This is a genomic window from Aeromonas sp. 1805 (assembly GCF_013085525.1).
GTDB classification, from domain to species: domain Bacteria; phylum Pseudomonadota; class Gammaproteobacteria; order Enterobacterales; family Aeromonadaceae; genus Aeromonas; species Aeromonas hydrophila.
The window spans coordinates 2,731,995-2,788,696 of record NZ_CP038515.1 but is presented as its reverse complement, the minus strand read 5'-3'; the positions used below and the strand labels follow the sequence as shown (position 1 = coordinate 2,788,696).

The window sequence follows — 56,702 nt, the reverse complement described above, 5'->3', positions numbered from 1 at the left end:
GGCAGCCGCAGCGGTCGCCACAGTGCCTGCCGCAACGGCCGTCGCCGCCGGTGCAGCCTTGCTCATTGCTACCTTGTCGGCATATTCAGGCTTGAAGACCGCTTCCAGTCCCTGCCCTTTTGCCATGTCAGCCACCTTGATCTGTACCAGACCCCATGGGGAGTGCGGGATCACGGGGTCCTTGATATCCGGTTCAACCGTCCCGTTGGCTCTGGCAAACGCCTTGGAGGGGTGCAGTATGGTGGTGCTGCCTGCCAGCTTGTTGGCTGGGGCATACACAATCATATAGGTCTCGGCCGCCGGATTGCCCGGCATGCTGCGGTCGACGAACAACTTGCCCTCAATCCTGTCGTTATCGAGCAGATGGGCCGGCTGATAGGTGAATACCGATTCACCCAGCACGCGCGTCACCTTGAACTGGGCATCCAGCATGATGACCTGCGGGATCAGCACCGTCTTGCTCACCTGGGATGCGATGCTGATGGCCAGATTGCCGGTATTGGCCGGCAGGCGATAAGCGGCGAAATAGCTCATCCCCTCGTCAAACTGAAAACTGGGTTGCTTGCTGTCGAGGGCCAGCAGAGTATCGCCCTCCGGCAACGCCACATAATTGAAATCACTGAAAGCGGCGCAGCAGCTGGTCGCCTGCGAGAGCGCCTGCTTGGCCTGATCGGCATTACTCAGGATGGATGCATGATCCTGCACGGGGACCAACATGCTACCGGAACAACCGGCCAACAGCGCAGTAACCACGGCTGCGATAGACATCTTTACCAGTTTCATTCTTCTTATCTCCATAACCCGGTTGCCGTTACCCGGCGAAACAAAACTGCCCCCATATGGGGGCAGTGACTAACTTAACTTAAACAGCTGCTTACCACCAAGCTTCCGCTTGAACACCAACTTGGTAGGTGTCTTTGGAGGTACCGCTTTCGAAGACTTTCTTGTCTTCGTCGTTGGCCAGGTAGGAGGCGAACACACGGATTTCAGGACGGGCCCAGAAGCTGGAGCCGGCAGACCAGGCTTGAGCCAGGGTCAGCTTGTAACCGGAATCATCTTCGGTAGTACCGTTGGTGGACTTGTTCTTGTCCTTGAAGTAACCGCCTTCGAAGATGGTCTTGTTGAAGTCATCCCACTTGTACATCGGGCGAACAACGGCAGACATGGTTTCAAACTTGTCGTTGCCATCCCACATCTCGTTGCCTACACCGTAGACCAGTTGGTGACCCATCTCGAAGTTGTTGCCCATCGGGACAACACCCCAGTTGATGATACGGAAACCGTCAGCACCGTCTTTGGCTTCGGCACCGTACCAGGAACCGTCACCGTAGAAGGCCATGGTCTTGGAGTAACCTTCAGTACCGTACTGCAGAACGGTCTTGTTGAAGCCACCCAGGATGCCTTGGGTCAGTTCGGCAGTCAGCATGACGCCGTCTTTCATGTTGTTGTTTTTCAGCGGTTTCTGCGCTTCGGTCTCATTGACCAGAGCATACATGGCGCCGACTTCCAGAGAGGCTTCGCTCCACAGCGGGATACCGGCATAACGCAGGTCCAGCGTGTTGACGTTCAGATCTTCGTTCTTCACATAGTTCGGAGCTGCGCTGGTACCGGTGTTGGTGTACTCACCGAATACGTCTTTTGCGCTGCGGTCATTGCGAATCCAGGCGAAGGAGATCTTGCCAGGACCGGCCTGGATGCCTTCGATACCGGCACCGGCACCGGAGATGTTCCAGTAGTAGAAGTCAGAGATGTGGATGTCGTGACGTTGGTAGTAACGCTTACCAGCCCACAGGGTAGCTTCCGGCGCGAAGCCCAGCAGGCCCTTGGCTTGCACGTTGAACTGGCGCAGCGCGAAATCGGAGTCGCCGCTGCACTGTTTGGCATCAAAGTTACAAACGGTACCGGTACCTTCCCAGTCGTTTGAACCGTTGGAAGCCATGGCAAACATGGAGTCAACGTAGAAAGTCTTGCCGTCCTTGTTGAATACTTCCTGACCCAGCTGAACTTCGCCGTAGGTATCATTTTCGTTACCCAGACGACCAACCTTGTTCACGTTGTATTTCACCATGTCGCCGTCACCGGAAACGCCGACACCTGAACGGAAGTAGCCGTGGAAATCAACGGCGAAGGCGGCTTGGGAAGCCAGGGCTGCGGTTACTGCTGCAGCGATCGGGAGCCACTTTGCTTTCATTTTCATTTTCCTTATTCCCGCTGAGAGGAGTGTGATCCTGAATATCCAAGTTCTTATCACCATAAAAACGTTTAGGTGATAACCGAGGCCGATTATAGGTAGCCAATTTCGGGACAAACATGAGCTGATTCACAAAATGGCGACAAATCGCCCAGCATTGGCCGCTGAGGGTTTTGTACGATGATAATCAACTAAACTATGCAATAACTCACCAACCACATAGGAGTAAAAGCGAAAAGATCCATCATGAAACCGCTACCAACCATTAATTCGCTTCGATGAATAAGTTATAAATATTCAAATTGATGACAAAAACATGACTGAAATCGCTTTCAATGGGGAACTTTTAAATTTGAGGCATGTCGGCTGCCCCCGAAATAAATCGCTGAGCAAAGCTGGGATGACGTGGAAAATAACCGGATAAATATCGGGCAAATATGGTCAGTTGAGACTGCTGATTACCGTAAAATAAACATCCCCGCCAGACGGGCTGAGCGGGGATGAATAAAGGATAAAAACGGACGATCGCTACAGTTTATTTTGCCAGCCATTGAGCCAGGCCAGCGCCACCTTTTCCGGCTCATCATCGACGGTGGCATCTATCTCCAGCCGGGGCAGCAGAGGGCCGGCGCCAAGCTCCTGCAACAGCGCATCGAGGTGACGACCGGCACCGCAGAAATGCTCGTAGCTGCTGTCCCCCATGGCGACCAGCGCATAACGCCACCCTTTCATGTAGGGGGCCCGGTCAGCCAGGGCGGTGGCCAGTGGCTGCAGATTGGGCGGAATATCGCCCTGCCCCGTGGTAGCCGTGATGACCAGCAAGAATCGACTCGCATCCAGATCTGCCAGCTCGGCTTCCTCGAACACCTGGCAGCCGTGCCCCGCCTGCTCCAGCTGCGCCGCCAGCGTCTCGGCCACCAGCATGGCCGCGCCGTATACGGTACCCACCACTATGTCTATCTGCGCCATCACGGACCCCTTTGACCAACATGGATGCCCAGCATGCCACAGCAACAGCTCGGGCAACACCCCGCGATCGTCAGCCTCAGTAGTCGCTCTCGCTGGCAGGCCAGCCCAGCTCGGCAAACAGCTGCAGCACTTCCTGCCCCAGCGGCGCCTGGATCCGCATCGGCACCTTCAGCACCGGATGCTCAAAGCTGAGGGTGCGAGCCACCAGCAGCAGGCGATCGCAACCATAATGCGCGCGAAAGAAGCGGTTGTGGCGGCCATCGCCGTGGGTGGTGTCACCGACGATGGGGTGGAACAGATGATCGAGATGGCGGCGCAACTGATGCTTGCGACCGGTCTTGGGGAACAGCCGAACCAGGCTGTAGCGACTGGTGGGGTGTTTCTTGGAGACCGCATGGGGCAGCTCGACCTGATGCAGGCGACGAAACACGGTCACCGCCTCCTGGGCCGGACGATCCGGATCGCTCATGGCATCGGCGATCTTGTCCAGCTGCTCCTTGAGCGGATAGTCGATGAGCCCCTGTTCGGGGGCCCAGCCGCGCACCAGCGCCAGATACTCCTTGTGCACCTGGCGGGCGGCAAAGGCTTCGGTCAGGATGCGGGCCACGGCGGGATCGAGGGCAAACAGCAGCACCCCCGAGGTAGGCCGGTCGAGCCGGTGTACCGGGTAGACATGGCGACCGCCAATGAGATCCCGGGTCATCTGCATGGCGAAACGGGTCTCGGCCTTATCGAGCCAGCTGCGGTGCACCAGCAGGCCGGAGGGCTTGTTGACCGCCACCAGCCAGTCATCCTGATAAAGCAGGGTCAGTTGCAAGGCGTTCTCTTCCTGTGCCTGCTCACGCATCATTGCTCAACCACTTTGCCGGAAAGCAGCAGATCGAAGCGGGCGATCAGGCGCAGCAGGGCTTCGACCTCCGCCAGCTCCTCCTTGTAGACTTCGCTGGCCATGGGATAGAGGGAGACGCTGCTGGGCAGCGGCGCCTGCAGCAGCACCAGTTGCTCCATGCGCGGGATCAGCACGAACTGCAGCCACTGATCGAAGTTCAGGGTATCGACGCAAAATGGCAGCTCGCTGGCCAGGGCCTCTTCACCCGGATGGGCCGCTTGCCAGCGTTCCAGACGTTGCAGCTCGGCGGTCAGTTCACCCAACAGGCCGGCTACCAGCAGATATTGATTCATTGCGTTCTCTTCCTCATCACCACACACCGTCCGCCGCCAATCCTGTGTCGCTGGCGGCAGGCCGAACTTTGCAAAAAAGGGCGTTACTATACACCCTCCCCCCTATCCTCTGCCATGCCTCTAGCGGCCGACAACACGGACGAAAAGCCATTGCGGCTCCTGCCCCTGAGTACCGGGCCGGATGCCGAGCGGCGCCCCCCCCACTGGCTATCTTGTGCAACCTCCTTATAATCGGCCCGCATCACCCTTAGCCGGATCACCTCATGTCCACCATCAATACGCTGACCGAATTCTTGACCCAGGCCGACACCCAGTTTCAACTGTTCGACATGGGCCGCCAGGTGCGACCGCTGGCGAGCGACACCTTCGAGCGCATCGAGCAACAGCAGGAGCCCTACCCCTGGCCCCTGCAGCAGCATGCCTGGCTCGGCGTCCACTTCTTCCAGCCGGCCGAATCCCGTCACTACCTGTGGTTTCTCAAGTTTGCCCTCGACGAACGCGGTCTGCTCATCGCCAGCGGCCCCAAACACTTCATGGATCAGGTGGTGGAAACTCTGGGCTACAAGCTGACCGGCGAGCTCGACGAAGAGAAGGCCCAGCGTCTGGCGGAGAACCCCTACACCTTCCGCCCGGCCGAGGCCAAGATGGCCAGCCTGCACGCCAAACTGGCCCGTCAGCTGGAACAGGCCCCCTCGACCTACTTCGAGGGGCTCTGCCACTATCTGGCGGCCCCGACGCCAGAGGGATGGCAGACCCTCGGCGTACAGGGTTTTGCCGATCTCGCTGAGCGGCTGCAAGATGAACGCAACCTGGCGCTGGTGTGCAAGGCACTGCCAAAACTGCCGCAAGAGCCGCTCTACGCCCTTTGTCAGAGCCTGGAAAACGCCCCGTTGCCGCCGGCCGTACAGGGCGCCCTGTTCGAGCGCATCGGCAAGGAACAAGAGTGTGCCGAACCGAATGCCGAGACCCTGGCCTACCTGTGCAGGGCACTGGCCTCCTGCAACGGCAGCAGCATGCGCACCAACAAGCTGCTGACCCTGCTACAAACCCAGCCGAGCCCGGCCCTGCTGCTGGCCATCGCCGGCCGGCTCTGGCCCGATCTGAAGGATGCCGGCCTGCTCAGCCTGTTCCTGGAACAGCTGGCCCTGCAGCCGACCCAGTTCTTCAATCAGGTATTTGCCGAGCTAGTGACCCTGCCGGCCCTGCGCAATGATATGCTGGCCAGGCTGCGCGACCCCGAGCGCAGCGATGCCCTGGGCCAGGCCATCGGTCGCCTGTTCGCCTCGGCCTGATGATGTCGGCGACCCGCCACCATGGCGGGTCGCCTGTCGACACGGATCACACCCCGGAAGGAGCCCGCGATGGGTGAAATGTTCGCAATCTTGCTGCTTATCCTCGGTGCCGGTGCCTTCTGGCACCAGCGGCGTCAGGCCGAGCTCGCCTGGCAATACATGCGCCGCTACTGCCAGCATCACGACCTGCAACTGCTGTCGCTGGCACGCAGCCACCGTGCGCTGGCCCACCAGCCGCTGCGGCTGCTCACCTATTACGAGTTTGAATTCTCCAGCGATGGCGAGAGCCACTATCTGGGGCAACTGCGCATGCAGGGGCTGCAGGTGGTCGGTGTCGAGCTGCCACCCCACCGGGTGCCCACCCTGTAAATCTGCCGCCACGGGGCGGGCCTATAATGTTCAGGAATGCCTCTTGGGAGAGATGAGATGGAATTCCTGACCCACGATCTGGCCGCCCTGTTTGCCCAGCTGGGGCTGGCCAACGACGAGCTGAGCCTGCACCGCTTCATTCACGAGCACCGCTTGGACAACCAGACCCTGCTGCCGGAAGCCCCCTTCTGGAACCGCGCCCAGGCCGACTTTCTGCGCGATGCCCTGTGGAACGATGCGGACTGGTCGGAAGCCATCGACGAACTGGACGTACTGCTGCGCCGGCCCGACTGACCCTTGCTCCGCTGTTCAGCGCCCCACGCTTTGGTTAAGCTCTCTGCCCGTCCAGCCCGAACCACTTTTCATCCTGCGCAGGAGTCCCATGTCAGCCCAAGAGATCATCCGCATCGCCAATGAACTGGCCGCCAAGGGGATCACCCCCTCCACCGCCATGGTCAAGGCCCGCCTCAGCCAGCCCGTTCCCATGGCCGAGCTGCTCAAAGTGCTGAGCCAGTGGAAGCAGCAGCCCGCCAGCGCCCCGGAAGCCGGAAGCACAGCGAAGATGGTCCCCGCTCCCGCCGCCGAGCCCACCCTGCAGCAGCTTGCCGAACGGCTCGATCGGCTCGAACAGAAGGTGGATCGGCTGACCGAGCTGCTGCTCCAGCAGGGGAAGCAGTAAGCCATGTACATCCTCGAACTCTGCTTTGAGTGCTATCGCGACACCTCGCTGGGCGAGGCCGAGCGAGCCATCGTCAACTACCTCGACATGCTGCGCTATCAGGGCCAGATCCTCGGCCGGGAGTTTCCCACCAGCATGCACGAGGGCTATTTCATCAGTCGGGTGGTCTGCCCGGAGCAGGACAGCCTGCACCCGGACAACCAGAGCGAGCAGGTCAAGCTGGCAGAGCAGCAGCTCAATCAGGCCGGCCTGCTCGCCCCCAAACTCCAGTTGCAGGGGGCGGATCTGCTCTCCGACAGCACCGACCCTTGCGGCCATGATGGCGAGCGCCCCAGCTGGATGCTGCTCTACACCAGCTTCCTGCACACCTGCTCGCCGCTGCGCTGCGGCGACCACTTCGCCCCCATCCCGCTCTATCGGCTGCCGGCCGTCGCCAACGGCGACCACAAGCAGATCATCAAGTGGCAGGAGGATTGGGAGGCGTGCGATCAGTTGCAGATGAACGGCTCCATCGCCGAGCATGCGGCGCTGCATGAAATCGGTGAAGTGGGCAGCCGCCTCCAGCGCCGTGGCAGCGATCTCGGCAAGCGGCTGGAAGCCCTGACCGGCATCCCCACCTACTACTACCTCTACCGGGTGGGCGGCCTGAGTGCGGCCGAGGAGAAAGCCCGTCCCTGTCCGAGCTGCGGCGGCGAGTGGGCACTGGCCGAACCCTTGCACGAGATCTTCGACTTCAAGTGCGATCCCTGCCGGCTGGTCGCCAACCTCTCCTGGGATTTCAAGGACTGAGCCCGACGGTGAACCAAACAAAAACGCCTTGCCGGTCGGCAAGGCGTTTTTCATTGCAACTGACGCCCTTTATTGCGGCAAAGTCTCCAGCCGATCGAGGAACGCCGGCAATGAGGGGGCCAGCACCAACCGACGGCCCGAGTCGAGCCACTCCAGCCACACCTGCCCGCTCTCGTTGTCGAGCGACACCAGCGTCATCTCGTTGCGGGTGGTGGCGATGAACAAAGAGGGTGAGCGCTTCAACTTGCGCAGCATCAGCAGGTGGCCGATGAGGTTCTCCTTGAGCAAGTCGAGATCCGCCTCGTTCCAGGGCAGCACAAACTCGAGCCGCAACCCCTTGTAGAGGCAGGGCACAGGGCGGCTGAACCAGCCACCAAACAGGGCCTGCGCGGCCGGATGCAGGGTCAGCTCGAGCGCCTCGTTCATCGCCGTGAAATCGGCGGGCTCGGCGCGCCGATGCGGGCGCCAGGCCACCCGTCCCTCCTTGGGCTCATCCAGCTCGCAGGGGGAGCGCCAGTCTGCCTCCCACTTGCACAGGGGCAGCCCTCGCCTCGCCTCGCCGTCGCGCTGCCAGCGCAAAAAAAAGTGTTCCAGGGCAGACAAGACTTGATCCGACATCGAAATTCCCCACAATTGCTGCCAAAGTTCGCTATTGCACCATCAAAGCCATGAGCAGACAAGGTGCAGCGCGGATCGCCAGCCGGCGCTCCCCGCCTTGCTGCCCCTATCGGGCGCATGCTCTGCCATCGCCCATTCAACGTTCGAGTCAGCACACATGAGCAAACAAGAGAGATACGCCGGAGCCAGCGCCCTGCAGGGGCTGAGCCTGGGTCAACAGTCGGCCTACATCAGCCAGTACACCCCGACCCTGCTGCAGCCGGTGCCCCGCAGCCTGAACCGCGACGACCTCGGCCTTGGCGGCGAGCTGCCGTTCCAGGGTTGCGACGTCTGGACCCTGTACGAGCTCTCCTGGCTCAATGCCAAGGGCAAGCCCATGGTCGCCGTCGGCGAGGTCTCGGTGCCCGCCACCAGCGCGAACCTCATCGAATCCAAGTCGTTCAAGCTCTATCTCAACTCCTTCAACCAGACCCGCTGTGACTCGCTGGAGGCGGTGCAGGCCATGCTGGTCAAGGACTTGAGCGCCTGCGCCGGTAGCGACGTGAGCGTCACCCTGTTCCCGCTGGCCCAGGCTCCGCACCACATTGCCGCCCTGCCGGGCGAGTGCATCGACGAGCAGGACATCGCAGTGGACTGTTACGAGTTCGATGCCGACCTGCTGCAAGGTGCGGCCGGCAGCCAGGAGGTGGAGGAGACCCTGCACAGCCACCTGCTCAAGTCCAACTGCCTGGTGACCAGCCAGCCGGATTGGGGATCCGTGGTGATCCACTATCGCGGCCCGCAGCTGGACCGGGAAAAACTGCTGCGCTACCTCATCTCGTTTCGCCAGCACAACGAGTTCCACGAGCAGTGTATCGAGCGGATCTTCACCGATCTCAAGCACTTCTGCCGCCCGAGCCAGCTGACGGTCTATGCCCGCTACACCCGCCGCGGCGGCCTGGACATCAACCCGTTTCGCAGCGACTGGGAAGTGGTGCCGGCCAACCTGCGCCTGATCCGGCAATAACCGGTCAACCCGCCGGGCCTGCGCCGTTGCCACGGCCCGGATCGCGGGGCCGGCGCGCAATCTGTCAGTAAACTCTGGACGCACGGGGGCGGGCTTGGATAACATGCCCTCACTCCCGTGCTGCCCTTAATCCAATGAATCAACTGTTTTTTCTGGCAATGATGATGTCCTCCCTGTCGGCTCCTGATCTGGATCTGGCCAAGGAGCAGTTGTCCATCGATCTGCAACAGGCCCAGACCCTGGTGCTGACCGATCCCGCCAGATGCGTGCAGATCACCTCCGCCTTCCTCACCCGCACGGCCAATAATCCCAAGCAAATCATCAGCAATCGCCAGGAGTACGGCTATCGGGAGCCGCTGCTGAGCTATGGCACCGCCGCCCAGGCCACCGGTGCCCACCTGCTCAAGGGGGAGTGCCTGCTGCAGCTTGGCCAGTTCCAGGCGGCCCAGAAATCCCTCGATCAGGGCATCGCCATGGCGGCCAAGGAGCAGCAACTGGAGCTGCAGGCCCACGGCCTCTATCTGAAGATCCGCAGCCAGAACCTGCAGGAGCGCTCCCACGGCGCCAGCGGCGGCCTGCTCGGCCAGCTGGAGACCCTGCTCAGCACCCCCAGCCTGAAAGAGAGCCAGTTGCAGGTGTACAGCCGGCTGCTGCGTACCAACGCCAGCATAGAGGCGCACCAGTTCGACGAGGCCAAGCGCCAGCTGGCCGAAGCCCGCCGCTGGGCGGATCAAACCAAGAATCCGCTGGCCAGTGCCTGGGTCAGCGCGGTGAGCGGCGACCTCTACCACGCCCTCAAGCAGCCCCAGCTCTCGCTGGGCGACTACATCGATGCCCAGCAGCAGGCCAGAGGGTTGCAGGATCCGCTGTTCCTCGGCCTGCTGTCGAACCAGATAGTGAACCTCTATCAGGAGGAGCAGGAGCCGCAGAAGGCGCTGCAATACGCCAACGAGGCGGCCAACTACTTCCATGCCCTCGGCAATCCCTCCCTGCTGAGCGACGCCCTCATCGTGCTGGCCCGCCTCAACCGGGAACAGGGCGAGATGAACATGGCGCTGGTCTACTTCTTCAATGCCCTGGATCTGCTGGACGAGGGCAACAACCGCACCCGCATCGCCCACCTCAAGTACGAGATAGGCAAAACCTATCTGGAAACCGGCAACCTGACTCTGGCCCGCAACTACCTCACCGCGGCCCGCCAGTCCCATGAGTTGGGGGACGACAAGGAGCCGCTGATCGACACCCTGCTGCTGCTGGGTGAGCTGCATCTCAAGCAGAAGGAGGCGGGCATCGCCATCTTGCAACTGGAAAACGCGCTGGCACTGGCCAACCAGATCGGCGACGCTCAGCGCCAGTTCGAGATCTTCCGCCTGCTCTCGGCGGCCTACGAGCAGAAGGGCTATCTGCAGCAGGCGCTGGACAGCTACAAGAATTTCCACCAGCGCAGCGAGCAGGTCCGCCAGCAGCAGGTCGATCTGGAGCAGGAGGCGATCCGCGACAACTACGCCCAGGTGGAGCGGGAGCAGCAGATCAAGGAGCTGCAGCAGCAGCTGAGCACCAGCAAGCATCAGCAGGATCGCTACCTCTGGTCGAGCGTGGTGACCGGTCTGTTGCTGACCCTGTTCATCTATCTGTTCTTCACCCTCTGGCTCAAGCTGCGGGTCGCCCGGCTGCAGGGCAAGCAGCTGGGCGAGGCGTTGCTGCTCGAGCCACGCACCGGGCTGGCCAACTGGCAGCGACTGATGAGCCGCTGGCCGCGGGAGATGGCCAAACGCCAGCAAAAATCCGAGCGCTGGTATTTAAGCGAGCTGCCCACCAGCGAGTTCGACGACAAGCTGCACTACCTGCTGTTTCGGGTGCCGTTCCTGGTCAACAGCCTGGAACAGCACGGTTATCAGGTGAGCCGCGAGATAGAGCAGGCCTTCGGCGCCTACGTCAACGGCCTCACCCCGCAGGATGGCCGCATCTACGACCTGCGCGAAGGCCACCTGCTCTATGTGGTGCCTCAGCGCCATGTGGAAGACCTGCACCGACTGGCCCGCGAACTGCTTGCGGCACTGGCCGATTTCCCCTGCCAGCACCCGCTCGATCGCCACATCAGCCTCGGCATCGTCAGCCACCCCTTCCTGCCCAAGGCGGCCACCGCCCTCGATCATCACGGCCTGTTCGACCTCTGTTATCTGGCACTGGCAGGAGCCATTCAGCTCAGCGAAAAACACCAGCAAAGCGTCTGGCTGGAGCTGGCCGCCATCGATTGCCAGCAGGCCGCATTTTTTAATGGGGATGTGTGGCAATGCTGCTTGATGGCAATTGACAAGGGACTGGTAAAAGTAAATTCTTCTCATGAAAAGCAATGGGTTAATTGGCTTCGACTTTCACGGACGAAAGCGCCGGTTGATCAATGACAAATAGATAATCAACTGGGTCTGGAACTGGGTTCGACCGCTGTTGCTATCCAACACAACAACGATAATGACAACAGGGCGACCTGAATAATGAATGATATCGCTGCCGTAGCCGGACAATTGGCCAGACTCAGGGAATCCCTTCAGCAAAAGCAGCTGGAGCTGGACGGCGTCGTCTCTTTCTCCGACACCGAACGCGCCCGCAGCATCCAGTTCATCGCCAAGCTGATGCAGGCCTGTCGCGGCCACGATCGCGAGCTGGACAACAAGCTCGCCAAGCTCAAGCAGAAACTCGATGGCAACCCGCCGCTCTCCTCCCTCGATGCCGACCTCGCCGTCATCGAGAAGCTGCTGCAGCAGCACGGCAACGCGCTGGAAGAGTCCATCTCCCTGACCAAGTCCGCCATCGAGCTCGGCAGCAAGCAGCTCAAGGCTCTCAAAGGCTTTCCGGAAGATACCCGCAAATCCCTCAAGGAGTTTCTGGCAAGCCCGGATGGCTATGGCATCGGCGATCACCAGAAGAAGGTGATCCGGTTGCTGGAGTTCTACCAGCAGGCCATCAAGATCCAGCTGCTGCCCACCCAGCCCCTGCTGGCCCAGAGCTCGCCCGCCGGCAACCAGACTGAAACAGTCACCGACCTAGCCGCGCCGGAGCCGGGCGCCCCCTTTGACGTCAAGGTGCACGCCCACATCGCCGACGAGCTGCAGCGCCTCATCACCGAGCTCGACTTTGCCGGCGCCGTCGGCGAGAGCCTGGCGGACATTCGCCGCCAGCTGCTCAATGGCATCACCCCTCCCCTGCTGGCGGAGATCTGCCTGCAGGTGATCGAGCTCATCATCGAGGGTACCCGCGAGGAGCGCAAAGCCTCCCAGGCGTTCCTCAGCACCCTCAACGAGAGTCTCTCGGCGGTCCACTTCAGCTTCACCGAATCCCTCGACGAGGGGCGCGCCCTGCAAAGCGCCACCCTGGATACCCGCAAGGCCATCGACAGGGAACTGAAGGCCATCGACCATACCCTGGCCAGCCATGACACCATTGATGACCTCAAGGGGGCCATCTCCGGGCACATGGGGGCCATCAACCTGCTGCTGCAGGACAGGGAGGCCATGGCCGCCCGCGAGCGTCACCTGCTGACCCGCCTCTCCACCATGGAGGCTAAGCTGCGGCTGATGAAGGAGGAGACCGCCGAATACAAGAAGCGGCTCACCATCCAGAAACACAAGCTATTCCTCGACAGCCTGACCCAGGTGCACAATCGGGCGGCCCTCGACGAGCGGCTCGAGCTCGAATACAAGCGCTGGCTGCGCTACAACACGCCGCTGTGCCTGGCCATCATCGACATCGACCACTTCAAGCACATCAACGACAACTACGGCCACATGGCCGGCGACAAGGCGTTGAAGGTGGTGGCCAAGGCGCTGCAGGGGGCCCTGCGCGACACCGACTTCATCGCCCGCTTCGGCGGCGAGGAGTTCGTGGTGCTGCTGCCGAACATCAACCCGGACAAGTTCCAGAAGCCGCTGGAGACCTTGCGCCAGACCATCAAGAGCATTCCGTTCCGTTTTCGCGATGCCAGGGTCGAGATCACCATCTCCATCGGTGCCACCCTGTTTAGGGAAGGGGATCACACCACGGACGCGTTCGAGCGGGCCGACAAGGCACTCTACAGCTCCAAGAACTCGGGTCGGGATCAGGTCAATCTGGCCTGATCGGCGACTAAAAAAGCAGCAAACGCACTTTCCCCCTATTCCCCTGCCCCACCGCTTACATCTACTATCAAATTCAAGGGATGCCACAGGGCATCCCGTTTTCTCCCCAGGGAAAAGCACAACGATAACAAGCGAGTGAAAGGGGAACCTATGATTACGCACATCAATCCAGTCGGCAGCATGGACTTGCTGTCCCAGCTCGAGGTGGACCGCCTCAAGCAAACCGCTTCCAGCGATATCTATCAACTGTTTCGCAACTGCTCGCTGGCGGTACTCAACTCCGGCAGCCATACCGACAGCTCCAAAGAGATACTGGAGCGCTTCAAATCCTTCGATATTCATGTGATCCGGCGCGAGCGCGGGGTCAAGCTCGAGCTGTTCAACGCCCCCGAGCACGCCTTCGTCGATGGCGAGATCATCCGCGGCATTCAGGAGCACCTGTTCTCCGTCCTGCGCGACATCCTCTATGTGTCGACCCAGCTGGAGTCCAACCGGCTGGTCAACCTGACCAGCTCCACCCACATCTCCAACGTGGTGTTCGCCATCCTGCGCAACGCCAAGGCGATCCTGCCGGGCGCCGACCCCAATCTGGTGGTCTGCTGGGGCGGTCACTCCATCAACGAGATCGAGTACCAGTACACCCGCGCGGTAGGCAGCGAGCTGGGCCTGCGTGAGCTCAACATCTGCACCGGCTGCGGTCCGGGTGCCATGGAGGGCCCAATGAAGGGCGCCGCCGTCGGCCACGCCAAGCAGCGGGTGCGCAACGGCCGCTACATCGGCCTCACCGAGCCTTCCATCATCGCCGCCGAGCCGCCCAACCCCATCGTCAACGAGCTGGTGATCCTGCCGGACATCGAGAAGCGGCTGGAGGCCTTCGTGCGCCTCGGCCACGGCATCATCATCTTCCCGGGCGGAGTCGGTACCGCCGAAGAGCTGCTCTACCTGCTCGGTATCATGATGCACCCGGCCAACGAACGGCAGCCCATGCCGATCATCCTGACCGGCCCGAAGGAGAGCGCCGATTACTTCCGCGCCATCGACGACTTCGTCAAGGCGACCCTGGGCGAGCCGGCCACCAGCCTCTACCGGATCATCGTCGGCGATGCTCCGGAAGTGGCCCGGGTCATGAAAGAGGCGATGCCGAAGATCCGCGAATACCGCAAATCGGTCGGCGATGCCTACTCCTTCAACTGGTCGCTCAAGATAGAGCCGGAGTTCCAGCTGCCGTTCGAGCCGGATCACGCCAACATGGCCAGTCTGGATCTGCACCGCAACCAGCCGCCCCAGCTGCTGGCGGCCAACCTGCGCCGTGCCTTCTCCGGCATCGTCGCCGGCAACGTCAAGGAAGGGGGCATCCGCGCTATCGAGAAGAAGGGCCCCTTCAAGCTGCACGGCGACAAGGAGCTGATGCACCTGATGGACAAGTTGCTGGAGAGCTTCGTCAAGCAGCAGCGCATGAAGCTGCCGGGCAGCCAGTATGTGCCCTGCTACGAAATCGTGCGCTGACGGGCAGCACAGCTGAAACGAGGGGCGCATGGCGCCCCTTTTTTGTCGCAGGGGATGCCCGCGGCCATCAATCCCCCATCGAGCCCGCTGGTTTGTTACAATGGGGTGTCCCGACTGCCAAGAGTGCCCCATGTCAAACCCAAGGCCACACCTGCTCATCATCGATGCCCTCAATCTCATTCGCCGGCTGCACGCGGTACAGGCCCAGCAGGCGCTGACCCCGGCCCAGGCGTTGATCGCCACCCGTGCCAACCTCATCAACACCTGCCGCAAGCTGCTGGCCGCCAGCGAGCCGACCCACGTCATCGCGGTGTTCGACGGCGAGGTGCACAGCTGGCGCAAGGAGGTCTACCCGGCCTACAAGGAGGGGCGCACCCCCATGCCGACCGAGCTGCGCGAAGGCTTGAACAGCTTGCAGGATGCGTTCCGGGAGTGCGGCGTGGATGCCCTGCTCTCCCAGACCGACGAGGCGGATGATCTCATCGCCACCCTGGCCACCGGCATTGCCCAGCACGGTGCCAGAGCCACCATCATCTCCACCGACAAGGGGTTCTGCCAGCTCATCTGCCCGCAGATCCAGATCCGCGACTACTTCAACAAGCGCTGGCTGGATGCCGCCTTCGTCGAGCAGCAGTACGGGGTGGCGCCGGCACAACTGGTGGATTTCTGGGCCCTCACCGGCATCAGCGGCTCCAACATCAAGGGGGTACCCGGCATCGGCCCCAAGACCGCCACCCAGCTGCTGCAGCAATACGGCGATCTGGCCAGCCTGCTGGCGGCCTGCCAGCAGGAAGACGCTGCCAAGGCGCTGCTCAAGCTGCGCCAGCACCAGGATGAGGCCCTGCTGGCCCAACGGCTGGTGCGGTTGCAGCGGGACATTCCGCTCGGCTTCAACCTGCGGGAGATCCGCTACCCACCGGCTCCCGAAGCCTGATAAAGCGAAACCGCCAAGCATGACCGGACTCACTCTCGCTGTTGACAAAAACAGATAGAATGTAAAGAAACATGGAGGGTTAGGTGTAGAAATGGTATAAAACCGCCGAATCCTCCCCCTCTGTTCCCTAGAAGTGGATACGTCTCATGTCAAAAAGAAAAATTACCGTCATCCCGGGCGACGGCATCGGCCCCAGCATCATCGAATCCGCCATCCAGATCCTGACCCACGCCGGTTGTGACTTCGAATACGAATACGCGGACGCCGGCCTGGTGGCGCTGGAGAAGCACGGCGAGCTGCTGCCCCAGGCGACGCTGGATCTCATCGAGAAGAACAAGGTCAGCCTGAAGGGCCCGCTCACCACTCCGGTCGGTGGTGGCTTCACCTCCATCAACGTCTCCCTGCGCAAGAAATTCAACCTCTACGCCAACGTCCGCCCGGTGCTCTCCTTCAAGGGGACCCGCAGCCGTTACGACAACATCGACATCATCACGGTGCGCGAGAACACCGAAGGCATGTATTCGGGCGCCGGTCAGAAGCGCAGCGACGACAACAAGAGCGCCGAGGCGATGAGCATCATCACCCGCGAAGGGGCGGAACGCATCGTCAAGTTCGCCTTCGAGCTGGCGCGCCAGGAAGGGCGCAAGAAAGTCACCATCATCCACAAGGCCAACATCCTCAAGTCCACCTCCGGCCTGTTCCTGGAAGTGGCCCGTGAAGTGGCCAGCCGCTACCCGGACATCCAGAGCGAAGAGATGATCGTCGATGCCGCCTGCATGAACCTGGTGATGTACCCGGAGCGCTTCGATGTCATGGTCACCACCAACCTGTTCGGCGACATCCTGTCGGATCTGTGTGCCGGTCTGGTGGGGGGCTTAGGGATGGCGCCCGGTGCCAACATCGGCGATGGCGCCGCCATCTTCGAAGCGGTGCACGGCTCGGCGCCGGATATCGCCGGCAAGAACATCGCCAACCCGACCTCAGTGATCCTCGCCTCCATCCAGATGCTGGAGTATCTGGGCATGCAGGACAAGGCCGAACGGATCCGTGAAGCGGTACGCGCCACCATCGAATCAGGCGACCGGGTGACCCGGGATCTGGGGGGTACCGCCTCCACCAGCGAGTTCACCCAATCCATCATCGACCGTTTGTAATCACACCCAAGATATTGATTTTAAAAGGGAGCTCAGGCTCCCTTTGTTTTATCTCGCGGCGCGTCTCCCCCTTTGTCGATTGGCTACTATGTTCAATAGATAAGGGATAAGGAGATCCATTATGCGCGCTATCGTTACCCTGCTGCTCATCAGCAGCAACGCCATGGCAGTAGACAGACCGGTCGAGAATGCCTGGCCGCAATTGCCCCCCTCTTCCCAGCAGGCCAGCCAGGTCTGGCGCTCCAACGTGGATACCAACGACCTGCTCAAGGCACCCAAACCGCTCTCCTTCGGGATGGATGTCGTGACCGACAGCGATGGCAACAGCCAGGTCACTCCCTACCAGAAACTGAACCTGACCGCCGAGAAGAGCGTGAGCCTCTCCTTCGAGCAGCACAAACCCAGGATCAAGTTCAAGACTGCCGGCATGAACACCTCCATCAAGCTGCGTGGCAATGGGGTGAAGCTGGAGTTCAGCCCGACCGATCGCACCATACCGCTCGACATCGAACTCAAGCTCACCGACGGCGAATCCTCGCTGCGTTTCGATTACCGTTTCTGATGGCGCAGAAATGACAAGGCCGACAACCCGTGGGTTGTCGGCCTTGTGGTCAGTGGCTTGCCGCCAGCAATTACTCCTTGGCGGAGAGCTTGGACACCCAGTACTTGTTGTAGACGTGCACCGTGATCTCTTCGCGATCGTGATAGAGCTGCTTGGCCTGGATCACGAAGGCGTTGTCGATCTCCCTGAGCAGCTCGCGCAGCACCTCGATGTTGTGCACCGCCTCGGCGTAGCGCTTCTTCATCGGCAGCTTGAGGTTGAACATCGCCTCCTGGCAATCGCTCTCCCGGAACCAGTCAGCGATCATGTGGGTGACCCGCGCCGGCTTGTCCACCATGTCGCACACCAGCCAATAGGTGTTCTTCTTGCTCGGACGCCACACGAAACCATCGTCGCGGATGTGCTTGACCTGACCGGTATCCATCAGGGACTGGGCCATCATGCCGTTGTCCACCGCCGTCACCATCATGCCGCGACGTACCAGCTGATAGGTCCAGCCACCCGGGCAGGCGCCCAGATCGACGGCCTTCATGCCGGAGGTGAGGCGCAGGTCCCACTCTTCCCGCGGCACGAACACGTAAAAGGCCTCTTCCAGCTTGAGGCTGGAGCGGCTCGGGGCATCGGCCGGGCAGCGCAGACGCGGGATGCCCATGTGGAATTCGGAGTTGTTGAAGGAGTAGGAGTAACCCAGCAACACGTGGTCATTGGCCAGGAAGAAGGCGTGGAACACCGGCCGGTGCGGGGTCTCCTTCTTGGTCAGCAACTCGTTGCCGCGCAGCGCCTGGCGCAGCGGCACGGTGAACTTGCGGCAGAAGGCCGACAGCTCTTTTGCCTCGTTGGTATCGGCGGTTTCCACCCGCAGATCGCCGCAGATGGCGTAACCCTGGGTCGCCTCCAGGATGGGGGTGATGCGATCCGACAGATCCAGATCCTTCAGCTCATGGGTTACCACCAGCATCTGGCGAATGAAGATGAGCTCGCGGAACGGCAACTTGCGCGCCAGCAGATCGGCCTGCTCCTCGTCATACAGCTCAAATATCACGTAACCACTGTCGTCCTTGACCCGGGCGAAACCGTAGCACTGCATGTTACTGGCACGCTCGGTGATCTCTGCCGCCGCCTCTTTCTCAAAACCGGGGCGGCAATAAAGCAGCAGATTATTCATTTTTTCCTCCAAGACGACAGCCAGCCCATATCAGAGCCGCCCATCCCAACATAAAACAGAGGCCACCGGCCGGGGTAATCAGCCCCAGCCCCTTGCTGCCGAGCAGCACCATGGCATAAATACTGCCGGAGAATCCCAGGATCCCCAGCACGAAGGCGGTGCCAGCAAAGGTGATGACCTTGCTGCGCACACCGCACCACCCCAGCACCAGCAGGGCCAGGGCGTGGAAAAACTGATACTGCACGGCGGTATTGAACGCCGCCAGACGCGAAGGCTCGATCCCGCTTGCCGCCAGACCATGGGCACCATAGGCCCCCAGCAGAGTTGCCGTCAGGCCGAACACGCCCGCCAGCACCAGCCAATGTCGATGGAATTGCATCCCTTGCCTCCTCGTCGTTTCACTTCCCATCCTCACGCTCGCGTCGGGATGGTCGCGATGAAGTTCTTGATCTGCCCGGCCGCCTGCCGCAGGTTTTCCTGCTCGCTCACCCCGCTGCTCTTGCGCGGTTTGAAGCCATGATCACCATCGGTCAGCCAATGGACCGATACGGCGGGTGAGAAGGGAAAATCAGCCAGTTCGGCACGGGTGCCGAAAGTATCGCGCTCCCCCTGCAACAGCAGGGTCGGCGTCTTGATCTGCTTGAGCACGTCACCCCGCCAGCGGTCGGGGTTGGCCGGGGGGTGGAAAGGATACCCGAGAATGAACAATCCTGCAGCATTCATCTCGTCCTCGCCATCCTGATAGAGTTCGGCCGCCATCCGCCCGCCCATCGACTTGCCAGCCAGAAACAGCCGGGGATGAGCAAACTCTTTCGCCATCTGGCGCCAGTGCGCCAGCAACACGGGTTGCCTGTCCGGCGGTCTGCGTTTGCCATCCAGCGCGCGCTTGCTCATGTAGGGGAAGTTGAAGCGCACCACCTCGATGTCCGGCCCGGCCAGCAGGCGTGACAGCTCGGCCAGAAAGGCGTGCTCCATGCCCGCACCGGCGCCATGGGCCAGCAGAATGCGGACGGGGGCATCGACAGCCCCCTCCCGGATCACCTCAGGCATCGGCCAGCCGTGCCCGGCGACGGGCCTCCTCCTGCTCCACCAGCTCCAGCATCCAGTCGCGGAAGGCCACTATCTTGCCCTGATCGGACTGCTGCTCCTGGCACACCAGATAGAAGGCGTTCTTGCTCACCAGCACCTGCTCGAACGGGCAGATGAGGCGGCCGGCCTCTATTTCGGGCTGGGCCAGCACGCTGTGGCCAAGGGCCACCCCCTGGCCGTGAATGGCCGCCTGGATCACCATGGTGGAGTGGCTGAAGATGGGCCCCTGATTGACGTTGGGCGCATCGATGTCGAGCTGGCGAAACCAGGCCTTCCAGTCGCGGCGAGAGGTGTCGTGCAGCAGGGTGTGGCGGGTCAGATCGTCCGGGGTACGCAGCGGTTTGGGGCCGGTCAGCAGCAACGGCGAACAGACCGGGATCAGATACTCGGTGTGCAGCTTGTCGGCGCGCAGCCCAGGCCAGTTGCCACGGCCGTAATAGATGGCCACGTCCACATCGTCGGTGAGCGAGCCCTCGTCCATGTCCACCGCCTTGATCCGTACATCGATGTCGGGGTGGCGCTCGCTGAACTTTACCAGCCGCGGCACCAGCCACTGGATGGCGAAACTCGGCTGCAAAGAGACGGTGAGCGCCCCTTTGGCGCTGCGCGCCAGCAGCTTGTCGGTCGCCTCCGAGATAGAGGTGAAGATGTCCTTGATGTCGAGGAAGTAGCCCTGCCCCTCCTCGGTCAACAGCAGGGAGCGGTTCTTGCGGCGAAACAGCTTGATGCCGAGGTACTCTTCCAGCGCCTTGATCTGGTGACTGATGGCAGCCTGGGTCACGAAAAGCTCTTCCGCAGCCCGGGTGAAGCTTAAATGACGAGCCGCGGCTTCGAATGCTTTCAGTGCATTGAGCGGGGGTAAACGACGAGACATGAGACCAGCCGACGATGAGTTTTTCTAATGGGCCGCATTATAATTTGTCGGTTGCGGGTCGACCAGTGAATAAACATAATTCGCTTCGCAATCCGTTGTCATATGGCTCACTTTTTTCTCTTCCATGTTGGTTTACATGTGATTTTTGTGAGTCACTGGACTGCGATTGTGGTGTTGTGTTTCTTCCTCTGCGGGAAGAGGGGTTTAAATCGGACCGATTTAACCCAGTCTGTCATCTGAATGTGTTTGGCGCCTCCGGTTGGATGGCGCCTTTTTTCTTATCCCTATACCTTGAACTGCCCCACCAGTTGCTGCTGCTTGTCGGCCAGCGCCGACAACTCGCGACCGTTTTCGGCGGAGCTGGCCGCCTCGGCGCGGATGGTGTGGCTCACATCGCGAATGTTGCTGACGTTGCGATTGATCTCGTCCGCCACCCCGCTCTGCTCCTGCGCCGCCCTGGCAATCTGCTCGTTCATCTGATGGATGGTCGCCACCGCGTGGATGATCTGCTCCAGCACGCTGACCGACAGGTCCACCTTGGTGAGCGTCAGATCCGCCTGGCTGTGGCCGGTCATGATCGCCTTCACCACGGCCTCGGTGCCGGACTGCAGCTGGCCGATGAGGGTCTGGATCTCGACGATGGCGTTCTGGGTGCGACCCGCCAGGTTGCGCACCTCGTCCGCTACCACCGCAAAGCCACGGCCCTGCTCACCGGCCCGCGCCGCCTCGATGGCGGCATTGAGCGCCAGCAGGTTGGTCTGCTCGGCGATCCCCTGGATCACCACCAGGATGTCGTTGATGTTCTCGCTGTTGGCCGACAGGTGCTCCACCACCGGCTTGGCATCGCTGATCACCGCCATCAGCTTGCGCATCGCCTCCTGGGTATCCGCCACCACGTACTTGCCCTCCTGCGCCGCCGTATCCGCCTGATTGGCCGCGGCCACCGCCGAATTGGCATTACCCGCTACCTGCAGAGCGGTGGCGCTCAGCTCCTCGAACGCGGTCGCCACCAGATCCACCTCCTGATACTGGGCCTGCATGCCCGCACTGGTACGCTCGGCAACGCTGGCGGCCTGTTCGGCGCTGGCACGGGTGCCGGCCACGGTATCGATGACCTGGCTGATGGTGCTCTGCAGTTTGTTGAGGAAGCTGTTGAACCACTTGGCCAGCTCGCCAATCTCGTCGTCACGACGCAGCTCGATGCGCTGGGTGAGGTCCCCCTCGCCGCTGGCAATGTCCTTGAGGCGGGCCACCACGGCGCGAATGGGGGCCACTATCTGGTGGGCCATCAGCCAGATGCAGATCAGGGCGACCGCCGAGATGAGGCCGCCGATGAGCAGCTGGGTCATCACGCTGCGGCTGGCCTGACCGGAGAGGTCATCCTGCAGCTGGAGGGCCGATGCCAGCACCACACTGCGCGGCAGCTCGATGTAGATACCCCATTTCTGCTCGGTGCCCCGCATCTTGACCGGCACGAAGGTCTGCAGCAGGGTGCCGTCAGGACTCCAGCGGCTGCTGACCTGTCCCTGACCCAGCCAGCCCTGCAGCTCGCCGGCCAGGGTCTGATACTGCTGGCCGAGCGGGCTGCCCAGAGTGACGTCGAAGCCGTCCACGCCGGCGACACGGCCCTGGCTGCTGACCAGCAGCACCTTGCCCTGCCCCTCGTAGAGCTCCTGATCCATCTCCTTGACCAGGCTTTGCAGCGCGGTCAGCGAGATATCGACGCCGACCATGCCGAGCAGCTTCTCTTGCTCCAGCAGGGGCACGGTCACCGAGGTCATCAGCACCTTCTGCGAGCCCACATCATCGAGGTAGGGTTCCAGCAGGCAGAGCACCTTGCTGCGGATGCTGCAGCGATACCACTCGTTCTCCACCCCACCGGCCGCCGTCGGACTCTCGTCCGCCAGCACGGATTCGTTTTGTACCTCGGGTTCTATCTTGCCGTCGACCCGCGCCCAATAGGTGGAGAAACGGCCCTGATCGTTGGAGCCCAGTGCGCTGGAGCCATGATAGTTGCTGTCTTCACCGTCGAGCTGATCCGGCTCGAACACCGCATAGACGCCGAGCAGGTTGTCAGAGGAGGCGGCCGCATCGTGCAGTTGCTGATTCACGGCGGTACGCAGCGTTTCGGAGGAGCCGAAGTTGTCGGCCGCATTCTTGCGCTGGAACAGGATCCCCTGCCCCAGCAGGGTAGCCCGGAAGTAGGCCTCGTCCAGATAGCTGGTCACCTTGGCCGCCTGCTCCGAACCCATCGCCTTCATCCAGTTTTCGGCCGCACTCTGGGCTTCCGCCGTGGTGGAGGTCAGCACCTGATCCTGCATGTTGGCAGCACTGAAGAGGGAAGAGGCCACCAAGGCTCCGGCACTGGCCAACAAACAACAACCGGCGATCAGGGTGATCCGCCCCTGAACAGAAAGAGAACTCATGCCACCATTTCCTAGCTTTTTACAGATGTGATCAGTGTATCGGTTTTAGAAACAAAAACTTAACCTTATCACGCTAAATCCAGGGCAAGTTGGTTCACTTCGCCGGCCGCGGGCAGGCCGACCACCAATCCCAGTAGCCGAATGGGTTTGCCCTGCGCCCGCAGCAAGCCTTCGTGCAGCAGATCGTGAAACCGCTCCGGCTGGTAACCGCCGCGCCGGTAGACGGTGGTCTGCTGAAAATCGGCGAACTTGAGCTTGATCCCCTGCCCCATCAGCTGCTCCTTGCCATGGCTGACCGAGAAACGCTGCTCCAGCTCGGGGATGAGCTGGCGGAGCACCTGCCAGCAGGCGGCCTCATCCAGCACGTCGCTGGCGAGCGTCGTCTCCACCCCTATGGTCTTGCGCACCCGCTGGGCCTGCACCGGCTGTTCGTCGTGGCCCCAGATCCGCCCGGCCAGCATCTCCCCGAGCTTGCCGAAACGGGCGATCAGCTCCTCGTTGCCGAGCTGGCGGGCATCTTCGCAGGAGTAAAGGCCGAGCGACTCCAGCCGGTCCGCGGTCTTGCGGCCGATGCCGGGCAACTTGCCAAGCGGCAGCTGGCGCACGAACTCATCCACCTCCTGCGGGCGGATCACGAACAGGCCGTCCGGCTTGCGCTGCTCGGAGGCGAGCTTGGCCAGAAACTTGTTCGGCGCCACCCCGGCCGAGGCGGTCAGCCCCAGCTCGGCTTTGATCGCGGCGCGGATCTCGCGGGCCATCAGGGTGGCACTGCCGCCACAGCAGGGGCTCATCGTCACATCGAGATAGGCCTCATCGAGGGAGAGCGGCTCCACCTGCTCGGTGTAGCGCAGGAAGATGGCCCGCAGCTGACGGGAAACCTCCTTGTAGACCGCCATCCGGCCGGGAATGAGCACCAGCGGCGGGCAGAGCTTGCGTGCCAGGCCGCTCGGCATGGCGGAGCGCACCCCGAAGCGGCGCGCCACATAGTTGCAGGTCGAGATGACGCCGCGCCTGTCAGCCGAGCCGCCGATGGCCAGCGGCACCTCGCGCAGCGCCGGGTTGTCCCGCATCTCTACCGCGGCATAGAAGCAGTCCATGTCGATGTGAATGATCTTGCGCATACCACTGTACGAATAAACAGGTAACCAGCCTATGCTAACCCAGTGCTGCCATTTCTGCCATCGGCATGAAATGAGGGTCAGATATAGACTCTTAAGGCACCATTGGTTAACGCATCACGCAAGGAGGGTGAGATGAAGATAGCTTGGCTGGGATTGGGGCTCTGCCTGCTGGCACAGCCGGGCAGCAGCAAGGACAACCCGACCGCCGAGTGCAGCTGGCTGTATGACCGCATCGCGGCGCTGGAGCAGGCCATCAAACAGGGTGACGAGCTGGGCACCCGGGAGGAGCTGGCACGCTGGCGGGCCGAGTTCAAGAAGAAAGCCTGCCAGCAATACGACTACTGAGTCTTTTGCAAAAAAAACGGGCTGACCATCAGGTCAGCCCGTCGGTTATCCGGCACGGGGTCGAGGACGACTCGGCGCCCTGTCCGCTCAGATGATCCGGTTTTCGGCCAGCATCTTGCGACGGGCCTCTTCCTTGGCCATCTTCTTCTTGCGGTTGTCACAGGGTTCCGGGCAATCACACTCTTTTTCGATACCTATGCTGCCGAGCCCGCCGCAGGAGCCGGAGATGGTCTTCTTCTGGAAGATATAACCGATGGCCATGGCCACCACTACCGCCAGAAATACCCCGAAGGTGATCAAAAAAATCTGCATGTTACCGCCCCTTATTTTCTAACCAGATACTGTTTGAAGGCATCGGAGTAAGACTCCTCGAAGCCATCATCCGTCTTGGTGATCACAAAGATAGCCAAGCCCCGCTCCTTGGCATAGGCCAGGCTCTTCTCGGGCCCGAGCACCATGAACACGGTCGCCAGCCCGTCTGCGGTCATGCAGGAGGGGTGAATGACGGTCACCGACACCATCCGATGCTGGATCGGCTTGCCGGTCATGGGATCGATGGTGTGGGAGAAGCGCTTGCCGTCCAGCTCGTAATAGTTGCGGTACTCGCCCGAGGTAGCCACCCCGTTGTCACCGGCCACGATCACTTCCTGCACCGAACCGGCGTTGGCGGTCGGCTTCTCGATGGCGACGCGCCAGGGGTGCCCCTTGCCGTTGACGCCGTTGATCCGCAGCTCGCCACCGATCTCCACCAGATAGTTGCGCGAGCCCATGGACTCCAGATACTCGGCCACCTTGTCGACCCCAAAGCCCTTGGCGATGGCGGAGAGATCCACATAGAGATCCGGGATGTCCTTTTGCAGGGTATCGGCATCGGCCGAGGTGATCACGTGCAGATTGCCGAGCCCGGTCTTCTGGCGGGTCTGGGTGATCAGCTCGTCGGAGGGCATCTTGGTCGGTCTGGCATCGGGCCCGAAGCCCCACAGATTAACCAAGGGGCCGACGGTGACGTCCAGCGCCCCGCGGCTCTCACGGCCAATGTGAATGGCCTCGGTCACCACCCGCGCGGTATCGCGGGAGACCACCACCGGCGTTGAGCCGCGATGCTGGTTGAAGCGCGACAGCTCGGAATCCGGGCGGTAGGTCGACATCTGATCGTTGACCCGCTCCAGCAGCACATCGACTTCGGCCTGGAACTTGGCGGGATCCGTGATGACGCTGTCCGCCACCTTGATGGAGTAATAGGTACCCATGGTGCTGCCGGTGATGTGGATCTCCGGCTTCGATTGGACCGTTTGTTCCTGACCGCACCCAGTCAAGAAAAAGGCTAGCCCGAAGGCTAGCCAGGTCTTTACAACACTGTGCATTGATTAACCACCAAAGTCATCCAGCAGGATGTTTTCGTCTTCAACACCGAGGTTTTTCAGCATGTTGATGACGGCAGCGTTCATCACGGGAGGCCCGCACATATAGAACTCGCAATCTTCCGGCGCCTCGTGGTTCTTGAGATAGTTCTCGAACAGCACGTTGTGGATGAAGCCGGTGTAGCCGTCCCAGTTGTCTTCCGGTTGCGGATCGGACAGGGCGACGTGCCACTGGAAGTTGTCGTTCTCGGCCTGCAGCATGTCGAAGTCTTCGACATAGAACATCTCGCGCTTGGAACGGGCACCGTACCAGAAGCTCATCTTGCGCTTGGTCTTCAGACGGCGCAGCTGATCGAAGATGTGGGAACGCATCGGCGCCATACCGGCACCACCACCGATGAACACCATCTCGGCATCGGTGTCCTTGGCGAAGAACTCGCCGAACGGACCTGAGATGGTCACCTTGTCGCCAGCCTTCAGGCTGAAGATGTAGGAGGACATCTGCCCGGGAGGGGCAGTCCAGTTGCTCGGCGGCGGGGTCGCGATCCGCACGTTCAGCATGATGATGCCGAACTCTTCCGGATAGTTGGCCATGGAGTAGGCACGAATGATCGGCTCGTTGACCTTGGACTCCAGCTCGAAGATCTTGAAGCGATCCCAGTCACCGCGATACTCCTCGGGAATATCGAAGTTCTTGTACTGCACGTGGTGAGCCGGCGCTTCGATCTGGATATAACCACCGGCGCGGAACGGTACGCTCTCGCCATCCGGGATCTGCAGCTTGAGCTCCTTGATGAAGGTGGCCTTGTTGTCATTGGAGATGACGGTACAGTCCCACTTCTTCACCCCGAAGATCTCTTCCGGCAGTTCGATGTCCATGTCGGAACGAACGGTGACCTGACAGGCCAGACGCTCGCCGTGACGGGCTTCGCCCTTGCTGATGTGATCCAGCTCGGTCGGCAGGATATCGCCGCCGCCGGATTTCACCCGTACCTTGCACTGACCACAGGAGCCGCCGCCGCCGCAGGCGGAGGAGACGAAGATACCGCTGCCGGCCAGCACGCCGAGCAGCTTGCCACCCGCCGGGCTGGTCACAGCCTTGGCCGGGTCGCCGTTGATGCTGATTGTCACGTCACCGGCGGTCACCAGCTTGGACTTGGCGAACAGAATGACTGCCACCAAGGCCAGCAGGATCACGGTGAACATGACCACACCCAGAATAATTTCCATCTATATTTCCTTTCCGATTACAGGGAAATACCAGAGAAGGACATGAAGCCCAGCGCCATCAGACCCGCGGTGATGAAGGTGATGCCGAGGCCACGCAGGCCTTCTGGAACATCGGAATACTTCATCTTCTCGCGGATCCCCGCCATCGCGACGATGGCAAGCATCCAGCCGGCACCCGAACCCACGCCATAGACCACGGACTCAACGAAGTTGTAGTCACGCTGCACCATGAAGGAGACGCCACCGAAGATGGCGCAGTTCACGGTGATGAGCGGCAGGAAGATACCGAGCGCGTTGTAGAGAGCCGGGAAGTACTTGTCCAGCGCCATCTCCAGGATCTGCACCAGTGCCGCGATCACCCCGATGAAGGTGATGAAGCTCAGGAAGCTGAGATCCAGGCCGGAAACCAGGGCACCGTCCTTGAGGACGTAGTTGTAGATCAGGTTGTTGGCCGGGACGGCCACGGTCTGAACCACGATAACGGCGATCCCCAGGCCCATGGCGGTCTTGACCTTCTTGGACACCGCCAGGAAGGTACACATCCCCAGGAAGAAGGAGAGCGCCAGGTTCTCGATGAAGATCGAGCGAATCAACAGACTGATATAGTGTTCCATACCTTAATCCTTCGCCTCCACCTGCTTGGGATCCTTGGTGCGTACGCCCCAGATGATCAGACCAATGATGAAGAACGCACTCGGCGGCAGCAGCAACAGGCCGTTGGGCACATACCAGCCGCCATTGTTCACCAGCGGCAGCAGTTCGATGCCAAACCAGGTACCGGAGCCCAGGATTTCACGCACGGTGGCCACGGTCAGCAGCACGGCGCCATAACCCAGGCCGTTGCCGATACCGTCCAGGAAGGAGGGCAGCGGGGCACTCTTCATGGCATAGGCTTCGGCACGCCCCATCACGATACAGTTGGTGATGATGAGGCCGACGAACACCGACAGCTGCTTGGAGATGTCGTAGGCATACGCCTTGAGCACCTGGTCAACCACGATAACCAGCGAGGCAATCACCGCCATCTGGGCGATGATCCGCACGCTGTTCGGGATCTGGTTGCGGATCAGGGAGATGAACAGGTTGGAGAAGGCGGTGACCGCTGTAACGGCCAGCGTCATCACGAACGCCGTCTTCATCTGGCTGGTAACGGCCAGCGCGGAACAGACCCCCAGCACCTGCAGTGCGATGGGGTTGTTGCCGAGCACAGGCGTCAACAGCAACTTTTTCATTTCGCTCTTGTCAGCCATTGTTGATTTCTCCTGCACGAACCTTGGCCAGGAAAGGACCGAAGCCCTTGGGACCCATCCAGAAGTCGAAGGTATGCTGTACGCCGTTACCGGTCAGGGTCGCGCCGGACAGGCCGTCGATCTCATGCTCGGAACCAGCCGGAGCATGACCCTTGATCACCCGCAGTGCCGGCATGCCATCCTGATCGAACAGCTTCTTGCCGACGAACAGCTCGCGCCAGGCCGGGTTTTCGATCTCGCCGCCCAGACCCGGGGTTTCACCGTGGTCATAGTAGGTGATGCCCTTGATGGTCTGGCCATCGGCCGCGACCGCCACGAAAGCGTACATGGTGGACCACAGACCCTGGCCGTAGATCGGCAGGATGATGTTGTCGACCTTGCCCTCGGCATCTTTCGCGAAGAACACCGGGATCAGTTTGGAGATTTGACGCAGGCCGGCCTTGTCGTCGGCCGGGGCCAGACGAATGCTCTTGGCCGGGTCTTTTGCCGCCAGCTTGGTATCGAAGTTGTCGGCATCGCCGTCAACGAACTCACCGGTAGTCAAATCGACCAGACGCGCTTCAATCTTGTCACCGTACAGCTGGGCCAGATCGCGCTTGGCCACGCTGCTGATGTCGACACCGGCGACGGACAGAATGTTGCTTTGCTTGTCCAGCGCCCGGTTTTCCAGCTGGGCCGGACGCAGTCCCACGGCGGCCACAGAGACCACGATGGAGCAGACCAGGCACAGACCGGTCACTATGGTGAGGGTGCCGACAGTAGAGTCTTTATTAAACGCCACGAGCGATCCTCCGCTTGATGTTCGCCTGCGCCACGAAATGGTCAAACAAGGGGGCAAACAGGTTGGCAAACAGAATGGCCAGCATCATGCCTTCCGGGAAGGCGGGGTTCACCACCCGGATCAGCACCACCATCACCCCGATCAGGGCGCCATACCACCACTTGCCCTTGTTGGTGAAGGCAGCGGAGACCGGATCGGTCGCCATGAAGGCCATACCAAAGGCGAAGCCGCCCAGCACCAGATGCCAGTGCCACGGCATGTTGAACATGGGGTTGGTATCGGAACCGATGACGTTGAACAGCAGGGAGGTCGCAACCATGCCGATCATCACACCGGCGATGATGCGCCAGGAGGCGATCCGCATGTAGACGATCATGGCCGCACCGATGAGGATCATCAGGGTGGAGACTTCACCGATGGAACCGGGCAGGTTGCCAAGGAAGGCGTCCATCCAGCTGATGGTCTGGCCGGTGGCACCGTTGATCAGCGCCATCTGGCCGCCCTGAGCCCACTGGCTCAGCGCGGTGGCACCCGAGTAGCCATCGACGGCAACCCAGACTGCATCACCGGAAATCTGGCCCGGATAGGCGAAGAACAGGAAGGCACGACCCGCCAGCGCCGGGTTCAGGAAGTTCTTGCCGGTACCACCGAACACTTCCTTGGCCAGCACCACACCGAAGGTGATACCCAGGGCAGCTTGCCACAGGGGCAGCTCGGGCGGCACGATCAGCGCGAACAGGATGGAGGTCACGAAGAAGCCTTCGTTGATCTCGTGCTTGCGCACCATGGCGAACAGCACTTCCCAGAAACCACCGACCAGGAACACGGTCAGGTAGATGGGCAGGAAGTGGGCAGCACCGATCAACATCTTGCTGCCGATGCCGGCAACGGCCGGATCCAGCGAAGCACCCAGCAGGGTGGCGATGGTGTATTGCCAGGTGTCGGCACCGGCAGCCGTGCCCAGATGGGCGATGGCGGCGATGGATTGGTTGCCGACGTTGTACATGCCCCAGAACATGGCCGGGAACACGGCCAGCCACACCATGATCATCATGCGCTTCAGATCGATCGCATCACGGACGTGGGCGGCATTGCGGGTCACGGAACCCGGGGTATAAAACAGGGTGTACGCCGCTTCGAACAGGGCATAGTACTTGGCGTACTTGCCACCCGGCTCGAAGTGATGTTCCATATTTTCAAGAAGTTGCTTGAAACTCATCGCTTAACCTTCCAGTTCGATCTTGGTCAGGCACTCACGCAAGACTGGGCCGTACTCGGTCTTGCCGGGGCAGACGAAGGTACAGAGCGCCAGATCTTCCTCATCCAGTTCCAGACAGCCGAGTGCTTGCGCATTGTCGGTGTCGCCGGAGACCAGATCCCGCAGCAGCAGGGTCGGCAGGATGTCGAGCGGCATCACGCGCTCATAGTTGCCGATGGGCACCATGGAGCGATCACTACCGTTGGTGGTGGTAGTGAAGTTGATGAGTTTGCCCTTCATCAGGTGAGAGAGGGTGGTACGGGTGATGGAGAACTTGCTGGCGCTGGGATTGACCCAACCCAGGAACTCTTTCTCGCGACCTTCACCCAGTACGCTGACCTGATTGTGGTAGCGACCCAGGTAGTCATGTACCCCTTCGGCCTTGGCACCGCTCAGCAGGGAACCGGAGATGATGCGATTCTCGTCCGCACGCAGCTCGTTGTTGGTCAGCTGGCTGATGCAGGCGCCCATGCGGGTGCGCAGCAGACGCGGTTTGACCACGTTCGGGCCGGCCAGCGCGATCACCTTGTCGGTAAAGATCTGACCGGTGGTGAACAGCTTGCCGTAGGCGATCACATCCTGATAGTTGATGTGCCACTGCACCTTCTTGGCACCGATCGGGTCCAGGAAGTGGATGTGGGTACCGGGCAGACCGGCAGGGTGCGGGCCGACGAACACCTCTTCCTTGACTTGCGCCAGGGAAGCGTGCGGCAGGCTCGCCTCGCCCTTGCAGACGTAGACGGTGCCATCGGTCAGACGAGTCAGCACGGCCAGACCGTCGAGGAAAGCCTGGGCCTGTTCCTTGATGATCAGCTCCGCACTGGCAGCCAGCGGGTTGGTGTCCATGGCGGTGACGAAGATGGCGCGAGGGGTGGAACCCACGGCCGGCACCTTGCTGAACGGGCGGGTACGCAACGCGGTCCATTGGCCGGACGCGACCAGGATCTCCTGCACCTTGCTGCGCTCGAGCTTGGCCAGCTCGGCAGAGGCAAAGTGCTCGAAGGTCACCTGCTCGTCGGACCCATCGATATCGATGACAACGGATTGCAGAATGCGCTTGGCACCCCGGTTGATCTCTGAAACCACACCGGTGGCGGGGGCCGTGAATTTAACGCCGGGATTCTTCTTATCTTCGAAGAGCTCCTGACCTTTAATGACGCGATCACCTACTTTGACAAACATAGTAGGACGCATCCCCACGAACTCTTCGCCGAGTGTAGCAACACGGGTGATGGCCGGGCCATCGTAGATTACTTGCTCCGGAGCACCCAGCACGGGGATGTCCAGTCCTCTTTTAATTGTAATCATACTCACTTGCACTACCGTTAAGGGAAGACAGGTTGGTTAGCGCCGAGAAATACATCACGACGAGTTGTTGAATGAGCCCGTTGATGTTGCGGGATGATGTCGAAGAAATAAACAAATCAGCAACATACAGGGTCATTCAAAAGCGCCTGAGTTTACCACTTATGGCGAGTTGCCTGCCATGCAAAATGGGGAAAATCCCCGCTCTATCACAAAATCATCGAAATTTAATCACGCAGCTTTTTTTCACGAAACCTCAGGCGCGGCTTCGAGTTAGCCATTATTACCTAAAAATAGGTAATGGTTTTTATGTTCAAAAAAGGATTAGAAATCTTGATGTCAGGGCGGGAGGTTGGCGTCCCGTTCCACAGCCCGGAACGCCACCGGAAAACGTTTATGAATTGTTAATTAGTCGCAGATTGAGTAATCAATTCGTCAATAGCCTTAGGAGAGGCCGTTTTTGCTGACGCAGCTGGGGGTGGTCGGTGCCTGCTCCCGCTGTTGCCACTCCTGCTCGGTATAGGTATGCAGCGCCAATGCATGAATGGCTCCCGCCAACTCTTCGGCCAGCACTCCGTTGACCTGACGATGACGCCCCAGCAGCCGCTGCCCCTCGAACGCCTGGCTCACCACCACCACCTTGAAGTGGCTCTCGGATCCCGGCGCCACCCGGTGCATGTAGCTTTCGTTGATCACTTCCAGATGGCTGGGGGACAAGGCGGCGGCCAGCTTGGCCTCGATCTGTTGTTGCATGGTCACGAGCAAAACTCCCAAAGTGGATGTCCGGCCATTGTAGCCAGGGTTGGCCGGATGACGAAATCGTCTAGAACGGGAAAATGGCACGCTTTTCCCCCGCTGCCGTGGCGGCCGGGGCTGGTGAAATTCTCCGCCCCCGCTAGAATAGCGCCACTTTGCGCCCCGTCGGCGCCCGTTACATGAATCAGCTGGACACTTCGCCTATGCAAACCCTTCTCGACACGGCCCATTGTCGCCTGACCCTGTATCGCTATCCACGCCAGCTCCAGGATCCGTTGCAGGCCTGGGACGCCGCAGACGAGTACCTGATCAACACCCTGGCCGAGGAGCCCCTCGAGCGCGACGGCCCGGTCATCATCATGAACGACGGCTTCGGCGCGCTGGCCGCCTACCTGCACGGCCATGCTCCCGTCAGCGTGACCGACTCCCATATCAGCGAGCGGGCCACCCTGGCCAACCTCGTGGAAAACGGCCTGGATCCCCATGCCATCCGCCTGCAGGATGCACTGGCCTCCCTGCCCGATGCCCCCGCACTGGTGGTGATCAAGGTCTCCAAGTATCAGGCGCTGCTGGAGCAGCAACTGCTGGCCCTGCGCCAGGTGGCCACCCCCGCTACCCGCGTCATCGCCGCCGGCAAGGCCAAGGACATCCACAGCTCCACTCTGGCGCTGTTTGAAAAATACCTGGGGCCGACCCGCACCTCGCTGGCCTGGAAGAAGGCCCGCCTCATCCACTGCACACCGGCCGCTACGCCTGCCGAACGGCCCGCGCTGGCCAATCCCTTTCCCACGATCTGGCCGCTGGAGGGCACCGACATGCTCATCCACAACCACGCCAATGTGTTTTCACGCACCAGTCTGGACATCGGCGCCCGCTTCATGCTGGACAACCTGCCGATCCACAGCGCCCGCAAGGTGATCGATCTGGGTTGCGGCAACGGCGTGCTGGGGCTCTCCCTGCTGGCACGAGACGCCGAGGTGGAGGTGACCTTCATCGACGAGTCCCACATGGCGGTCGCCTCGGCCTGGCTCAACGTCGAACACAATCTGCCGGCTGCCCTGCCCCGCGCCCACTTCCTGGTCAACAACTGCCTCGACGGCGTGGCGGTCGGCTCGGTGGACCGGATCCTCTGCAACCCGCCGTTCCACCAGTTGCAGGCGATCACCGACCATATCGCCTGGCAGATGTTCAGCGATGCCCATCGGGTGTTGCCCAAGGGCGGCGAACTCTGGATAGTAGGCAACCGTCACCTGGATTATCACAACAAGCTCAAGCGCCTGTTTGCCAACGCACAAGTCGTTGCGTCGAACAGTAAATTCGTTATTTTGAAAGCCATCAAACGCTAAACAGAAAGCTAAAGGAAACCCATGATGAAAAAGTCACTCTTGCTGCTGGCCGCCCTGATGCTGGGTGGTTGTGCGACTCACTGGCCGGAGACTGCCCTGCTCAACCCGCAGGTGATCCCCTCCAATCAGCAGTACTACTCCGGCAACCGCATCACCCTGGAAGGGGTGGACAAGCGTGAAGCCGCCTACGTCTTCTCCATCAAGAAGAAAGAGAAGGCAGCCGTACTGGTCAACAGCGAACAGCCGCTCAACAACCTGCTGGCCGAAAAGCTGGCGGAAGGGCTGCGCAGCCAGGGGCTGGAAGTGGGCAACAGCGGTACCACCAACCTGACCCTGGCCATATCCAGCGCTGCGGTCACGGTGGAAGAGAAGACCTTCACCTATGTCACCAAGTCCCGCGTCAGCCTGCAGGTGATCGCCGATTTCCAGGGCAGCAAGCTGACCAAGCAGTTCAACATGTCCTCCAGCAAGGAAGGCCCGGGTGAGCCGAGCATGGCCGAGCTGGAGTCCATCCTGAACCAGCAGCTGGGCAGCCTGCTGCAGCAGATCATGGCGGATAACGCCCTGCGCGGTTATCTCAAAGGTCAGCCGAGCTGAGCGAGGAGCGGATAGATGAAAAAACTCTGGTTACTGGCCATGCTGATCGCCCCGCTGGCATTCGCCGGCCCCAAGGTCAGGATGGAGACCAACCACGGCAATATCGTGGTGGAGCTGGCGTCCAAACAGGCGCCGCAGACGGTGAAGAACTTCCTGCGCTATGTGGCGGATGGCAGCTATGACGGCAGCATCTTCCATCGGGTGATCCAGGACTTCGTGGTGCAGGGGGGCGGCTACAACCAGCAGTTCCAGCAACTGCCGACCTTCGATCCCGTGGTCAACGAGTCCAAGGGCGGCCTGCCCAACAAGCGCGGCAGCATCGCCATGGCCCGCACCCAGGCGGTCGACAGTGCCACTCGCCAGTTCTACTTCAACCTGGTCGACAACAACAACCTCAACGCCAATGCCGGCGCCGGTTATACCGTGTTTGGCCAGGTGGTGCAGGGCATGGAGGTGCTGGACAAGCTGGCCCAGGTGCAGACCGGTTACAGCCCGATCCTGCGTGCCAATGACGTTCCCACCAGCCCCATCATCCTCAAGAAAGTGGTGCTGCTGGCAGACAAATAACGCGGAGCGGATCACATTCCGCTACCCCGCGCGCTGGGTCGCCGGCGCCCCTTTCTATACTCTGGCCTTGCCCCGCTGTTCGGGACTAGGCCCACAAGAGGAGAAGGAGGTTCCGGTGACCTGCAATGATTACATCGCCCAGCACGCCATCCCGCTGGCCCAGACGGTTCGTCACTTTCTGGCACGAGAGATCCCCTATCAACAGCTGGAAGATCTGAGCTGGCAGCTGTTGTCCCACTGGCAGGATCTGCCCCAGGTTCCCGCCGACAAGCACCCCGCCTCCGAGCAGGAGGGGGTATTCTGGCACTTGCTGCACAGCCTGCATCAATGGGATGAACAGCAGATCATCGCCGACGTCTGGCTGCGCCTGCAGCTGATGGAATGCGCCAATTACCTGACCACGGACGGGCCGCTGCCGCGCCACTGCATCGGTCTGCGCCCCTGAGTCGCGCAACGCCACCCCCGGCTTGCCTTGGCTATCCCTCTCGAACCTGACAAAATGGCGCAATTTTCCCAGAGGAGTCAGGTATTTGAACACTGTCCGTACACCGAGCTGGCGAGACTCGCTCGCCGTCTACCTTGAGACTCGGGTTCTCATCCTGTTTGCCATGGGATTTTCTTCCGGCCTGCCGCTGCTGCTGGTGTTCGGCACCCTGTCGTTCTGGCTGCGCGAAGCGGATGTCAGCCTGACCGACATCGGCTACATGAGCTGGGTGGCGCTGGCCTACGGCTTCAAGTGGCTGTGGTCACCGCTGGTGGATCGGCTGCCGCTCCCGCTGCTTTCTCGCTGGCTGGGCCGGCGCCGCAGCTGGATGCTGTTTTCCCAGTTGCTGATCGCCGCATCGCTGGTGGGCATGGCCTTCTGCGATCCCAAGACCCAGCTCGCCCAGCTGGCCCTGTTCGCCCTGCTGGTGGCGTTTGCCTCCGCCACCCAGGACATCGTCATCGACGCCTACCGCATCGAGTCGGCCCCCGAGCGGCTGCAGGCGGCCATGGCGGCCTCCTACATGACCGGTTACCGGCTGGCGATGATCATGGCCGGCGCCGGTGCACTGGCGCTGGCCGCCTGGCTCGGCAGCAACAGCGGCTATGACTACAACGGCTGGCGACTCACCTATCTGCTGATGGCGGGATTGATGTCCCTCGGCGTCATCACCACCCTCTGTTGTCACGAACCGGTGATCGACCTTGCCAGCCAGAATGAGCAGCAGGCGGCCCACAAGGCCTTGTTGCTCGCCCGTGGCTGGCCCGCTTCGCTGGCCGGGCTCGGCGCCTGGAGCCACGAAGCCATCTGGTGCCCGTTTGCCGACTTCTTCCGCCGTTACGGCGGCTCGGCCCTGCTGATCCTCGGGCTCATCGCCTGCTATCGCATCTCGGACGTGGTGATGGGGGTGATGTCCAACAGCTTCTACGTGGACATGCAGTTCAGCAAGACCGAGGTGGCCACCATCACCAAGGTGTACGGGGTCATCATGACTCTGGTGGGGGCCGCATTGGGCGGTGTGCTGGTGATGCGCTTTGGCACCCTGCGCATTCTGTTCCTCGGCGCCCTGCTCACCGCCAGCACCAATCTGCTGTTCGCCCTGCTCAATGAAGTAGGCCACAACCTGGAGCTGCTGACCCTGATCATCTCGCTGGACAACCTCAGTGCCGGCATTGCCACGGCCGCCTTCGTGACCTATCTGTCGAGCCTGACCAACGTGGCCTTCTCCGCCACCCAGTACGCCTTGTTCAGCTCGGTGATGCTGCTGCTGCCCAAGTTGCTGGCGGGTTTTTCCGGCCGTTTTGTCGAACAGTTCGGCTACAGCAGCTTCTTCATCAGCACCAGCCTGCTCGGTATTCCGGTGCTGATCCTGATCGTGATGGTTGCCAAACGAGGAAGACCCTTGCTCTCGCAATCGGATAAATAGCAAGCGTTTGCGTAAAGTTGGGGGTGATTAGATTCACACTTCCGAATAAAGTTCCCCGGTGCTGGTTTCTCCGATGAATTTATTTGGCTAGAATCCCTTCCGCTCCTTGTGGGCAGGCTACGGAAAACCTCAACTAACGCACAAGAGACCAATAAAATGGCCAAATTTACCAAGACTCTGATCGCTGCCGGTCTGCTGGCTGCCGCCGCTACCCCGGCCTTCGCTGCTGACTACAGCGGTGACATCCACAAGAATGACTACAAGTGGATGCAGTTCAACGTCATGCACACCATCGACCAGATGCCTTACAAGGATGCTGAAGGTGGCTACAACGATACCTACTTCGAAATGGAGTTTGGTGGCCGTTCCGGTATCTTTGATCTGTATGGTTACGTCGACGTCTTCGACATCTTCCAGAACCGTCACGACGACAAGCACAACCAAGATAACCTGTTCATCAAATTTGCTCCGCGTATCTCCATCGATGCCATGACCGGCAAAGATCTCTCCTTTGGTCCGGTGCAAGAGGTCTACATCGCTAACCTGGTCAACGTAGGTGGTCCGGATGGCCTGTTCGAAGCCATGACCGGTCTGGGTGCAGACGTCATGGTGCCCTGGTTCGGCAAAATGGGCATGAACCTGTATGCACGTCACGTTAACGAAGGCGGTGGCGAACAGGGCTGGAACGGCTATCAGTTCTCCATGAACTGGTTCAAGCCTTTCTACACCTTCTCCAACGGCAGCTTCGTAGCCTATCAGGGTTACCTGGATCACCTGTTTGATGCCAAGGACACTTCCACCGACGGTACCGCCATGTTCAACGGCCTGTACTGGCACTCCGACCGCTACGCTGTCGGTTACGGTCTGAAGTACTTCAACGACATCTACGGCATCCAGAACGGTTCCTACGGTCTGAAGACCACTGGTTTCGGCCACTACTTCTCCGTTACCTACAAGTTCTAATCGAACGGGTATCAGGGATACAAAAAACCGGAGCAGCTGCTCCGGTTTATTTATGGCTTGCTGCCGACAACAGGGGAGAGCCGAGCCCTCCCCCGGCCATCATCAGTCGCGGAAATTCTGGAACTGCATCGGCTGACCCAGCTCGGCGCCGCGCACCAGGGCCATGGTCTCCTGCAGGTCGTCACGCTTCTTGCCGGTGACGCGCACTTCGTCACCCTGAATGGCGGCCTGTACCTTGATCTTGGAATCCTTGATCAGCTTCACCAGCTTCTTGGCGATCTCTTTGTCGATGCCCTGCTTGAACTTCACGGTCAGGTGGAAGCGCTTGCCGGAGTGAATGCTGTCACCCACGTCCATGGAGCTGTTCTCGATGTTGCGCTTGAGCAGGGCAGCGCGCAGGATCTCGACCATCTGCTTGAGCTGGAAATCGGCATCGGCCTCCAGCTTGACCTCTTCCTTGTTCAATTCGAAGCTGGCTTCAACACCACGAAAATCGAAACGGGTCGCCAGTTCACGATTGGCGTTGTCGACGGCGTTCAACACCTCGTTCATTTTGACTTCAGAGACAATATCGAATGACGGCATAGTGGGCTCCTCATGTTGCGCTATAAGGGGGCAAATCTACCAGAATTACGGCAAATTTGCTGATTTCGATGGGGCTGCTCTGCTAGAATCCCCTGCGCACAGGAATGGCGAGACCCGTTAGAACCTGTTCAAGATCTGCCGCGAGAGGTCGTCCGCAAGGTAAGGCGCTGCGCAGGAGCCGGCACGTATATGAATATGTGAGCTACCAGTTCCCTATAAGCAAGCTTCATACAAGCCTTGATCACGACCTCGCAGCAAGATGATGAACTCGTTTCTGGTGTCCGCCAGGCGACATCTTCACTTATCCCCGGCAGGCGGTTGACTGGAATGCAGCCCCTACCTTGATTGAGTCTCTCCATGCCAAGCGGATCACGCGATTACAACCTGACACAAAGTCGACACACCTCCTCCCCCCAATGGACACTGCTGGGCTGCGGCGCCCTGGGCGGCGTCTTCGCCTCCCTGTTGACTCAAAGCGGCCAGGCCACTCGCGTCTTGCTGCGCGAGCGCCACCGCTCCACCCTGCACCCAGGCATCGACTTCACCTCGCTGGAGGGCCACACCCAGCTCATCAACATCGAGCGCGGTTTCATCAGTCAGCCCGGCCAAGTCAAACGGCTGCTGGTGATGACCAAGGCCGGCCAGGTCATCGAGGCGCTGACTCCGCTGGTGGGCCAGCTGGCGACCAATGTGCCCATCGTGCTGCTGCACAACGGCATGGGGATCGCCGAGCAGGTAGTCGCCCTGTTCCCGCACAATCCGATCATCGCCGGCGTCACCAGCCATGGCGCCATGCAGAGCGGCCACTTCGTGTTCCGCCACACCGGCAAGGGCGAAACCTGGCTCGGCCCGGTCAACGAGGCGGCCAGAGACTACGCCGCCCTGGCTGACGATCTGGCGGCCGCCCTCGGCCAGGCCGGCTGGGATGAACAGATCCAGGCGCGCCAGTGGCAGAAATTGGCGGTCAACTGCGCCATCAACCCGCTCACCGCGCTCTACAAGCTCAAGAATGGCGAGCTGGCCGGCCCGCGCTTTGCCGATGCCCTGCAGCAGATCTGCGTGGAAGTGGCGGACGTGATGCAGGCCGAGGGCCAGCCCACCGGCAGCGACGAACTGCTGCGCCGGGTCATGACGGTGGTGGAGCTCACCGCCGACAATTACTCTTCCATGTATCAGGACATGGAGCAGGGGCGCGAGACCGAGATCGAGGCCATCACCGGCTTCCTGCTGGCCCGGGCTGCCAGCCACGGCATCGCGGTGCCGGTCAATCAGGGTCTCTATCAGGCCATCAAAGAGAAGCAGTGAGCCCAGCGGGCTCGCCAACGCAAGGAGCAAAGGATGAGCGTTCTGGTACTGGTGGCCCCCGGGTCGGAAGAGATCGAGACGGTCGCCATCGTCGATACCCTGGTGCGCGGAGCCATCGAGGTGGTACTCGCCTCCTGCTGTCCGGCCGGGCAGCGCCAGATCCGCGCCTCCCGCGGGGTGCAGCTGGTGGCGGATTGCCACCTCGACGAGCTGGCTGACCAGGTGTTCGAGGCCATCGTCGTGCCGGGCGGCCTGCCCGGCAGCGAGGTTATCCGCGATACGCCGCGTGCCATCGCCCTGCTCAAGGCGCAGGCGGCAGCGCAGCGCTGGCGGGCTGCCATCTGCGCCGCCCCCGCCGTGGTGCTGCAGCACCACGCTCTGCTGGGGGATGCCAGCGCCACCTGCCATCCCGGTTTTCAGGCCCGCCTACCCGCAGCGCAGCTCAGCATGGCGCGAGTGGTGACCGATCAGGCCCATTGCCTGATCACCAGCCAGGGGCCGGGCACCGCCATCGAGTTCGCCCTCGAGCTGGTGCGGGTGCTGCGCGGTGACGAAGCCGCCCGTGCGGTGGCCGACCCCATGGTGTTGCCCCTCTAGCTCATCCCCTGAGTGACTCTTCCTTTCGCAATGACAGAGCGCCCCTTGCCGATTGGCAAGGGGCGCTCTGCTTTGAGGCGGACTGCAAGCTGTCTGCCGGTTCAACTCCGGCTCAACTGAGCATTTCCGGTCTGAGCTGCTCCATCAGCAGGTGGTTGTCGCTGTAATCCACCGGGATGGCCACCACCGCCGGCCCGCTCACCGCCATGGCGGCGCGCAGGGTCGCTCGCAGATCCTCGGCACAGGTAACGGCAAACCCGGCGGCCCCGAACGACTCGGCATAGACCTTGAAGTTGATGGGGCCGAAACTCACTCCGGAGCTGCGGCAGTACTTTTTCTCCTCCTGCATCGCCACCATGTTGTAGCCGTTATCGACCCAGATGATGTGCACTATGTTGGACTTGAGCCGCACCGCGGTCTCCAGCTCCATGCTCGACTGCATGAAGCTGCCATCACCGGACACCGAGATGATCTTCTCCCCCGGCCGCACCATGGCGGCCCCGATGGCCCAGGGCAGCGCCACCCCCATGGTCTGCTGGCCGTTGGAGATGAGCACCTGGCGAGCCCGGAAGCTGTAGAGGTAACGGGCAATCCAGATGTGGAAGCTGCCCATGTCCACGCACAGGGTCATGTCCTGCCCGATGATGTCCTGCAGCTCCTTGACGATGCGCAGCGGATGGATGGGGGTGCCCCCCAGCCGGCCGGCATGTTCGGCGAGCTGATGGCGCTGGGCACGGATCTCGCCGAGCAGCGCGGTAATGGCCGGATCCCGCGCCAGCGGCTGGTGCAGCATCCGGGTCAGCCGCGCCAGGTTGGCGCTGATGGAGCCCACCAGCTCCACAGCCGGGCAGTAGCTGCTGTCGATCTCCGCCGGCAGCGCATCGATATGCAGCAGCTGGCGTTCGCCGGTGCCGTTCCACAGCACGGGGTCGTATTCGATGGGGCTGTAACCGATGCAGACCACCAGATCCGCATCCTGCAGCAGCTTGTCCCCCGGCTGGTTGTTGAACAGCCCTACCCGCCCGGCGAAGTCGTCGAAATGGTGGGTATCCACCACCCCGGCCGCCTGATAGGTCCCCGTCACCGGCAACCGGCTCTTGTCGAGGAAGGCGCGCACCGCGAGGGAGTTCTCCGGCCGGCTGGCCAGCAGGCCGAGCAGCACCACCGGCTTGCGGGCCTGCGCCAGCAGACTCAGCGCCCGATCGATGCCACGCTCGTCGGCCGCCCCCGGCTCGGGGATGGCACTCGGCACCAGGATGGCGCCATCGGCCGGCTCGTTGATGATGTCCATCGGCAGGCTGACGAAAGCCGCCCCGGGCCGCCCCAGCTCGGCGCTGCGAAAGGCGTTGGCCATCACCTCGGAGAGGGCGGATCCTGTGCCCACCTGGGCGCTGAACTTGGTGACCGGCCGGCACAGGCTGACAGTATCCAGGCTCTGGTGAGTGAGCTTGAGGCCGTCGGCCCGTCGCACGGCACCGCCCAGCGCCACCATGGCATCCCCTTCCGAGGTGGCGGTGGCAAGACCGGTGATGAGGTTGGCGCAGCCCGGCCCCGAGGTCACCAGCGCCACCCCGGCCTTGCCGGTCAGTCGGCCGACGGCGGCGGCCATGAAGGCGGCATTCGCTTCGTGACGCACCACTATGGTTTCGATGGGGGAGTCCTCCAGCGCATCGAATACCCTGTCGATCTTGGCCCCGGGAATGCCGAATACCTGCTTGACCCCTTGCGCTTCCAGATGGCGCACCACCAGTTCGGCCCCACAGGCCCAGTGTTGATTTTCCATGATGTCACTCCTTGTTAAGCGAAGGGCTCAGCCTTCGGCGGCGCGGATGGCGCGGTCCAGATCGGCGGGATTGAGGTCGGCCTGTTGAAAAGCCGGATTGCGAGGCAGCTCGATGTTGAGATGTTGCACTACCGACAGCTGCAGCTGGCCGTGGCCCATGGCGTAGTCGAGGATGTGGCCGCCACCCCGGCGATCCTCGGTGATGAAGTGCTCGTGATAACCGGCCACGTTGATCCCCTGCACGAAGGGCGGGCAACGAAAGCCCACCAGGGTGCCGCGGCGCTGGCTGAACGAGAACAGCGGCTGGGCCTCGATGGCCTCCAGCATGGGCTTGTAGGGAGGACTCTGGCAGGGGACGGTGCGCACCTGCGCCTGCTCGAACAGGCCGTCGAGTCGAAAGGCGACGAAGACGTTGTCGGTGCCCACCAACCGATCCACCCACTGGTGGATCTCCTCGCGGCTCAGGGGATGATCGAAGCGGCGCTGCAGGCAGGGGCGAAAGTGGGTCATCACCGCGAACGGGGTCTTCTGCTCGGCGCGGGCCGGGCGGGCCGAGCCGTCAGCCTTGAGCTGGTGGATCTGGCGCTCGAAGGCAATCAGCTCGCCGTCGAGCCGGTTGAAGGTCCCGAGGCCGAAGTCACCGTGGCGCAGCAGGTCGGCCATGGTGGTCTCCCCCTCGTAAACCCCCGCCAGCAGGGCACTCATCAGGGAGCTCTGGTAGACCTCGCCGCCCCCCTGGCGAGCCTGCCAGCGGGCAAACTGCTGGCTGATCTCGATGGCGCAGTCACATGACGAATTGGTTTCCATTTGGATTTCACCTCCAATCCTGTTAGGTTGGCAAATCAGGATTCAATAGTGACCAAGATCACAGTTTGATACCAATATCCAAACCCATCAGCTTCGAGACGTACCAGATATGGAATTCCGTTACCTGCGCTACCTGGTGGCCGTGGCAGACAAACAGAGCTTTACCCGCGCCGCCGAGGCGCTGGGCATGGCCCAGCCGCCGCTCAGCCAGCAGATCCGCAAATTCGAACAGGAGGTGGGCACGCCGCTGTTTCACCGGCTGACCCGCAGTGTGGAGCTGACCGAGGCGGGGCTGAGCCTCTATCAGGATGCCAAGGGGATACTGGCACAGACCGAGCAGGCCATGCAGAAGGCCAGGCGTATCGCTCGTGGCCAGCTGGGCTCGCTGCGCCTCGGCTTTGCCGGCTCCACCGTGCTGCACCCGAGCGTGCTGCAACTCATCCACGACTTTCGCCAGGCCTGGCCGGAGGTCAGCCTGCACCCCATCGAGAACAGCATGCCCAATCTGGTGCGCGATCTGGTGAGCGAAGAGCTGGATGCCGCCATCCTGCGCCTGCCCTGCAGCAGCAGCTCGGCGCTGGCTCACCACCTGATCGATGAGGAGGAGATGCTGATCGCCCTCCCCCCGCACCATCCGCTGACCGGCAGTGGTGCCATTCCCATCGAGGCGCTGGCGCAGGATCCCTTCATCCTGTTCCCTCGCGAGCTCGGGCCCGGGCTGCACGACGCCATCACCCAGCGCTGTCAGCGGGCCGGCTTCAGCCCTCGCCTCGGCAGCCAGAGCCCGCAGGTGATCTCCACCGTCGGCATGGTGCAGGCCGGCTTCGGGGTCGCCATCATCCCGCGCTCGGTCAGCGAGCTGCATCCCCACGGCGTCAGCTATCACCCCATCGCTACCGAGCCGCTCACCACCCGCATCAGCCTCGCCACCCGCCGCCATCCCCGTCAAAAAAGCCTGCAGCATCTGATTGGGCTGATCCCGCACCAGCTTTGAATCAACGTCATGTAGAACTTGATGATAAAGAGGAGAGCTTTAAAGACAAGAGCTATCGGTTTCATGGCTACACCACATCTCTATCAGCTTGGACTTGGCACTCATAATGCTATATTTTGCCGGCTCAATTTGGCTAATCAGCAATTATGTGGAGCTGGAAGCCGGCATGCTGGGAGATTCTCCCGACGCCCTGAACCATCCAATCAGGAACCCCAGAAACGTTATTAAATAGGTGAAAACCAAGATGATATTGATCAATATCTTATAGTAAACACTCTCAACCTCCTCTACCTGAGTTGGATGGAACTCATCATTCAAAAAAACAATAACACTTCCATCTGGATTTTTTTCTATACTCACAACCAAGCCAGAACACGAATATCTTTCTGAAATCTCATCGCCATAAACATAGTGTGAAACACCACTAACAATGATGTCATTATTAATTATCGGGCTGATTACTTTTTTTACTTCTTGTCTTTTAGCAGATGGGGACGTAACCAACTCTGCTGGACCATAAAAGCTTTCATAAATCCTTCTACCTAAAACCCCGGGATCATCAACCACATATTTTGAAATGTATTCAAGAATGAATGCTGGAGATGTGTGAAAATTATATTCAATTTTCCCAGTTACGCGAACGGTGATCGGACAACTCACCTGCTTACCGAGTTTCATATTTACAAGGTATTTATAAAGTTCAGGATAACGCTCTGATAAAGCACCCTCAAAGTCAGACTCGGCACTGTAATCCATACCTATGATATGCTGAGCAGAATTTTTTATACCTTTGATGTCGATCGAACTCTTATCACGAAGACAAACTGTATCATCGGCCCCATTTGCAATGGCTAAAACACCACTTACATGAATAAAGTCTTGTGATGACAAATCGTATAACGTGGAGAAGTTATTGCTATCGACTGCTATTTCCCTATTATATTCTGTAATTCCAGTATGGATTTGGTAAGCAGGTGACTGGTATAGGTTGTGAAGCAAAACAATATGCAAAATCAAAAAAAACAATGCCAAAGCGCAGTTAAATTGACGAGAACCAAAAAGGAGGGATTGGGTACCATCTACATATTCTTTATTATTTATTCGCTCTGGGGAGAAAAATAATTCACGGTGAGTGAGCTGGCAATGGAGTCTATAACACTCCCCTGGCTGCAACTTCTTTGCGGGATCACTGACCATGTATCCATTGATGACTTTCCTTTCGCCAAAAACACTATTAGCTGGCAGGAGCAAGCACTGTCCATCAAGCACAAACAAACGGTGCAATGTTAAGACTATCCATGAATAACCGCCCAATATACCGAGTATTAGGATAGTTAATATTAACAAAGTGGGGATGCTATTTTCGAAAGAGAAAATAAAAGTAAATATTGAAAATATAGGAATGATGATATGTAAGGCTTCAAGATAGACAACATCACATTCTCTGGGCACCCACTGTTTGGACAGTTCCTCTGACTTACGAACTTCAGAAACAAGGAAAGCGCCATCTACACTGACGGCGTAGAGCGCATCTTTATAGATAAGACCCCGGATAACAACACTACGGGATGAACCCTCGCTGTAAGTGGCTGGCAGCCAATAAATAGACTCCACTCTCACGTCACCTACACAGGTATCCTGCCAACGTTGCCGCCATCCTGGCGCCAATTGACGCACGTTATAAAGACCTTCATGTTGATAGATAGTTCTATCGGTAAATCGCCGTTTGTATATCTTTCTCAGCCAAACCAGATCCTCATCAGATAACTCATCAGCAGTTTTACTCCTCACCTTCAATCGAGCAATTGCGTCATCCCTTTCCTTCTGACGCAAAGAGTTATCTGACCACCAACAAAGCAACGTCATGGCCTTGATAAGGCTTATTAAGATGGGTATAAAATAGCTTAACAATGACATCTCCTTGATGTGATGCTTGGAGTAAGAGAAAATAAAATCCTGACATTGACAAAAAAATATATTGCAACTTTAAGAGTCTAAATAGTAAAAACTGAAACATCATGGGATATAAAATATCTTGCCAAGTTATCCTCATCCCATAACTAATCTGCTTCAGGATCTACTGCACCATCTATGCTGGTCATGGCCCGGTCTATAACCTTGAGTCGTTCTCTACTAGAACAAGCGAGCTGGTAGTGATAATTGCAACTTTAGGTATCTTTCCATCTCGCCTTGCGAAGCAGATAGAGCCCACTTAGGCAGAGCAAACCGACTCATGGGGTGAAGGGGTCAACGCCTGAACGGCCTGCGGGGTTATCTCCTCCCCCAGTAACTCACGCACGTCACCCACGGTGAAGATGTTCTGGCCCTGGGCATATTGTTCCGCCAGCAGCTGGTTGCAACGGGTCAACCGCTCGCTCGGTTTGGCCCACTGCTCGGGTGGCAATGGCTCACTCCAGGCTGCCAGCTCGGGATGGGAGGCGAAGTAGCGTTCTGCAAAGCGCTGCTGCAAGCGGCTCTGGATATTGATGCGCAGTATGCCAAAACGGGTGCCGTTCAGTTCCCACCAGAGGCGGCGCAGAGGGGAGAAGGCGCTGCGGGGTATTTTCTGCTCCCGACAGAACTCCTCAATCATGCCGTCAAAGGTGACCGGGGCCGGCTCGTCGATGGCCTCTGGCCCCTCTTCCATATAACGGCGGAGCATCTCCCACTCGCCGGCCCCCACCTCTTTGCTGAGGGTGCCGACGTTCATGCCGGACCAGAAGTGGCCGGGTCGCTCGTCCGAGTTGATACCGAAAAACAGGCTTGCCATGGTCATGACACCACTCACCGAGACGGCTGAGCCCTCTCCCACCATGGCGCACATCTCTTCCCAAGGGAAAATCCGGACTTCGGTGCGCTTGGTACGCTTGTCCCAGCGCGACAGCATCACTTCGCGGCGCTGGCGGTGAAAACGGAACGGGAATACTCGGCGAAGTTGTTGTTGATGCTCCCACAACATTTTTAATGTCAAAAACAAGGCAAAACCGGGCCCCATTCCTAGTAACACAACGGCCCCCAGCAGATTCATCCAGCTAAACTCCATCACCCACTGGTTATGCCCTACCCAGACCTCCTGATAGTTGCCAGCCCAGACGCCAGCCCAGCCCTGTTCATCACTCATCCCATTGTCGGGTGGCCCCCAAAATGCAAAAGAGAAAAGAACGAATCCGAGCACCCAAAACGAATAGAGTATTTGGGTTTGAAAGAGAGAGCCGCCCGCCCCCCCCCCAGCTCGATATAGTGAGGGTGCTTTTTGGTCAGCCAGTCGGTGCGGCGCACCGGTGGCACATTGGTCATCACCGGCAGGGGCTGAATACGGTACGGGCGCCGAAGCGCTCCTGGCGGTGCTGGCCGGCAAAAAATGGCAATGTTGAGTGTTTCATCCGTGCTCTATATCGATGCTGTCAGGTGGGTGGCAGTCACATCCCACCAACGATGGTATCCATTAGGGTGCCAACGCCTGAGCGGCCTGCGGGGTTATCTCCTCCCCCAGCAACTCACGCACGTCACCCACAGTGAAGATGTTCCGGCCCTGGGCATATTGTTCCGCCAGCAGCTGGTTGCAACGGGTCAACCGCTCGCTCGGCTTGGCCCACTGCTCGGGTGGCAATGGCTCACTCCAGACTGCCAGCTCGGGATGAGAGGCGAAGTAGCGTTCTGCAAAGCGCTGCTGCAAGCGGCTCTGGATATTGATGCGCAGTATGCCAAAGCGGGTGCCGTTCAGTTCCCACCAGAGGCGGCGCAAGGGGGAGAAGGCGCTGCGGGGTATCTTCTGCTCCCGGCAAAACTCCTCAATCATACCGTCAAAGGTGACCGGGGCCGGCTCATCGATGACCTCGGGCCCCTCTTCCATATAGCGGCGGATCATCTCCCACTCGCCGGCCCCCACCTCCTTGCTGAGGGTGCCGACGTTCATGCCGGACCAGAAGTGGCCGGGTCGCTCGTCCGAGTTGATACCAAAAAACAGGCTCGCCATGGTCATGACACCACTCACCGACACCGCAGAGCCCTCTCCCACCATGGCGCACATCTCTTCCCAGGGGAAAATCCGGACTTCGGTGCGCTTGGTGTGCTTGTCCCAACGCGACAGCATCACCTCGCGACGCTGGCGGTGAAAGCGAAATGGCAACACCCGGCGCAACTGCTGCTGATGCTCCCATAACAACTTACCTGTAAATAACAGAGCAAATCCTGGGCCCGTAACCAATCCGATAATGGCGCCTAACAAGTTCATCCAGCTAAATTCCATTACCCATTGGTCTGGTCCCACCCAGACCTCCTGATAAAGTCCGGCCCAAACACCAGCCCAGCCATGCCCATTGCTCATGCCATTTCCAGGGGGTCCCCAAAATACAAAAGAGAAAAGAATCAATCCAAGAACCCAGAACAAATACATCAATTGGGTTTGCAAAAGTGAGCTGCCAGCCCCCCCTAGTTCGATATAGTGGGGGAGCTTCTTGGTCAGCCAGTCGGTGCGCCGTACCGGCGGCACATTGGTCATCACCGGCAGGGGGCTGAATACGGTACGAGCGCCGAGGCGTTCCTGGCGGTGCTGGCCAGCGAAAAACGGCAATGGGGAATGTTTCATAGGTCCTCGTTATCGGTTCAGCAGGGGTTGCAACTGGGCCACTATCTTGCCACGGGTCAGGGGGAAGTTGTCATCCTCCTCCAACGCTTCCACCTGGCTCCAGCCCGGCTCATCCCCGGCCAACTTGGCCTCTTCCAGCCCCTGCAACTGCTGCAGATTGAGGGAGAAACGCAGACCCCCCTGCTCCTCAAACAACTTGTTTCCCTCCGCCGTGGTGACCGAGACCACCAGATGCAGCCACGCCATGCGACGTCTGCTGACATCATCCTGGGGCCAGTCGAAGTCGAGTCGGGTATACAACCCTTCCTGAGCAACAGGAGCAGTCTGGCGAAAGTGGTCGGTGAAATCGACCAGCTTTCCCTCGCTCTTTACCAGAACGGCAAGTTTAACCTGCTCGGGAGCTGTCATGGGCAGCAGGATACGCAGCTGAGTCAACACCCGTTGCTGTACCGGCACATCCACGATGGTGCCCACCATCAACCGCTGCTGCGTCTTGGTCTCGGTGTTGTACTTAATCCTCAGGCGCGGGGTCTGCATCACCTCCTGCCACTTGCGCAGTTGCATATCGTACTTCCACTCCTTGTTTGCATGCAGAAATGGCAGCATGCCGCGTTTGCCCCAGCGGGACTCGCTGGCCCAGCGCATCAGCGGGGTCGAGGAGAGGAAGTTGTAAGCCAGCTCGCCACTGAAGATCAGGGCACTGGCCAACCACATATAAGGGTTGAAGCGCACCGCAAAGCGCAGCGTGACGGCGGCGGCCCGCTGCCAGCTGATCTCCCCAGCGATGGCGGCCATGGTCATCCGCCCCCCAGCGAACGCGATTTTGCCGCTGGCATAAGTCTGCAAGCTATCACCACTCAGGGTAATCGCGGAGGCGACCATGGGCTCCCACTCTCCCCGGCGCCAATGGCGAGTTATCTGAGAAATTTGTTTATAGCCATCAAACAGTGCTGATGCGAAACCAAAGCCAGCGACTACCATACTCCCCACCGTAACCATCCGACCGGCCGCCTTTAGGCTGCTCTCTGCCCCCTCGTTAAGCCAGCGACAATAGGCGGCGGTGCGCACCACTTCGATACTGAGGGCCAATGCAGCTCCCACCAACCCCAGAGCTGAAGACCATACATCAAAATTCTGTGCCATAGTGTTCTCGCTCTTATGCGCCAGATCCCCCGCTGTCTTGGCGAAGTTAAACCAGTTGGCCATCAGCACCACCAGACCCAGGCTGCCGCTGAGGGTTGCCCCCCCCAAGGCGGGTCTGGCCGCATTGCCAAACAGCACCTGGTTGCGCAAGGCGGCGCGACTCAAACGTAAATGCTCTTCTATCTCGGTCAGGGTCGCACCGCTGGCCTTGATCACGATATGGGATACGGGGTGTGGCTCGCCGGGACGGGCCACCGGCTGGCTGTGTGCAAACACCTGCTCGCGCAGCGCCGCACTTTCACGCTGCACCGCGGCCCACTCGGCATTGGCGCTAGCTCTAATCTTGCTGTCGGTAGCGGTACTCTTGCTCGCCTTGTTGTATGCAGTGGTGGCAGAGTCAGCCCGTTCGCGCAGCGTCTCCAGCGTACCCAAGGTTTTCTGCTGCCACTGCGTGTAACCAGCATCACTCTGAGTGCCAATATCCAGGGTGACGGCCGCATTCTTCGCCTGACCCAGCAGCATGGCAATAGTGCCGGGTCTGGCATGGCGCAGCAGGCTATCTGCCTGCCCCTGGGCTGCATATATCCGTTCAGCCATTTTTTGCAGCTCGGGGATCGCCAGACGGCCGAGTTCCGACGCCAGCCTGCTCATGGAGCCTTGCAACTGTGCAGGGACGCTGTCTATGAGCTTGAGATGCATGCCCGCCATCTGTGCCTGAAACTCCTTGAGGCCAGCCAGGCCATCGATCAGAGCACTGGTACTGTCCTTCACTCCCAGCGCGTTGTTGATGTCTCCTGCAAGCCCGTCATAGTCTTCAACGGTGGCGATATTGTCGGCGTTGGATACCCAGAGATGGGTGTTCTGCTCACCGAGGGTGGCGAAAAATGCACTGACTTTCTGTCTGTGTTCCGGATCGTCTCCCAGACCGAGCAACCAGTGATATTCCAACTCCAGCCGACGTTTGAACTGCTCCTGTACCTCTTTGTCATAGACGGGAATGGCCGTGTAGGCCGCTGGCAACATGGCAACCCTGTCGGTTTCGAGCTGGAAACAGGTTTCCCGCCAATGGGTGACCTTGGCCTGAGCAGGCCCGTACCAGGCGCGCATGGCCTCCTCATCAATACGCTCCAGGATCCCTCGTGCTATCCGCATGCCCATCCAGCTTTCGCCGTAGAGCAGGTCTTTCTTCTGCTCACCGGCGCGGTCAAACATCGCCTTTAACTCTTGGCTGGAGACGCCTGCTTCCTTTGCCATCACGTCGTTCTTGGCCAGCTCGGAACGATAGGCTTCGAACGTCTTTTTATCGCCAAACGGCGATGCACTGGGACGATTCATCTTCTCCAATGCGGCTTCATAGTCTTGCTTGGCCTTCCAATAGCCGCGATAGCGATTCTCCAACGCGTTGGGATGGGCCTTGCTGTACTCGGCCAACTTTTGATTGTCCGCCGACTGCATCAACAAGAGGTCATCGCTCATTTCAATCAGTTGGAGCAACTGAGCGGCAGCAAAGTAATCCGCCCGGTTATAACCTTCGGCCATCCACAGCTCTTCTTGCTCCACCATCGCCTGATAGGCGCTGGCCAACTCTGTCATCAGACCGATCGGATCCTCCAGCAGCAGGATGGCGGCCTCCCCCTGGTAAGCAGGCAGTATTTTGCTGGTCAATACGCTAGCACTTTGCGTTTTTGGCATTTGGGTCAACCAACACCACTGATCGGTTTTGGCATGACTGCTTTGCTGCGGATGTGCCTCTGCCAGATGCTTCTCAAGCGGCTCAGATGGCAGCAGATGTCTAGACCCATTTTGACAATCAAAACCGCCCAACTGGCAGGTTTGCATCATCTTTTGACGCAGCTTGGGGGAGCGCAGCAGCTGGCCTTGCAGCTTGGGCGAGATCTTGGTGCGACTGTAAAGCACCTGCACAGAACCGGAACGACTGACCACTATGGTAGAGTCCGATTCCTGATAAACAAACGCCTCCTTGCCTGAGGCGGATGCCAGCCCTTTCTGCTCAAGCTTGGCAACGCCCCCGTTCTCCGCCAATTGATAGGCATGGATGATATCGGGGCGCTTGCTGTGGATCAGATAGAGATAGCTCGTCTCGTCAATCAATCGGATCCCGACGGGGCGGTACTTGATGCTGGCAGCATGGTTGCTGGCTATGGCTGGATGGACCGTTTTCTGTTCAACCAACGCATAACGAACCGGTAATAGTTGAATCTTGTTTTTCTTCAATGGGCAAGTTTTTGTGCTCCCCTGAGCATTGGCACTGCTTGCTGCTGCAGCGTCTTGATTAGCACTCATATCTCAGTTCCCATTCTATGTTGTGTCTCGGCGAGCTCGGCGGCTTGCTCAATTCTCTGTGAGGGGGTGAGTGAAGACGTACGCATGATCAATGCCGTGATGGCCGGATAAGCGTCACTTTCCTTCCAGGCAGTGCCGAGGTAACCCAGTACATTGAAGAAAAACAACAGGTCCCTTGGGCTTTCGAACCCTTTGCCATAGCCCCATTCAGCCCACTCTGCTACCCACTGGCGAGCATCAAGCTGTTCACCCAGACGTTCTGGGAACCATTTCCCCATATGGCGCCAGATATCATTTAGGGTGTTCAACCAGGTTACCTCTCCAAGACGTGTCCACTGGACATCACTCAGACGTAGCAACTTGCCAACTGGCCGTTCCGACGTGGAAACCTTTTTGTTCCACCATTCGGCAGGGGAGTTTGGGCGCAGCAACTTGTGCACAGGGATCCATACCTGCTCAATAGCCTGCCAAAGCCAAGGCTCGTCATCGATCAGTAAGCGAAACATGCCATCGGGTTGAGCCATCTTGAGCAAAATGCAACTACCGTAAGGGCTTTCGACCTCGATCAATTGGCGTAGCCGCTCCGCGAGTGGTAATAACGGGAGCCGCGAGGAAAGGAGATACCCCCACCCCTCTTCTCCGTGGGCATACCAATCGAGCAGTGCTGATGACGCCTCAACCAAGCAGGGAGAGGCTTCTCGCAGGGCATCCCAAGGTGCATAGAGATATATAGGTTGATAGGCAGGGCTATCGGTTACCTCAAACAACTGCCGTTCAAGCTCGGGGATCTGCCCGCCATCGAGCAGCAGATAAAGGTGCTCTCCTTTGGCCAAATCAAACTCGGGCAAAACCATTACTGGCTCTCCCCCTTGGCCAGCTGTTCACAAATTTCACAGACCGGTTCTGCCGATTTCAGCGTTGCGATCTGACGTGCGGGGTCCATGGGAGGCGGTGGCGCCACCACCTCAACCGCTCCGGGCTGGATCGGCATCTGACCACCCCAGCCAGAGCCAGAACCCGGGCTGCCGCCGGAGTTCATCTTGATGGAGCCGCCACTGAGGGTGACGCCACCAGCGTCGAGCTTCACAAAGCTGCCGCCCACCTTGAGGGTCAGCTCGGCACCCGCCTCCATCACGATCTTCATGCCCGCCTTGTGATGAACCTCGCTTCCCGCTTCCACCAGCAGGGATTGCCCCAGCTTCTGGTGCAGGCTGGCATCCACCGTCAGCGAGTAGTCGGCCTTTATCTGGTCGCGCTTCTCACCCTCCACCGTCAGGTGGTCATTGGCCTTGATGCGGGTCACCCGTTCATTGTCGATATCGGTATGCTGGTCGTGCTTGATGTGCCAGGCGGCATCATTTTCGATAAGCACGTTCAGGTCTTTCTGGCCGTGGATATAAATCTCTTCCTGCCCCGCCTGGTCCTCAAAGCGCAGCTCGTTGAAGCCCTCCCCCTGATGGGTTTCGGTGCGCAGCACGGTGCGGGTCTTGTTGGCCGGCAGCTCGTATGGCGGCCGGTTGGTGGCGTGATAGGTGCGACCGGTGACGATGGGCTGGTCGGGGTCCCCTTCCAGAAAGCTCACGATGACCTCGTGGCCGATGCGCGGGATGGCCATCATGCCGTATTGGCCGCCGGCCCACCCTTGGGAGACTCTCACCCAGCAGGAGCTCTGGTCGTTGGAGCTGCCATATCTGTCCCACGGGAATTGCAGCTTCACCCGGCCATGTTCGTCGCAGTAAATCTCCTCACCGTCGGGGCCCACCACCATGGCGATTTGCGGGCCATCCACCATGGGCTTGTGAGGAGCTTCTGGGCTGCCAATGCGCACTCGCCAGATGGTGCTGGCTTTCACCACCCCGAATTCGTTGTGATAGACGGTGGGGCCGCTGCCCCCCCCTCTTCCAACGCCTGTGGCTGCAAGCCGGTGTGCTGGATATGCACAATTTGCCAGTCGGTGTTGAGGCTGCCGTTGGGATGTTCAGTCAGCGAGAAGCTCTGCCCTGGCAGCAAGGCGGCGCAGTTGGACTTAGCTTGGCCCGCCACTGCGTCATTGCGCAGCGCATCCAGCCGATGTTGGGCAAACGCCTTGCCGCTCGGGTCCTGCTTGTAGCGGCCCGGATAGTCGAAGTGCTGGTAGGTATCGCGCTGGTGCTCTAGCTCTGCACCCTGCTTTTTGTGGGAGAGGCCATAAGCCGGGGTCTTGAAGCTGTAGTCTTTGAGCTCCACATCGCTTGGGCGCACCACCTCCCGGTAGTGGAACTGCCGGACATAGGGACCTTGTTCCAGCGAGCGGTTGCCGAGATTGAAGAAGAGCTGGGGGCCGGCGGTCAGGGCGGCTGCGTCGTCAGCAAACACGATGCGGTGTTTGCCCGCTTCAAACTCGTGGAAATAGAACATCCCCTCTTCGGCGGCGAGGCGGTTCACGAAATCGAGGTCGGTTTCCCGGTACTGAACGCAGTACTCCCGCTTGGCATGCTCGTTTTTCAGGGCAAACGCATAGTCGGTGATGCCATGCTCTTGCAACAGGATGGAGAGGATTTCATCGGGCTTTTGCGCCTGGAAGATGCGGCAGTTTTGGCGCAAAGAGAGTCGCCACAGGGCCGGCTGCACCATGAGCTGATAGCGGGTGCGGCGAAAGCCGCTGTCACCCTGCGCGAAGTCACTCACCACCCCGCAGACCCGGCGCTGCAGCTCGCCGTTGTACCACACCAGCAGCTCGCACGGCTGGTCCAGCACGGCGCCAAAGTCGATGTCGGGCTGGGCACTCGCCAGCTCCAGGCGCAGGTTGAACGGCCGGTTCAGCGCTTCATCCAGCGCAAACTCGGCCACAACGAAGGTGCTCTCGGGCAGAGCACCCACCTTGACGGTAAATTGTAATCCTGTGCTGTCTGCCATGAAGTGCTCCTTAACCTGCCTGTCCGCTGCCTGAGCCAATCACCACGCCGCCACAGCCGACGGCGGTACCGGTCACGGCAATGAGTTGGCCGCCACACCGCAAAGTACGCTGGCGACCAGAGGTGCTGTGCGGACGGAGGGGATTGTCGGGTTTATCGTAAGGGGCCAGCGGCTCATCCTGCCGGGACGCCAATTTGCCACCGAGGGAACGCCCAGAGCTGACTGAAATCACGAGAGATGGGAAAAGCCCATCGCGATCGATGAGCACGTCACCGGACGATGCAATGGTGGAACACATGACGACTGGCCTCTGTTGTGCTTTGCAATAAGGTCGCCTCGCAGCCATATGGCAAAACACAAAAGCTCCGACCGCATCCAGCTGAACAGGTCGGAGAAAGCTTGCACGGGCCTGACGACAGCTGACACTGCCATCGTCAGGCCATAGGGTGCACTACAAGGAATAACGGCAATAAGAGATCGAGCGTTAGGCCTCGATCGGCGCGCGCCAGTCGTCTGCACCGGAAGTACCGGCAACGGTGTGCTCCCAGTTGATCTTGCGATAGGCCAGAGAGACCTGGATCAGCTGGGTGAAGTCAGACTTCGCCGGATCCTGGCAGTGCGGCATCTGGCAGTCGATGTCGACGATGGTGGCATCGGTCAGCACGGTAGAGAAGAAGTGCTCCTGCTTGCCCTCGACGGAGGTGCGGTACCACTTCAGGGTCACTTTCGGCAGCATTTCGCCGGAGGCCAAGGAGTTGTACATCAGCGGTACGGCCTTGTTCAGTGCAACGGTGAACTTGAACGGCTTGTGGACACGCTGACCAGCAGGCTGACCAGATTGCGGATCGGTCGGTACGGTCACGACGTGCTGGAACTCTTGCACCAGCATCTCGTCTTCGTGACCTTGCACGAAAATATTGCCGACGGAATCGGAAGTGAAGGCACCAGCGGTGATATTGCCCTGGGTTTTACCTTCGATGCTGATATAACATGGAGTTGGCATGTGTATGCTCCTGATTGGTTGAACGGTAATGACACTCGACCGAACCAGTTAGCAGCGACCATGCCACTCTTTTTTATAGTTATTTTTCAAAGGATTAAGTAAAAGGCAAGCCGTCCTACCGGATACATGGCGCAAAAAGTTGCAACCAACAGACTATTGCACCATTAGTTCTTGCACTCGCAGTGGAACATCTCGCTACCTACGCAACAAATTGCTTGCGACAAACATAATCACTGCTTTTCATCCACATTGGCAACCAACGCCATCTCCACGTTCAACCTGACCATCCCCTGCTTCAATGCCCAGGAAATGGCCTGGCTCTTGGTGCTGGCACCCAGCTTGCTGACCACATTGTTCAGATGAAACGTCACGGTACGGGGAGTGATCCCCAGGATCTGGGCAATATCGCTCACCTGCTTGCCCTCCGCCGCCCAGCGACACACCTCCAGCTCCCGCAAACTCAGCGCATCGTGCGGTGACAGAGCCGCCAGACAGACCCGGGCCACCGCCTCGAAAATATGCATGGAGAGCCAGCTGATAAAGGGCACCGCAGAGAGCCATTGCTGTTGGGTGCGAGGCGTACAGGTAATAAAGGAAAGCAGGCCGACATGACCATTGGCACCGTGCCAGGGCAGGGTGATGCCGTCACAAATGCCGTATTCGCTGGCCAGCTGCATCATCTCCCGGCCCTGCTCATCGCAACGCGCCTCATCGTTCACCACATCGGCCCACAGAATGGGGGTGCTTCTGGTCATGGCACACTTGACGATGGGGTCGATGGCAAAGAAGCCGCTGCTGGTGTAGGTATCCACCCAGGCCTGCGGGCAGCCGTTGAAGATGATGACGTCCGGGCGCTGGATGGTACTGGGGAAGATCAGGGCCAGGCGAAAATAGTCGAATCCCATGCGACCGCTAAGCTCGCGCAGCAGGGTCACTATGGTGCGCTCGTCAGCGGCCGTCTCGAACTGGCCGATGAGATCCAGCGCGT

Annotated in this window: 54 protein-coding genes and 1 pseudogene (2 of these 55 cut by a window edge); 22 read left to right on the top strand and 33 right to left on the bottom strand. The window is 59.9% G+C overall.

All coding sequences use genetic code 11. The features are described 5' to 3' along the window. The 5 genes from E5E96_RS13210 to E5E96_RS13190 form a co-directional block, all read right to left on the bottom strand. On the bottom strand, positions 1–783 hold the 5' portion of the coding sequence (locus tag E5E96_RS13210; RefSeq protein ID WP_168966188.1) for a MalM family protein. 189 nt of this gene lie to the left of the window's left edge; 783 of the gene's 972 nt are visible here — the first part of the coding sequence; the start codon lies at positions 781–783; its stop codon lies beyond the left edge, outside the window. Positions 784–874: 91 nt separating this feature from the next. Beyond that, entirely contained in the window at positions 875–2,191 is a 1,317-nt protein-coding gene (locus E5E96_RS13205; protein WP_041217213.1) for a maltoporin, read from the bottom strand. A gap of 528 nt (positions 2,192–2,719) precedes the next feature. After that, complete coding sequence (locus E5E96_RS13200; protein WP_139391142.1) at positions 2,720–3,160, bottom strand: flavodoxin; 441 nt, start codon at positions 3,158–3,160, stop codon at positions 2,720–2,722. Between the two features lie 76 nt (positions 3,161–3,236). Beyond that, positions 3,237–4,010 carry a tRNA pseudouridine(65) synthase TruC gene (gene truC, locus E5E96_RS13195; protein WP_171282351.1) on the bottom strand — a complete coding sequence of 258 codons (774 nt, stop codon included), beginning with the start codon at positions 4,008–4,010 and terminating at the stop codon, positions 3,237–3,239. After that, the gene (locus E5E96_RS13190; protein ID WP_171282350.1) at positions 4,007–4,342 is read right to left on the bottom strand and encodes a YqcC family protein; all 336 of its coding nucleotides are present in this window, start codon (positions 4,340–4,342) and stop codon (positions 4,007–4,009) included. The genes truC and E5E96_RS13190 overlap by 4 nt, the downstream gene beginning before the upstream one ends. Before the next feature lie 263 nt (positions 4,343–4,605). Here E5E96_RS13190 and E5E96_RS13185 point away from each other — a divergent pair, with 263 nt between their 5' ends. From E5E96_RS13185 to E5E96_RS13165, 5 genes are all read left to right on the top strand, one after another. After that, positions 4,606–5,634, top strand: a complete 1,029-nt coding sequence (locus E5E96_RS13185) for a DUF3549 family protein (RefSeq protein WP_039212953.1) — start codon at positions 4,606–4,608, stop codon at positions 5,632–5,634. A 69-nt stretch (positions 5,635–5,703) separates the two neighbouring features. Then, positions 5,704–6,003 (top strand): DUF3301 domain-containing protein, encoded by a 300-nt coding sequence (locus tag E5E96_RS13180; protein WP_011705083.1) that lies wholly within the window; start codon positions 5,704–5,706, stop codon positions 6,001–6,003. Between the two features lie 57 nt (positions 6,004–6,060). Further along, positions 6,061–6,297, top strand: a complete 237-nt coding sequence (locus E5E96_RS13175; RefSeq protein WP_011705082.1) for a DUF2789 domain-containing protein — start codon at positions 6,061–6,063, stop codon at positions 6,295–6,297. Positions 6,298–6,385: 88 nt separating this feature from the next. Continuing rightward, the gene (locus E5E96_RS13170) at positions 6,386–6,682 is read left to right on the top strand and encodes a DNA-binding protein (protein ID WP_171282349.1); all 297 of its coding nucleotides are present in this window, start codon (positions 6,386–6,388) and stop codon (positions 6,680–6,682) included. 3 nt (positions 6,683–6,685) lie between these two features. Next, positions 6,686–7,471: a Zn-ribbon-containing protein gene (locus E5E96_RS13165; protein ID WP_171282348.1), complete on the top strand. Its 786-nt coding sequence runs from the start codon at positions 6,686–6,688 to the stop codon at positions 7,469–7,471. 69 nt (positions 7,472–7,540) lie between these two features. Here E5E96_RS13165 and syd read toward each other — a convergent pair whose 3' ends face one another. Beyond that, positions 7,541–8,089, bottom strand: a complete 549-nt coding sequence (gene syd, locus E5E96_RS13160) for a SecY-interacting protein (protein ID WP_171282347.1) — start codon at positions 8,087–8,089, stop codon at positions 7,541–7,543. 157 nt (positions 8,090–8,246) lie between these two features. On the opposite strand from syd, the gene queF reads away from it, so the two are divergent. The 7 genes from queF (at position 8,247) to E5E96_RS13125 (ending at position 17,366) form a co-directional block, all read left to right on the top strand. After that, positions 8,247–9,095, top strand: coding sequence for an NADPH-dependent 7-cyano-7-deazaguanine reductase QueF (gene queF, locus E5E96_RS13155; protein ID WP_171282346.1), 849 nt, complete (start codon positions 8,247–8,249; stop codon positions 9,093–9,095). Positions 9,096–9,229: 134 nt separating this feature from the next. Continuing rightward, positions 9,230–11,500 carry a hypothetical protein gene (locus E5E96_RS13150; protein WP_139392332.1) on the top strand — a complete coding sequence of 757 codons (2,271 nt, stop codon included), beginning with the start codon at positions 9,230–9,232 and terminating at the stop codon, positions 11,498–11,500. A 90-nt stretch (positions 11,501–11,590) separates the two neighbouring features. Then, on the top strand, positions 11,591–13,210 hold the full coding sequence (locus E5E96_RS13145) for a diguanylate cyclase (protein ID WP_171282345.1): 1,620 nt from the start codon (positions 11,591–11,593) through the stop codon (positions 13,208–13,210). Between the two features lie 150 nt (positions 13,211–13,360). Next, positions 13,361–14,716: a nucleotide 5'-monophosphate nucleosidase PpnN gene (gene ppnN, locus E5E96_RS13140; RefSeq protein ID WP_011705076.1), complete on the top strand. Its 1,356-nt coding sequence runs from the start codon at positions 13,361–13,363 to the stop codon at positions 14,714–14,716. A 130-nt stretch (positions 14,717–14,846) separates the two neighbouring features. Continuing rightward, a complete protein-coding gene (gene xni, locus E5E96_RS13135; protein WP_171282344.1) occupies positions 14,847–15,650 on the top strand; it encodes a flap endonuclease Xni in 804 nt (267 codons plus the stop codon). Positions 15,651–15,796: 146 nt separating this feature from the next. Beyond that, positions 15,797–16,804 carry an isocitrate dehydrogenase gene (locus E5E96_RS13130; protein WP_029303727.1) on the top strand — a complete coding sequence of 336 codons (1,008 nt, stop codon included), beginning with the start codon at positions 15,797–15,799 and terminating at the stop codon, positions 16,802–16,804. 121 nt (positions 16,805–16,925) lie between these two features. Further along, on the top strand, positions 16,926–17,366 hold the full coding sequence (locus E5E96_RS13125) for a hypothetical protein (RefSeq protein WP_011705073.1): 441 nt from the start codon (positions 16,926–16,928) through the stop codon (positions 17,364–17,366). 70 nt (positions 17,367–17,436) lie between these two features. On the opposite strand, the gene rlmM is transcribed toward E5E96_RS13125, so the two are convergent. From rlmM to dinB, 6 genes are all read right to left on the bottom strand, one after another. Further along, complete coding sequence (gene rlmM / locus E5E96_RS13120) at positions 17,437–18,531, bottom strand: 23S rRNA (cytidine(2498)-2'-O)-methyltransferase RlmM (protein ID WP_041217202.1); 1,095 nt, start codon at positions 18,529–18,531, stop codon at positions 17,437–17,439. Beyond that, complete coding sequence (locus E5E96_RS13115) at positions 18,524–18,910, bottom strand: DUF423 domain-containing protein (RefSeq protein WP_011705071.1); 387 nt, start codon at positions 18,908–18,910, stop codon at positions 18,524–18,526. Before E5E96_RS13115 ends, rlmM begins: the two co-directional genes overlap by 8 nt. Before the next feature lie 32 nt (positions 18,911–18,942). Beyond that, a complete protein-coding gene (locus tag E5E96_RS13110; protein ID WP_171282343.1) occupies positions 18,943–19,581 on the bottom strand; it encodes an alpha/beta fold hydrolase in 639 nt (212 codons plus the stop codon). Further along, positions 19,574–20,494, bottom strand: coding sequence for a transcriptional regulator GcvA (locus E5E96_RS13105; RefSeq protein ID WP_005303519.1), 921 nt, complete (start codon positions 20,492–20,494; stop codon positions 19,574–19,576). Before E5E96_RS13105 ends, E5E96_RS13110 begins: the two co-directional genes overlap by 8 nt. Before the next feature lie 284 nt (positions 20,495–20,778). Beyond that, on the bottom strand, positions 20,779–22,920 hold the full coding sequence (locus E5E96_RS13100; protein ID WP_029301602.1) for a methyl-accepting chemotaxis protein: 2,142 nt from the start codon (positions 22,918–22,920) through the stop codon (positions 20,779–20,781). A 68-nt stretch (positions 22,921–22,988) separates the two neighbouring features. Next, positions 22,989–24,041 (bottom strand): DNA polymerase IV, encoded by a 1,053-nt coding sequence (dinB, locus tag E5E96_RS13095; RefSeq protein ID WP_042067600.1) that lies wholly within the window; start codon positions 24,039–24,041, stop codon positions 22,989–22,991. A gap of 132 nt (positions 24,042–24,173) precedes the next feature. Here dinB and E5E96_RS13090 point away from each other — a divergent pair, with 132 nt between their 5' ends. After that, positions 24,174–24,386 carry a hypothetical protein gene (locus E5E96_RS13090; protein ID WP_011705067.1) on the top strand — a complete coding sequence of 71 codons (213 nt, stop codon included), beginning with the start codon at positions 24,174–24,176 and terminating at the stop codon, positions 24,384–24,386. A gap of 87 nt (positions 24,387–24,473) precedes the next feature. Here the strand turns inward: E5E96_RS13090 and nqrM are convergent, their stop codons facing one another. The 9 genes from nqrM to E5E96_RS13045 all read right to left on the bottom strand — a co-directional run bounded on the left by nqrM (position 24,474) and on the right by E5E96_RS13045 (position 32,324). After that, on the bottom strand, positions 24,474–24,698 hold the full coding sequence (gene nqrM / locus E5E96_RS13085) for a (Na+)-NQR maturation NqrM (protein ID WP_011705066.1): 225 nt from the start codon (positions 24,696–24,698) through the stop codon (positions 24,474–24,476). An 11-nt stretch (positions 24,699–24,709) separates the two neighbouring features. Then, complete coding sequence (locus E5E96_RS13080) at positions 24,710–25,750, bottom strand: FAD:protein FMN transferase ApbE (protein WP_011705065.1); 1,041 nt, start codon at positions 25,748–25,750, stop codon at positions 24,710–24,712. A gap of 3 nt (positions 25,751–25,753) precedes the next feature. After that, on the bottom strand, positions 25,754–26,977 hold the full coding sequence (nqrF, locus tag E5E96_RS13075; protein WP_011705064.1) for an NADH:ubiquinone reductase (Na(+)-transporting) subunit F: 1,224 nt from the start codon (positions 26,975–26,977) through the stop codon (positions 25,754–25,756). A 17-nt stretch (positions 26,978–26,994) separates the two neighbouring features. Beyond that, the gene (gene nqrE, locus E5E96_RS13070) at positions 26,995–27,591 is read right to left on the bottom strand and encodes an NADH:ubiquinone reductase (Na(+)-transporting) subunit E (RefSeq protein WP_005303538.1); all 597 of its coding nucleotides are present in this window, start codon (positions 27,589–27,591) and stop codon (positions 26,995–26,997) included. A gap of 3 nt (positions 27,592–27,594) precedes the next feature. Continuing rightward, complete coding sequence (locus E5E96_RS13065; protein ID WP_005303545.1) at positions 27,595–28,227, bottom strand: NADH:ubiquinone reductase (Na(+)-transporting) subunit D; 633 nt, start codon at positions 28,225–28,227, stop codon at positions 27,595–27,597. Next, positions 28,220–29,008, bottom strand: coding sequence for a Na(+)-translocating NADH-quinone reductase subunit C (locus E5E96_RS13060; RefSeq protein WP_011705063.1), 789 nt, complete (start codon positions 29,006–29,008; stop codon positions 28,220–28,222). The genes E5E96_RS13065 and E5E96_RS13060 overlap by 8 nt, the downstream gene beginning before the upstream one ends. Next, on the bottom strand, positions 28,998–30,227 hold the full coding sequence (locus E5E96_RS13055; RefSeq protein WP_011705062.1) for an NADH:ubiquinone reductase (Na(+)-transporting) subunit B: 1,230 nt from the start codon (positions 30,225–30,227) through the stop codon (positions 28,998–29,000). The genes E5E96_RS13060 and E5E96_RS13055 overlap by 11 nt, the downstream gene beginning before the upstream one ends. 3 nt (positions 30,228–30,230) lie before the next feature. Then, a complete protein-coding gene (locus tag E5E96_RS13050; protein ID WP_171282342.1) occupies positions 30,231–31,574 on the bottom strand; it encodes a Na(+)-translocating NADH-quinone reductase subunit A in 1,344 nt (447 codons plus the stop codon). A 441-nt stretch (positions 31,575–32,015) separates the two neighbouring features. Further along, positions 32,016–32,324, bottom strand: a complete 309-nt coding sequence (locus E5E96_RS13045; RefSeq protein WP_011705060.1) for a BolA family transcriptional regulator — start codon at positions 32,322–32,324, stop codon at positions 32,016–32,018. A 206-nt stretch (positions 32,325–32,530) separates the two neighbouring features. On the opposite strand from E5E96_RS13045, the gene E5E96_RS13040 reads away from it, so the two are divergent. The 6 genes from E5E96_RS13040 (at position 32,531) to E5E96_RS13015 (ending at position 37,710) form a co-directional block, all read left to right on the top strand. Further along, a complete protein-coding gene (locus E5E96_RS13040) occupies positions 32,531–33,673 on the top strand; it encodes a methyltransferase (RefSeq protein WP_171280237.1) in 1,143 nt (380 codons plus the stop codon). Between the two features lie 24 nt (positions 33,674–33,697). Continuing rightward, on the top strand, positions 33,698–34,270 hold the full coding sequence (locus E5E96_RS13035; RefSeq protein ID WP_011705058.1) for a YajG family lipoprotein: 573 nt from the start codon (positions 33,698–33,700) through the stop codon (positions 34,268–34,270). A gap of 15 nt (positions 34,271–34,285) precedes the next feature. Then, the gene (locus tag E5E96_RS13030; RefSeq protein WP_005303575.1) at positions 34,286–34,837 is read left to right on the top strand and encodes a peptidylprolyl isomerase; all 552 of its coding nucleotides are present in this window, start codon (positions 34,286–34,288) and stop codon (positions 34,835–34,837) included. Positions 34,838–34,952: 115 nt separating this feature from the next. Continuing rightward, on the top strand, positions 34,953–35,282 hold the full coding sequence (locus tag E5E96_RS13025) for a hypothetical protein (protein WP_171282341.1): 330 nt from the start codon (positions 34,953–34,955) through the stop codon (positions 35,280–35,282). Positions 35,283–35,367: 85 nt separating this feature from the next. Beyond that, complete coding sequence (locus E5E96_RS13020; RefSeq protein WP_171282340.1) at positions 35,368–36,747, top strand: MFS transporter; 1,380 nt, start codon at positions 35,368–35,370, stop codon at positions 36,745–36,747. Positions 36,748–36,903: 156 nt separating this feature from the next. Then, on the top strand, positions 36,904–37,710 hold the full coding sequence (locus tag E5E96_RS13015) for an outer membrane protein OmpK (RefSeq protein ID WP_171282339.1): 807 nt from the start codon (positions 36,904–36,906) through the stop codon (positions 37,708–37,710). Positions 37,711–37,812: 102 nt separating this feature from the next. On the opposite strand, the gene E5E96_RS13010 is transcribed toward E5E96_RS13015, so the two are convergent. Continuing rightward, complete coding sequence (locus tag E5E96_RS13010) at positions 37,813–38,295, bottom strand: YajQ family cyclic di-GMP-binding protein (RefSeq protein ID WP_118881738.1); 483 nt, start codon at positions 38,293–38,295, stop codon at positions 37,813–37,815. A 357-nt stretch (positions 38,296–38,652) separates the two neighbouring features. On the opposite strand from E5E96_RS13010, the gene E5E96_RS13005 reads away from it, so the two are divergent. Together E5E96_RS13005 and E5E96_RS13000 are read left to right on the top strand one after the other, a co-directional pair. After that, positions 38,653–39,600, top strand: a complete 948-nt coding sequence (locus E5E96_RS13005) for a ketopantoate reductase family protein (protein WP_171282338.1) — start codon at positions 38,653–38,655, stop codon at positions 39,598–39,600. Positions 39,601–39,633: 33 nt separating this feature from the next. Continuing rightward, entirely contained in the window at positions 39,634–40,197 is a 564-nt protein-coding gene (locus E5E96_RS13000) for a DJ-1 family glyoxalase III (RefSeq protein WP_171282337.1), read from the top strand. Positions 40,198–40,309: 112 nt separating this feature from the next. Here E5E96_RS13000 and alsS read toward each other — a convergent pair whose 3' ends face one another. Further along, the gene (gene alsS / locus E5E96_RS12995; RefSeq protein ID WP_171282336.1) at positions 40,310–41,980 is read right to left on the bottom strand and encodes an acetolactate synthase AlsS; all 1,671 of its coding nucleotides are present in this window, start codon (positions 41,978–41,980) and stop codon (positions 40,310–40,312) included. A 27-nt stretch (positions 41,981–42,007) separates the two neighbouring features. Then, positions 42,008–42,787: an acetolactate decarboxylase gene (gene budA, locus E5E96_RS12990; RefSeq protein WP_017787776.1), complete on the bottom strand. Its 780-nt coding sequence runs from the start codon at positions 42,785–42,787 to the stop codon at positions 42,008–42,010. Between the two features lie 109 nt (positions 42,788–42,896). Between budA and E5E96_RS12985 the strand changes: the two genes are divergently transcribed. Next, positions 42,897–43,781, top strand: a complete 885-nt coding sequence (locus tag E5E96_RS12985) for a LysR family transcriptional regulator (protein WP_171282335.1) — start codon at positions 42,897–42,899, stop codon at positions 43,779–43,781. Positions 43,782–43,925: 144 nt separating this feature from the next. On the opposite strand, the gene E5E96_RS12980 is transcribed toward E5E96_RS12985, so the two are convergent. From E5E96_RS12980 to E5E96_RS12945, 9 genes and pseudogenes are all read right to left on the bottom strand, one after another. Continuing rightward, positions 43,926–45,692, bottom strand: a complete 1,767-nt coding sequence (locus E5E96_RS12980) for a hypothetical protein (protein ID WP_171281268.1) — start codon at positions 45,690–45,692, stop codon at positions 43,926–43,928. A gap of 301 nt (positions 45,693–45,993) precedes the next feature. Beyond that, entirely contained in the window at positions 45,994–46,902 is a 909-nt protein-coding gene (locus E5E96_RS12975) for a hypothetical protein (RefSeq protein ID WP_253264637.1), read from the bottom strand. Between the two features lie 324 nt (positions 46,903–47,226). Then, a complete protein-coding gene (locus E5E96_RS22575) occupies positions 47,227–47,946 on the bottom strand; it encodes a hypothetical protein (RefSeq protein ID WP_253264636.1) in 720 nt (239 codons plus the stop codon). 432 nt (positions 47,947–48,378) lie between these two features. Continuing rightward, positions 48,379–51,816, bottom strand: coding sequence for a toxin VasX (locus tag E5E96_RS12965; RefSeq protein WP_253264635.1), 3,438 nt, complete (start codon positions 51,814–51,816; stop codon positions 48,379–48,381). After that, on the bottom strand, positions 51,813–52,670 hold the full coding sequence (locus tag E5E96_RS12960) for a DUF4123 domain-containing protein (protein WP_171282333.1): 858 nt from the start codon (positions 52,668–52,670) through the stop codon (positions 51,813–51,815). Before E5E96_RS12960 ends, E5E96_RS12965 begins: the two co-directional genes overlap by 4 nt. After that, positions 52,670–54,711: pseudogene (locus E5E96_RS12955) on the bottom strand (type VI secretion system tip protein VgrG). Before E5E96_RS12955 ends, E5E96_RS12960 begins: the two are co-directional and overlap by 1 nt. A gap of 10 nt (positions 54,712–54,721) precedes the next feature. Continuing rightward, positions 54,722–55,009, bottom strand: coding sequence for a hypothetical protein (locus E5E96_RS22570; protein ID WP_253264634.1), 288 nt, complete (start codon positions 55,007–55,009; stop codon positions 54,722–54,724). 186 nt (positions 55,010–55,195) lie between these two features. Then, positions 55,196–55,714, bottom strand: coding sequence for a type VI secretion system effector Hcp1 (gene hcp1, locus E5E96_RS12950; RefSeq protein WP_011705044.1), 519 nt, complete (start codon positions 55,712–55,714; stop codon positions 55,196–55,198). A gap of 230 nt (positions 55,715–55,944) precedes the next feature. Then, positions 55,945–56,702, bottom strand: the 3' portion of a protein-coding gene (locus E5E96_RS12945) for a LuxR family transcriptional regulator (protein ID WP_171282332.1). 13 nt of this gene lie beyond the right edge of the window; 758 of the gene's 771 nt are visible here — the last part of the coding sequence; its start codon lies beyond the right edge, outside the window; the stop codon is at positions 55,945–55,947.

Excerpts from the sequence above, each read along its gene's own strand:
- E5E96_RS13205 (WP_041217213.1), bottom strand. The coding sequence starts at position 2,191 with ATGAAAGCAAAGTGGCTCCCGATCGCTGCAGCAGTAACCGCAGCCCTG.
- E5E96_RS13200 (WP_139391142.1), bottom strand. The coding sequence starts at position 3,160 with ATGGCGCAGATAGACATAGTGGTGGGTACCGTATACGGCGCGGCCATG.
- truC (WP_171282351.1), bottom strand. The coding sequence starts at position 4,010 with ATGATGCGTGAGCAGGCACAGGAAGAGAACGCCTTGCAACTGACCCTG.
- E5E96_RS13190 (WP_171282350.1), bottom strand. The coding sequence starts at position 4,342 with ATGAATCAATATCTGCTGGTAGCCGGCCTGTTGGGTGAACTGACCGCC.
- E5E96_RS13185 (WP_039212953.1), top strand. The coding sequence starts at position 4,606 with ATGTCCACCATCAATACGCTGACCGAATTCTTGACCCAGGCCGACACC.
- E5E96_RS13180 (WP_011705083.1), top strand. The coding sequence starts at position 5,704 with ATGGGTGAAATGTTCGCAATCTTGCTGCTTATCCTCGGTGCCGGTGCC.
- E5E96_RS13175 (WP_011705082.1), top strand. The coding sequence starts at position 6,061 with ATGGAATTCCTGACCCACGATCTGGCCGCCCTGTTTGCCCAGCTGGGG.
- E5E96_RS13170 (WP_171282349.1), top strand. The coding sequence starts at position 6,386 with ATGTCAGCCCAAGAGATCATCCGCATCGCCAATGAACTGGCCGCCAAG.
- E5E96_RS13165 (WP_171282348.1), top strand. The coding sequence starts at position 6,686 with ATGTACATCCTCGAACTCTGCTTTGAGTGCTATCGCGACACCTCGCTG.
- syd (WP_171282347.1), bottom strand. The coding sequence starts at position 8,089 with ATGTCGGATCAAGTCTTGTCTGCCCTGGAACACTTTTTTTTGCGCTGG.
- queF (WP_171282346.1), top strand. The coding sequence starts at position 8,247 with ATGAGCAAACAAGAGAGATACGCCGGAGCCAGCGCCCTGCAGGGGCTG.
- E5E96_RS13150 (WP_139392332.1), top strand. The coding sequence starts at position 9,230 with ATGAATCAACTGTTTTTTCTGGCAATGATGATGTCCTCCCTGTCGGCT.
- E5E96_RS13145 (WP_171282345.1), top strand. The coding sequence starts at position 11,591 with ATGAATGATATCGCTGCCGTAGCCGGACAATTGGCCAGACTCAGGGAA.
- ppnN (WP_011705076.1), top strand. The coding sequence starts at position 13,361 with ATGATTACGCACATCAATCCAGTCGGCAGCATGGACTTGCTGTCCCAG.
- xni (WP_171282344.1), top strand. The coding sequence starts at position 14,847 with ATGTCAAACCCAAGGCCACACCTGCTCATCATCGATGCCCTCAATCTC.
- E5E96_RS13130 (WP_029303727.1), top strand. The coding sequence starts at position 15,797 with ATGTCAAAAAGAAAAATTACCGTCATCCCGGGCGACGGCATCGGCCCC.
- E5E96_RS13125 (WP_011705073.1), top strand. The coding sequence starts at position 16,926 with ATGCGCGCTATCGTTACCCTGCTGCTCATCAGCAGCAACGCCATGGCA.
- rlmM (WP_041217202.1), bottom strand. The coding sequence starts at position 18,531 with ATGAATAATCTGCTGCTTTATTGCCGCCCCGGTTTTGAGAAAGAGGCG.
- E5E96_RS13115 (WP_011705071.1), bottom strand. The coding sequence starts at position 18,910 with ATGCAATTCCATCGACATTGGCTGGTGCTGGCGGGCGTGTTCGGCCTG.
- E5E96_RS13110 (WP_171282343.1), bottom strand. The coding sequence starts at position 19,581 with ATGCCTGAGGTGATCCGGGAGGGGGCTGTCGATGCCCCCGTCCGCATT.
- E5E96_RS13105 (WP_005303519.1), bottom strand. The coding sequence starts at position 20,494 with ATGTCTCGTCGTTTACCCCCGCTCAATGCACTGAAAGCATTCGAAGCC.
- E5E96_RS13100 (WP_029301602.1), bottom strand. The coding sequence starts at position 22,920 with ATGAGTTCTCTTTCTGTTCAGGGGCGGATCACCCTGATCGCCGGTTGT.
- dinB (WP_042067600.1), bottom strand. The coding sequence starts at position 24,041 with ATGCGCAAGATCATTCACATCGACATGGACTGCTTCTATGCCGCGGTA.
- E5E96_RS13090 (WP_011705067.1), top strand. The coding sequence starts at position 24,174 with ATGAAGATAGCTTGGCTGGGATTGGGGCTCTGCCTGCTGGCACAGCCG.
- nqrM (WP_011705066.1), bottom strand. The coding sequence starts at position 24,698 with ATGCAGATTTTTTTGATCACCTTCGGGGTATTTCTGGCGGTAGTGGTG.
- E5E96_RS13080 (WP_011705065.1), bottom strand. The coding sequence starts at position 25,750 with ATGCACAGTGTTGTAAAGACCTGGCTAGCCTTCGGGCTAGCCTTTTTC.
- nqrF (WP_011705064.1), bottom strand. The coding sequence starts at position 26,977 with ATGGAAATTATTCTGGGTGTGGTCATGTTCACCGTGATCCTGCTGGCC.
- nqrE (WP_005303538.1), bottom strand. The coding sequence starts at position 27,591 with ATGGAACACTATATCAGTCTGTTGATTCGCTCGATCTTCATCGAGAAC.
- E5E96_RS13065 (WP_005303545.1), bottom strand. The coding sequence starts at position 28,227 with ATGGCTGACAAGAGCGAAATGAAAAAGTTGCTGTTGACGCCTGTGCTC.
- E5E96_RS13055 (WP_011705062.1), bottom strand. The coding sequence starts at position 30,227 with ATGAGTTTCAAGCAACTTCTTGAAAATATGGAACATCACTTCGAGCCG.
- E5E96_RS13050 (WP_171282342.1), bottom strand. The coding sequence starts at position 31,574 with ATGATTACAATTAAAAGAGGACTGGACATCCCCGTGCTGGGTGCTCCG.
- E5E96_RS13045 (WP_011705060.1), bottom strand. The coding sequence starts at position 32,324 with ATGCAACAACAGATCGAGGCCAAGCTGGCCGCCGCCTTGTCCCCCAGC.
- E5E96_RS13040 (WP_171280237.1), top strand. The coding sequence starts at position 32,531 with ATGCAAACCCTTCTCGACACGGCCCATTGTCGCCTGACCCTGTATCGC.
- E5E96_RS13035 (WP_011705058.1), top strand. The coding sequence starts at position 33,698 with ATGAAAAAGTCACTCTTGCTGCTGGCCGCCCTGATGCTGGGTGGTTGT.
- E5E96_RS13030 (WP_005303575.1), top strand. The coding sequence starts at position 34,286 with ATGAAAAAACTCTGGTTACTGGCCATGCTGATCGCCCCGCTGGCATTC.
- E5E96_RS13015 (WP_171282339.1), top strand. The coding sequence starts at position 36,904 with ATGGCCAAATTTACCAAGACTCTGATCGCTGCCGGTCTGCTGGCTGCC.
- E5E96_RS13010 (WP_118881738.1), bottom strand. The coding sequence starts at position 38,295 with ATGCCGTCATTCGATATTGTCTCTGAAGTCAAAATGAACGAGGTGTTG.
- E5E96_RS13005 (WP_171282338.1), top strand. The coding sequence starts at position 38,653 with ATGCCAAGCGGATCACGCGATTACAACCTGACACAAAGTCGACACACC.
- E5E96_RS13000 (WP_171282337.1), top strand. The coding sequence starts at position 39,634 with ATGAGCGTTCTGGTACTGGTGGCCCCCGGGTCGGAAGAGATCGAGACG.
- alsS (WP_171282336.1), bottom strand. The coding sequence starts at position 41,980 with ATGGAAAATCAACACTGGGCCTGTGGGGCCGAACTGGTGGTGCGCCAT.
- budA (WP_017787776.1), bottom strand. The coding sequence starts at position 42,787 with ATGGAAACCAATTCGTCATGTGACTGCGCCATCGAGATCAGCCAGCAG.
- E5E96_RS12985 (WP_171282335.1), top strand. The coding sequence starts at position 42,897 with ATGGAATTCCGTTACCTGCGCTACCTGGTGGCCGTGGCAGACAAACAG.
- E5E96_RS12975 (WP_253264637.1), bottom strand. The coding sequence starts at position 46,902 with ATGAGTGATGAACAGGGCTGGGCTGGCGTCTGGGCTGGCAACTATCAG.
- E5E96_RS12965 (WP_253264635.1), bottom strand. The coding sequence starts at position 51,816 with ATGAGTGCTAATCAAGACGCTGCAGCAGCAAGCAGTGCCAATGCTCAG.
- E5E96_RS12960 (WP_171282333.1), bottom strand. The coding sequence starts at position 52,670 with ATGGTTTTGCCCGAGTTTGATTTGGCCAAAGGAGAGCACCTTTATCTG.
- E5E96_RS22570 (WP_253264634.1), bottom strand. The coding sequence starts at position 55,009 with ATGTGTTCCACCATTGCATCGTCCGGTGACGTGCTCATCGATCGCGAT.
- hcp1 (WP_011705044.1), bottom strand. The coding sequence starts at position 55,714 with ATGCCAACTCCATGTTATATCAGCATCGAAGGTAAAACCCAGGGCAAT.